General features: G+C 39.9%; 55 protein-coding genes (1 of these 55 running past the window's edge). 44 read left to right on the top strand and 11 right to left on the bottom strand.

Features of this window, described 5'->3' with window-relative positions:
• The 14 genes from AMR95_RS03905 to mutL all read left to right on the top strand — a co-directional run.
• A protein-coding gene (locus AMR95_RS03905; protein WP_058837657.1) for a competence/damage-inducible protein A crosses the window boundary here: on the top strand, positions 1-988 show its 3' portion. It extends 263 nt beyond the left edge of the window; the window shows 988 of its 1251 coding nt (coding positions 264-1251); the start codon falls outside the window, past its left edge; it ends in the stop codon at positions 986-988.
• 179 nt (positions 989-1167) lie between these two features.
• The gene (gene recA, locus AMR95_RS03900; RefSeq protein WP_039178719.1) at positions 1168-2211 is read left to right on the top strand and encodes a recombinase RecA; all 1044 of its coding nucleotides are present in this window, start codon (positions 1168-1170) and stop codon (positions 2209-2211) included.
• A 142-nt stretch (positions 2212-2353) separates the two neighbouring features.
• Positions 2354-3529 carry a serine hydrolase domain-containing protein gene (locus AMR95_RS03895; protein WP_058837656.1) on the top strand — a complete coding sequence of 392 codons (1176 nt, stop codon included), beginning with the start codon at positions 2354-2356 and terminating at the stop codon, positions 3527-3529.
• 233 nt (positions 3530-3762) lie between these two features.
• Positions 3763-5325 (top strand): ribonuclease Y, encoded by a 1563-nt coding sequence (gene rny / locus AMR95_RS03890; RefSeq protein WP_003211958.1) that lies wholly within the window; start codon positions 3763-3765, stop codon positions 5323-5325.
• 90 nt (positions 5326-5415) lie between these two features.
• Positions 5416-6210, top strand: coding sequence for a TIGR00282 family metallophosphoesterase (locus tag AMR95_RS03885; RefSeq protein WP_058837655.1), 795 nt, complete (start codon positions 5416-5418; stop codon positions 6208-6210).
• A 202-nt stretch (positions 6211-6412) separates the two neighbouring features.
• The gene (spoVS, locus tag AMR95_RS03880; RefSeq protein WP_003211281.1) at positions 6413-6673 is read left to right on the top strand and encodes a stage V sporulation protein SpoVS; all 261 of its coding nucleotides are present in this window, start codon (positions 6413-6415) and stop codon (positions 6671-6673) included.
• A gap of 202 nt (positions 6674-6875) precedes the next feature.
• Positions 6876-9920 (top strand): efflux RND transporter permease subunit, encoded by a 3045-nt coding sequence (locus AMR95_RS03875; protein WP_058837654.1) that lies wholly within the window; start codon positions 6876-6878, stop codon positions 9918-9920.
• Positions 9921-10094: 174 nt separating this feature from the next.
• Entirely contained in the window at positions 10095-11159 is a 1065-nt protein-coding gene (gene tdh / locus AMR95_RS03870) for an L-threonine 3-dehydrogenase (protein WP_039178727.1), read from the top strand.
• Positions 11156-12337, top strand: coding sequence for a glycine C-acetyltransferase (locus AMR95_RS03865; protein ID WP_126681849.1), 1182 nt, complete (start codon positions 11156-11158; stop codon positions 12335-12337). The genes tdh and AMR95_RS03865 overlap by 4 nt, the downstream gene beginning before the upstream one ends.
• Positions 12338-12486: 149 nt before the next feature.
• Positions 12487-14013 carry a tRNA (N6-isopentenyl adenosine(37)-C2)-methylthiotransferase MiaB gene (gene miaB, locus AMR95_RS03860; protein ID WP_034281907.1) on the top strand — a complete coding sequence of 509 codons (1527 nt, stop codon included), beginning with the start codon at positions 12487-12489 and terminating at the stop codon, positions 14011-14013.
• Position 14014: 1 nt separating this feature from the next.
• Positions 14015-14449, top strand: a complete 435-nt coding sequence (locus tag AMR95_RS03855; RefSeq protein WP_008358013.1) for a RicAFT regulatory complex protein RicA family protein — start codon at positions 14015-14017, stop codon at positions 14447-14449.
• 244 nt (positions 14450-14693) lie between these two features.
• Positions 14694-15239, top strand: a complete 546-nt coding sequence (cotE, locus tag AMR95_RS03850; RefSeq protein ID WP_039178732.1) for an outer spore coat protein CotE — start codon at positions 14694-14696, stop codon at positions 15237-15239.
• A 124-nt stretch (positions 15240-15363) separates the two neighbouring features.
• Entirely contained in the window at positions 15364-17940 is a 2577-nt protein-coding gene (gene mutS / locus AMR95_RS03845; protein ID WP_058837653.1) for a DNA mismatch repair protein MutS, read from the top strand.
• A 21-nt stretch (positions 17941-17961) separates the two neighbouring features.
• The gene (mutL, locus tag AMR95_RS03840) at positions 17962-19863 is read left to right on the top strand and encodes a DNA mismatch repair endonuclease MutL (protein WP_058837652.1); all 1902 of its coding nucleotides are present in this window, start codon (positions 17962-17964) and stop codon (positions 19861-19863) included.
• A 36-nt stretch (positions 19864-19899) separates the two neighbouring features.
• Here the strand turns inward: mutL and bslA are convergent, their stop codons facing one another.
• Positions 19900-20427, bottom strand: a complete 528-nt coding sequence (gene bslA / locus AMR95_RS03835; RefSeq protein WP_058837651.1) for a biofilm surface layer hydrophobin BslA — start codon at positions 20425-20427, stop codon at positions 19900-19902.
• Between the two features lie 123 nt (positions 20428-20550).
• Positions 20551-20955 (bottom strand): hypothetical protein, encoded by a 405-nt coding sequence (locus AMR95_RS03830; protein ID WP_047203896.1) that lies wholly within the window; start codon positions 20953-20955, stop codon positions 20551-20553.
• Between the two features lie 68 nt (positions 20956-21023).
• On the opposite strand from AMR95_RS03830, the gene AMR95_RS19105 reads away from it, so the two are divergent.
• The 4 genes from AMR95_RS19105 to AMR95_RS03810 all read left to right on the top strand — a co-directional run bounded on the left by AMR95_RS19105 (position 21024) and on the right by AMR95_RS03810 (position 24370).
• A complete protein-coding gene (locus AMR95_RS19105) occupies positions 21024-21281 on the top strand; it encodes a hypothetical protein (RefSeq protein ID WP_058837650.1) in 258 nt (85 codons plus the stop codon).
• A 244-nt stretch (positions 21282-21525) separates the two neighbouring features.
• Positions 21526-21999, top strand: a complete 474-nt coding sequence (locus tag AMR95_RS03820; RefSeq protein ID WP_039178750.1) for a CarD family transcriptional regulator — start codon at positions 21526-21528, stop codon at positions 21997-21999.
• A gap of 309 nt (positions 22000-22308) precedes the next feature.
• Positions 22309-23058 (top strand): poly-gamma-glutamate hydrolase family protein, encoded by a 750-nt coding sequence (locus AMR95_RS03815; protein WP_039178752.1) that lies wholly within the window; start codon positions 22309-22311, stop codon positions 23056-23058.
• A gap of 163 nt (positions 23059-23221) precedes the next feature.
• The gene (locus AMR95_RS03810) at positions 23222-24370 is read left to right on the top strand and encodes a Rap family tetratricopeptide repeat protein (protein ID WP_058837649.1); all 1149 of its coding nucleotides are present in this window, start codon (positions 23222-23224) and stop codon (positions 24368-24370) included.
• A gap of 92 nt (positions 24371-24462) precedes the next feature.
• Here the strand turns inward: AMR95_RS03810 and AMR95_RS03805 are convergent, their stop codons facing one another.
• Positions 24463-25788 carry a S8 family peptidase gene (locus tag AMR95_RS03805; protein ID WP_058837648.1) on the bottom strand — a complete coding sequence of 442 codons (1326 nt, stop codon included), beginning with the start codon at positions 25786-25788 and terminating at the stop codon, positions 24463-24465.
• A gap of 585 nt (positions 25789-26373) precedes the next feature.
• Between AMR95_RS03805 and AMR95_RS03795 the strand changes: the two genes are divergently transcribed.
• A complete protein-coding gene (locus AMR95_RS03795; RefSeq protein WP_039178760.1) occupies positions 26374-27108 on the top strand; it encodes a poly-gamma-glutamate hydrolase family protein in 735 nt (244 codons plus the stop codon).
• A gap of 76 nt (positions 27109-27184) precedes the next feature.
• A complete protein-coding gene (locus tag AMR95_RS03790) occupies positions 27185-27634 on the top strand; it encodes an OsmC family protein (protein WP_039178763.1) in 450 nt (149 codons plus the stop codon).
• A 46-nt stretch (positions 27635-27680) separates the two neighbouring features.
• Here AMR95_RS03790 and erbB read toward each other — a convergent pair whose 3' ends face one another.
• From erbB to AMR95_RS03775, 3 genes are all read right to left on the bottom strand, one after another.
• Positions 27681-28049 (bottom strand): SMR family multidrug efflux transporter EbrB, encoded by a 369-nt coding sequence (gene erbB / locus AMR95_RS03785; RefSeq protein WP_058837646.1) that lies wholly within the window; start codon positions 28047-28049, stop codon positions 27681-27683.
• Positions 28050-28064: 15 nt separating this feature from the next.
• Positions 28065-28382 (bottom strand): SMR family multidrug efflux transporter EbrA, encoded by a 318-nt coding sequence (erbA, locus tag AMR95_RS03780; RefSeq protein ID WP_058837645.1) that lies wholly within the window; start codon positions 28380-28382, stop codon positions 28065-28067.
• A gap of 307 nt (positions 28383-28689) precedes the next feature.
• Positions 28690-28962, bottom strand: a complete 273-nt coding sequence (locus AMR95_RS03775; RefSeq protein WP_047203904.1) for a hypothetical protein — start codon at positions 28960-28962, stop codon at positions 28690-28692.
• Between the two features lie 104 nt (positions 28963-29066).
• Between AMR95_RS03775 and AMR95_RS03770 the strand changes: the two genes are divergently transcribed.
• The 9 genes from AMR95_RS03770 to AMR95_RS03730 all read left to right on the top strand — a co-directional run bounded on the left by AMR95_RS03770 (position 29067) and on the right by AMR95_RS03730 (position 35934).
• Positions 29067-29468 carry a YmaF family protein gene (locus tag AMR95_RS03770; RefSeq protein ID WP_058837644.1) on the top strand — a complete coding sequence of 134 codons (402 nt, stop codon included), beginning with the start codon at positions 29067-29069 and terminating at the stop codon, positions 29466-29468.
• Positions 29469-29538: 70 nt separating this feature from the next.
• On the top strand, positions 29539-30495 hold the full coding sequence (miaA, locus tag AMR95_RS03765; RefSeq protein ID WP_058837643.1) for a tRNA (adenosine(37)-N6)-dimethylallyltransferase MiaA: 957 nt from the start codon (positions 29539-29541) through the stop codon (positions 30493-30495).
• A gap of 25 nt (positions 30496-30520) precedes the next feature.
• Positions 30521-30742, top strand: coding sequence for an RNA chaperone Hfq (gene hfq, locus AMR95_RS03760; protein ID WP_024424088.1), 222 nt, complete (start codon positions 30521-30523; stop codon positions 30740-30742).
• 159 nt (positions 30743-30901) lie between these two features.
• Positions 30902-31222 carry a YmzC family protein gene (locus AMR95_RS03755; protein ID WP_058837642.1) on the top strand — a complete coding sequence of 107 codons (321 nt, stop codon included), beginning with the start codon at positions 30902-30904 and terminating at the stop codon, positions 31220-31222.
• 79 nt (positions 31223-31301) lie between these two features.
• Positions 31302-31514 (top strand): hypothetical protein, encoded by a 213-nt coding sequence (locus AMR95_RS03750; protein WP_003212415.1) that lies wholly within the window; start codon positions 31302-31304, stop codon positions 31512-31514.
• A gap of 265 nt (positions 31515-31779) precedes the next feature.
• On the top strand, positions 31780-32172 hold the full coding sequence (nrdI, locus tag AMR95_RS03745) for a class Ib ribonucleoside-diphosphate reductase assembly flavoprotein NrdI (RefSeq protein WP_008360380.1): 393 nt from the start codon (positions 31780-31782) through the stop codon (positions 32170-32172).
• A complete protein-coding gene (gene nrdE / locus AMR95_RS03740) occupies positions 32132-34234 on the top strand; it encodes a class 1b ribonucleoside-diphosphate reductase subunit alpha (RefSeq protein ID WP_058837641.1) in 2103 nt (700 codons plus the stop codon). Before nrdI ends, nrdE begins: the two co-directional genes overlap by 41 nt.
• Positions 34235-34251: 17 nt before the next feature.
• Complete coding sequence (gene nrdF / locus AMR95_RS03735) at positions 34252-35232, top strand: class 1b ribonucleoside-diphosphate reductase subunit beta (RefSeq protein ID WP_024424085.1); 981 nt, start codon at positions 34252-34254, stop codon at positions 35230-35232.
• 84 nt (positions 35233-35316) lie between these two features.
• Positions 35317-35934, top strand: a complete 618-nt coding sequence (locus AMR95_RS03730) for a hypothetical protein (protein ID WP_058837640.1) — start codon at positions 35317-35319, stop codon at positions 35932-35934.
• A gap of 67 nt (positions 35935-36001) precedes the next feature.
• Here the strand turns inward: AMR95_RS03730 and AMR95_RS03725 are convergent, their stop codons facing one another.
• Positions 36002-36760, bottom strand: a complete 759-nt coding sequence (locus AMR95_RS03725; protein WP_058837639.1) for an N-acetylmuramoyl-L-alanine amidase — start codon at positions 36758-36760, stop codon at positions 36002-36004.
• A gap of 320 nt (positions 36761-37080) precedes the next feature.
• Between AMR95_RS03725 and spoVK the strand changes: the two genes are divergently transcribed.
• The 11 genes from spoVK to AMR95_RS03675 all read left to right on the top strand — a co-directional run bounded on the left by spoVK (position 37081) and on the right by AMR95_RS03675 (position 49783).
• Positions 37081-38040, top strand: coding sequence for a stage V sporulation protein K (gene spoVK, locus AMR95_RS03720; protein ID WP_024424083.1), 960 nt, complete (start codon positions 37081-37083; stop codon positions 38038-38040).
• A 121-nt stretch (positions 38041-38161) separates the two neighbouring features.
• Positions 38162-39433 (top strand): GTPase HflX, encoded by a 1272-nt coding sequence (hflX, locus tag AMR95_RS03715; protein WP_041084763.1) that lies wholly within the window; start codon positions 38162-38164, stop codon positions 39431-39433.
• A 6-nt stretch (positions 39434-39439) separates the two neighbouring features.
• Positions 39440-40720, top strand: a complete 1281-nt coding sequence (locus AMR95_RS03710) for a methionine gamma-lyase family protein (RefSeq protein ID WP_058837638.1) — start codon at positions 39440-39442, stop codon at positions 40718-40720.
• 90 nt (positions 40721-40810) lie between these two features.
• Complete coding sequence (locus AMR95_RS03705) at positions 40811-41221, top strand: MerR family transcriptional regulator (protein ID WP_039178801.1); 411 nt, start codon at positions 40811-40813, stop codon at positions 41219-41221.
• A gap of 60 nt (positions 41222-41281) precedes the next feature.
• Positions 41282-42616, top strand: a complete 1335-nt coding sequence (gene glnA / locus AMR95_RS03700) for a type I glutamate--ammonia ligase (protein WP_025093273.1) — start codon at positions 41282-41284, stop codon at positions 42614-42616.
• A gap of 220 nt (positions 42617-42836) precedes the next feature.
• Positions 42837-43124: a hypothetical protein gene (locus tag AMR95_RS03695; RefSeq protein WP_228279915.1), complete on the top strand. Its 288-nt coding sequence runs from the start codon at positions 42837-42839 to the stop codon at positions 43122-43124.
• Positions 43125-43228: 104 nt separating this feature from the next.
• A complete protein-coding gene (locus tag AMR95_RS03690; RefSeq protein ID WP_197412116.1) occupies positions 43229-44686 on the top strand; it encodes an SEFIR domain-containing protein in 1458 nt (485 codons plus the stop codon).
• A gap of 1324 nt (positions 44687-46010) precedes the next feature.
• Positions 46011-47102, top strand: coding sequence for a Rap family tetratricopeptide repeat protein (locus tag AMR95_RS03685; RefSeq protein ID WP_058837635.1), 1092 nt, complete (start codon positions 46011-46013; stop codon positions 47100-47102).
• A 2-nt stretch (positions 47103-47104) separates the two neighbouring features.
• Positions 47105-47239 (top strand): hypothetical protein, encoded by a 135-nt coding sequence (locus tag AMR95_RS19480; RefSeq protein WP_260853792.1) that lies wholly within the window; start codon positions 47105-47107, stop codon positions 47237-47239.
• Between the two features lie 125 nt (positions 47240-47364).
• Positions 47365-49293, top strand: coding sequence for a T7SS effector LXG polymorphic toxin (locus AMR95_RS03680; RefSeq protein ID WP_058837634.1), 1929 nt, complete (start codon positions 47365-47367; stop codon positions 49291-49293).
• Positions 49294-49300: 7 nt separating this feature from the next.
• On the top strand, positions 49301-49783 hold the full coding sequence (locus AMR95_RS03675; protein ID WP_058837633.1) for an immunity protein YezG family protein: 483 nt from the start codon (positions 49301-49303) through the stop codon (positions 49781-49783).
• 87 nt (positions 49784-49870) lie between these two features.
• Here AMR95_RS03675 and AMR95_RS03670 read toward each other — a convergent pair whose 3' ends face one another.
• Complete coding sequence (locus tag AMR95_RS03670) at positions 49871-50332, bottom strand: macro domain-containing protein (RefSeq protein ID WP_058837632.1); 462 nt, start codon at positions 50330-50332, stop codon at positions 49871-49873.
• 228 nt (positions 50333-50560) lie between these two features.
• On the opposite strand from AMR95_RS03670, the gene AMR95_RS03665 reads away from it, so the two are divergent.
• Positions 50561-51142 carry an undecaprenyl-diphosphatase gene (locus AMR95_RS03665; protein ID WP_058837631.1) on the top strand — a complete coding sequence of 194 codons (582 nt, stop codon included), beginning with the start codon at positions 50561-50563 and terminating at the stop codon, positions 51140-51142.
• 52 nt (positions 51143-51194) lie between these two features.
• Here the strand turns inward: AMR95_RS03665 and AMR95_RS03660 are convergent, their stop codons facing one another.
• Complete coding sequence (locus tag AMR95_RS03660) at positions 51195-51566, bottom strand: iron chaperone (protein ID WP_058837630.1); 372 nt, start codon at positions 51564-51566, stop codon at positions 51195-51197.
• Between the two features lie 604 nt (positions 51567-52170).
• On the opposite strand from AMR95_RS03660, the gene AMR95_RS03655 reads away from it, so the two are divergent.
• Positions 52171-53283, top strand: coding sequence for a response regulator aspartate phosphatase (locus AMR95_RS03655; protein ID WP_039178848.1), 1113 nt, complete (start codon positions 52171-52173; stop codon positions 53281-53283).
• Positions 53284-53738: 455 nt separating this feature from the next.
• Complete coding sequence (locus AMR95_RS03650) at positions 53739-53972, top strand: hypothetical protein (protein ID WP_024425111.1); 234 nt, start codon at positions 53739-53741, stop codon at positions 53970-53972.
• A 40-nt stretch (positions 53973-54012) separates the two neighbouring features.
• On the opposite strand, the gene AMR95_RS03645 is transcribed toward AMR95_RS03650, so the two are convergent.
• A complete protein-coding gene (locus tag AMR95_RS03645; RefSeq protein ID WP_058837629.1) occupies positions 54013-54708 on the bottom strand; it encodes a YoaK family protein in 696 nt (231 codons plus the stop codon).
• Between the two features lie 67 nt (positions 54709-54775).
• Positions 54776-56608 carry a DNA ligase D gene (locus tag AMR95_RS03640; RefSeq protein ID WP_058837628.1) on the bottom strand — a complete coding sequence of 611 codons (1833 nt, stop codon included), beginning with the start codon at positions 56606-56608 and terminating at the stop codon, positions 54776-54778.
• 115 nt (positions 56609-56723) lie between these two features.
• On the opposite strand from AMR95_RS03640, the gene ku reads away from it, so the two are divergent.
• Positions 56724-57572 (top strand): non-homologous end joining protein Ku, encoded by an 849-nt coding sequence (gene ku / locus AMR95_RS03635; RefSeq protein ID WP_058837627.1) that lies wholly within the window; start codon positions 56724-56726, stop codon positions 57570-57572.
• Positions 57573-57671 lie beyond the last annotated feature (99 nt).

Below are 57671 nucleotides of genomic sequence, written 5' to 3'. Positions count from 1 at the left end.
GCTCGGTAAAGAGCTTGTACTAAATGAAGAAGCATTTGAATCGATTCAAGACTACTTTCGAAAGACCGGCCGCGATATGTCACCGAACAACCGTAAGCAGGCACTCGTTCTAGAAGGATCAGATGTGCTCGTGAACCGTTTCGGGATGGCTCCAGGTATGTTTGTTCAAGAAGACGATACGTTTTATATACTTCTTCCTGGACCGCCAAGTGAATTGCACCCGATGTTTGAAAACGAGGCAAAGCCGCTGATTTCTGAGAAACTTGGCTTAAAGGAAAAAATTGTGTCTGTTGTTCTGCGTTTCTTCGGAATCGGTGAATCGCAGCTTGAAACAGACCTAGAAGATTTAATTGATGCTCAAACCAACCCGACGATTGCACCACTCGCATCTGACGGTGAAGTGACGCTAAGGCTGACTGCTAAGCATGAGGATGAAAAAGAAACAGAACGTCTGTTAAAAGAAACAGAAGCGAAAATTTTAGCGCGGGTAGGAGAGTACTTCTACGGATATGGGGATACATCACTTGTCCGCGAAGCGTCCAAAGCCTTGCACGAGCACGGGAAAACAGTAGCAGCAGCAGAAAGTCTGACGGGTGGAATGTTCTCCGAATGGCTGACAGATCTCGAAGGAGCATCATCCATTTTGAACGGAAGTGTGGTTTGTTATACAAACCAAGTAAAGCAGCAGGTACTTGGCTGCCGGGAAGAAACACTGTCTTCTTATGGGGCTGTCAGCAAAGAGTGCGCTTTAGAGCTTGCTGAAGGGGTTAGAAAGCTAACCGGAAGTGATATTGGCATTAGCTTTACGGGTGTAGCAGGACCTGATACCCAAGAGGGTCAGCCTGTTGGAAAAGTATTCATTGGATTATCCACGAAAGACCAGACGGACGTGTTTGAATGGATGTTTACGGGCAGCCGGTCGGGCATTCGAAAGCGCGCTGTGAAATATGGTCTGCATCACTTACTCAACTTATTAAAAGAGAGTTAATTTTGTTTTTTGTTAGGTTTACTCCTTTATAAAAGAGCGTTTTTTTCTAATAGAAAACACTCTTTTCTTAAAAAATCTGCCGAGAAAAAAATCGAATATGTGTTCGTTTTTTTCTTGGCAAATGACGTAAAACAAGGTATAGTATAGATAGTGGAATTGATAAAGGAGGAAACAATAGAATGAGTGATCGTCAAGCAGCCTTAGATATGGCTCTTAAACAAATAGAAAAACAGTTTGGTAAAGGCTCTATTATGAAACTAGGAGAGCAAACAGATACACGTATTTCAACAGTACCGAGTGGTTCGTTAGCACTTGATACTGCGCTTGGAATAGGCGGATATCCCCGAGGCCGTATTATCGAAGTATATGGTCCAGAGAGTTCTGGTAAAACGACAGTAGCCCTTCATGCCATTGCTGAAGTTCAGCAGCAGGGAGGACAAGCTGCATTTATTGATGCAGAGCATGCACTCGATCCAGTTTACGCTCAAAAACTAGGTGTCAACATTGATGAACTGTTACTTTCTCAGCCGGATACAGGAGAGCAAGCACTTGAAATTGCAGAAGCTCTTGTCCGCAGCGGGGCAGTTGATATTGTTGTGATTGACTCTGTAGCTGCTCTTGTACCAAAAGCAGAGATTGAAGGAGACATGGGTGATTCACACGTTGGTCTTCAAGCGCGTTTGATGTCTCAAGCACTTCGTAAGCTATCAGGTGCTATCAACAAATCAAAAACAATTGCCATCTTTATTAACCAAATTCGTGAAAAAGTTGGGGTCATGTTCGGTAACCCTGAAACAACGCCTGGTGGACGTGCGCTGAAGTTCTATTCGTCTGTTCGTTTAGAAGTGCGCCGTGCTGAACAGCTGAAACAAGGCAATGACATTATGGGGAATAAAACGAGAATTAAAGTGGTGAAAAACAAAGTAGCACCGCCATTCCGTATTGCGGAAGTAGACATTATGTACGGTGAAGGGATCTCAAAAGAGGGAGAAATCATCGACCTTGGAAGCGAACTAGATATCGTACAAAAGAGCGGCGCTTGGTATTCTTACCAAGAGGAACGTCTTGGACAAGGTCGTGAAAATGCGAAACAGTTCCTAAAAGAAAATAAAGATATCATGCTGATGATCCAGGAGCAAATTCGAGAACATTACGGCTTGGATACTAACGGAGTAACGCAGCAGGAATCTGAAGAAGCGCTAGAACAATTAGAATTAGAATAAAAATTAAATTAGTATGAAATGATAAAAAAGGCTGGGTGAAAAACTCAGCCTTTTTTATTTTGCAAAAAACTTTCGACAACTTTTTCAGTACTTCATCCGTCTAAAGTGTACAAAATGGCATTTATTTTGGGAGGAAAAACTAATGACAAGCCCGACCCGCAGAAGAAATGCAAAACGTAGCCGGAAACAACCAAGTCAGAAGGGAAAAATTGTGCTTGTTTTTTTAGCAGCGATGATTTGCTTAACGATGTGGAATGTGCTTCATCGAACTAGTGAAGAAAAAAACCCGTTTCAAAAAACTGCAGTAGCTTTAGAAAACAGCCAGAAAAAAGAAGTCAAAAGGAAAATCGCCAAAATATCAAAGGAACAAATCAAAACAGTGGACCGCAATCACAAAATCAGCAGCTATTTAAAGGAGATTGGTTTCAGCGGAACCGCCATGATTGTTAGAAATGGAGAAATCGTAACAAATAAAGGTTTTGGTTATGCAGACCGTAAACGAAAAATTCGAAATAATCCATCAACATCTTTTTATGTCGGTTCGTCACAAAAAGCGCTGATTGCAACCGCCATTTTACAGCTTGAGGAAAAGGGGAAACTCCGGACAAGTGATCCGGTAAGCACGTATTTACCTCATTTCCCTAACGGACATACAATTACTTTGAAAAATCTGCTGACACATACATCGGGAATAAACGGACATATTGAAGGAAACGGCGCAATTACTCCGGACGAATTAATAAAAGACATAGAACGTCAGGGAATTAATCGTCAGCCGGGCGTATGGGGCTACAAGGATTCCAACTATTCTGTTCTTGCTTATATTGTTGCTGAAGTAAGCGGTGAGTCCTATGAACAATATATAAAGAATCATATTTTTAAACCGGCGGGAATGACGCATGCAGGCTTTTACAAAACATATAAAAAAGAACCTTATCCTGCTGTCGGGTATAAGCTGAAAGGCAGCAAAGCGGTTACACCGTATATGCCCGATCTATCTCAGCTGTACGGTGCTGGAGATATTTATATGAGTGCTATAGATATGTACAAATTTGACCAAGCCCTGATTGACGGCAAACTGTATTCGCAGAAGAGCTATAAAAAGATGTTTACGCCAGGAAGCAGCTCGACATACGGAATGGGATTTTATGTTGCTCCAGGTAGCTATTCAAGCCATGGTGTCATGCCGGGCTTCAACATTTTAAACAGTTTTAGCAAATCTGGGCAAACCATTGTTGTTTTGTTCTCAAACATTCAAAATAACACTAAACTGGGTCAAGTGAACAATAAAGTATATCAGCTGCTGAATCAAGAATAATTCTGATCTGCTTTTGCAAACGCTAAGATGGCACGCTTGACAAGTATTTCCGACACAATTACAATGGGAATGTATCACTTGTTTTTCTTAACATGATTGATAACTAATTTAAACTTGACAAGGGCAGTGAGGATCTCATTCCCTGTGAAGGCCCTGTATGTTGAGACACAAAACAATGTACATGCCGACACTTTATTTGTAAAACCAAGTTCATAGCAAGAGGAGGTGAAAATATGTCGCCTACGATGTTTACGATCATCTCCATTTTGCTGAGCCTAATCTGTTTAGTTGTTGGCTACTTTGTTCGTAAAACCATTGCAGAAGCAAAAATATCCGGCGCAAGAAACATGGCCGAACAAATTGTTGAGGATGCAAAGCGTGATGCGGAAGCATTGAAGAAAGAAGCGCTCTTGGAAGCGAAAGATGAAATTCATTCGTTTCGTGTAGAGGCGGAGCAAGAAGTTCGTGAAAGACGAAATGAGCTTCAAAGACAAGAAAACCGTTTACTTCAAAAAGAGGAAAATCTTGATCGCAAAGACGAATCTTTAGATAAACGGGAGTCCCTGTTGGAGAAGAGAGATCATTCTCTGAATGAACGACAACAACATATTGAAGAGATGGAAAGCAAAGTGGATGATATGATTCGTTTGCAGAAAGCCGAGTTGGAACGCATTTCAAGTCTAACTCGAGATGAAGCGAAACAAATCATTCTGGATCAAGTTGAAAATGAGCTTTCCCACGACATTGCAGTCATGACGAAAGAATCTGAAAACCGAGCGAAAGAAGAGGCTGACAAAAAGGCGAAAAACATTCTTTCACTTGCGTTACAGCGTTGCGCAGCTGATCATGTAGCTGAAACAACGGTATCTGTAGTCAATCTTCCAAATGATGAGATGAAAGGTCGTATTATCGGACGTGAAGGACGAAATATCCGTACGTTAGAAACGTTAACTGGTATTGACTTGATCATAGATGATACACCTGAAGCTGTTATCCTATCGGGCTTTGATCCGATTAGACGTGAAACAGCGAGGATAGCTCTGGACAAGCTAGTCCAGGATGGCCGCATTCATCCTGCACGAATTGAAGAAATGGTGGAAAAATCACGCCGTGAAGTCGATGATTATATCCGCGAGATGGGTGAGCAAACGACATTCGAAGTCGGAGTTCACGGTCTGCATCCGGATCTGATCAAAATTCTCGGCCGCTTGAAATTCCGTACAAGTTATGGACAAAATGTCCTGAAGCATTCAATTGAGGTTGCACATCTTGCAGGTCTCATGGCTTCAGAGCTTGGAGAAGATGCAAAGCTTGCAAAACGAGCAGGTCTTCTGCATGACATTGGAAAAGCCATTGATCATGAAGTAGAAGGAAGCCACGTAGAAATTGGCGTTGAGCTTGCGACGAAATATAAAGAGCATCCTGTTGTTATCAACAGTATTGCCTCTCACCACGGTGACCAAGAACCGACATCTATTATCGCTGTTCTTGTTGCGGCAGCTGATGCATTATCTGCAGCACGCCCTGGTGCAAGAAGTGAGACGCTTGAAAATTACATTCGGAGACTTGAGAAATTAGAAGATATCTCTGAATCTTATGAAGGTGTTGAAAAATCGTTTGCGATACAGGCTGGACGTGAAGTACGTATAATGGTGAAGCCAGATTCAATTAATGATCTTGAAGCTCACCGTCTAGCAAGGGATATTCGTAAGCGAATTGAGGACGAGCTCGATTACCCTGGTCACATTAAAGTGACAGTCATTCGAGAAACTCGCGCAGTAGAGTATGCAAAATAGAGCGGTGCGCTTAGCGCCGCTTTATTTTTTTGTGTAAATATGCAACACTGATAAGAAGATCAATTTATAAGAGAAAGGGTTCAAAAGCGCATGAAAATATTATTTGTTGGAGATATCGTCGGTTCACCTGGCAGAGACACACTGAAAGAATACTTGCCAAAGCTGAAGAAAAAATATCAGCCGCACTTTACCATTGTCAACGGGGAAAATGCTGCTCACGGGAAAGGTCTGACTGAAAAAATCTATCATGAGCTCCTGCAAGCAGGAGCTGATGTGCTCACAATGGGCAACCATACTTGGGATAAAAGAGACATTTTCGATTTCATCGATGATGCAGCCCATATAGTCCGTCCTGCTAACTTCCCAGAAGGCACACCTGGAAAAGGTCTCACGTTTATTAAAAAACAAGGAAAAGAATTGGCTGTCATTAACCTGCAAGGACGTACGTTTTTACCGCCAATTGACTGCCCATTTCAAAAAGTAGATGAATTAATTGCGGAAGCATCCAAACGGACACCGTTTATTTTTATTGATTTTCATGGTGAAGCCACAAGTGAAAAGCAAGCAATGGGCTGGTATACAGACGGCCGTGCATCATGTGTCGTTGGAACGCATACACATGTTCAAACAGCAGATAACCGCGTATTGCCAAAAGGAACTGCGTATATTTCAGATGTTGGGATGACAGGACCTTATGATGGCATTTTAGGTGTTGACCGAGAAACGATTATTAAACGATTCAAAACAAGTCTCCCAGTCCGGTTTGAAATTGCGGAAGGCCGCACGACGTTAAGTGCAGTCATCGTAGAAATTGACGAACAGTCGAAAAAAGCTGTCAAAATTGATCGAATTTTGATAAATGATGACCATATTTTCTTTGAATAAATGTTCACATATTTATTTCAGAAAAATATTAATCAGAAAGAAGGAATATGCGCCCTCTATCGTGAATATAGTAAAAATGGTAGGTAGCCTGCTATTTTTGAAAAACATTTTGGGGATGGATTTTCAAAAAAATAGCATCATCTAACAAAGATTGTTCTAATGAACACTCACTTATCCATTGTAAATTTAAGGGGGAGCAGAAATGGAAATTTTAAAAGTTTCAGCAAAGTCAAATCCGAATTCAGTAGCAGGAGCATTAGCGGGCGTTTTACGTGAACGCGGTGCAGCAGAAATACAAGCAATCGGCGCTGGAGCACTGAATCAGGCGGTTAAGGCTGTCGCCATTGCAAGGGGATTTGTTGCGCCAAGCGGAGTGGATTTGATATGCATTCCAGCCTTTACTGACATTCTGATCGATGGAGAAGAAAGAACAGCCATCAAATTGATTGTTGAGCCACGATAATTCTAATTTTATTATTTTCAACCTGCTTACATCATGTAAGCAGGTTGTTTTTGTTTACCGCTATACATTTCTTATATAACATATTCAGTTCGTGAAATAGATAAAAATGACATATTAGAGCTTGCATTTTTTCACCATGATGATAAATTAAGGTTAAGTTGAATTTACTTCATCAAAAATAAATATTTAAGTAGGTGAAATAATGTTTGAAGCTTTTTTGAAAAGAGGAAAGCTTGTTTTTATTTTATTTTTTATCGTTCTCATTGCTGGCGGCTATTTATTCGCGCAGCTTCCTAAACGAGAACTGCCAGAATTCGAGGCGAATCTCGTCACGATTTCTACCGTTTTCCCTGGTGCAGATGCAAAACAGGTGGAAAGAGACGTCACCAATAAGCTGGAATCAGCTTTATCTGATATCAATGGTGTAGAGAAAACGAGCTCGGTTTCTGCCATTGGTTTCTCAAATATTGTGCTTGAAATTGAGGATCAAGCCGACTTTCAAAAGGTGGCAAGTCAAATTAAGAATGAAACGACAAGTGCTGCGTCATCTTTTCCTGAGGGAGTGATGGAGCCGGATGTAAAGGATGAGTTCGGCAGCGTACCCGTTGGTTCTTATATGATTGTGTCGAGTCAATCATCGGACTTAGCAAAGAGTCAGAAATCGCTGCGTGCATTGAAGGAAAAAGTAGAGGACATCAAAGGGGTAGACAATGTCGTTATCAAAGGCTTCAATGACAAACAAGCGATATTAAACTTACATTCAAACAAGCTGGAGGGGGAAGGGTTCAATGTAACTGATGTCACAAATGCCATCAATCAGGAATTTGACACATCTCCATTAGGCGATATTCGGACAGGTAAAGCGAAGGTCAAACTGTCCATCGATACATATGACCGCTTAGATCAGGTCAAAAAAATTGAGCTCTTCTCAAGAACAAAACAAGAGCCGGTCAAAATTAGTCAGCTTGGCAGCTTAAAAGAAGTAGAAAAAGAGAAAAGTGATATTGTGTCCTATAACGGAAAGCCCGCCTATTCATTTACAGTGAATATTAAACCAGGGCTTGATATTCCTAAAATGTATGACAAAGTCAATGATGTCATTGAGAAAGAAAAGCAGCTGCCAAATGGGGTGGAGTGGGTAGACTACTATTCACAAAAAAGTGAAGTGGATGCCATTTTCAATGATTTAATAAAAGAAGCCATTGTTGCAGTCATCGCTGTCATTATCGTTACTACACTTGGACTCACGATTGGCGGGGCGTTTATCGTTTCACTCGCCATTCCGCTATCCATTACAATTGGAACCATTCCGCTGCCATTTTTACAAGTGGATCTCAATCAAATTTCGATCATCGGCTTTATCATTGCCTTAGGGATACTTGTCGATGATGCGATTGTCGTCAATGATAATATTTTAAGACAAATGAAAAAATACGAAAGTCCGCTTAAAGGAACAATTGCTGGCGTAAAAGAAGTCGCAGGGTCCATTTTGACATCAACACTTGCTGTTGTGTTTGCTTTCCTGCCTCTTCTTTTCTTATCAGGTGCAAACGGTTCATTTATTCGGGCACTACCGTCTGTTCTAGTAACGACTGTGCTTGCGTCCATGGTGATTTCGCTGACACTTGTGCCGGTCTATCAATATACTGTGAACAGGAAAAGAAAGAACAAGAAGAGTCAAAAAGAGCCGGGCTTCCTAGGAAAACCATTAAAAAAGCTGGCGGATTTCTATGCAGACCGTGTGCTGAAAAACATTGTGAAGCGGCCGCTCGTTATTGGACTAAGTGGCTTGCTTGTTGCAACGCTTGCTTTTTTACTTATTTTCGTCACACCATTTGAATTTTTCCCTGCGGCGAATAAGAAAGAAGTGGTCGTCACGGTCACGCTTCCAAGTGAAACAACATTAGACAAAACAAATGAAACACTAAAGAAAATAGAACAAGAAATTAAGCAGCAAAAAGGCATTGAAGAAACGGCGATTTTTGCAGGCGGCGGGGTGCCGAATCTGTTTAATGAAAGTATTTCAAATGCAAGTGACCACACTGGTCAGATTGTTGTAAGAGTAGACAATGATCAGATGACAAGTAAGGCATTGATAGATCGTATGACCGAGCCTTTGCGAGAGAAATTCAAAGAGGCTGATCTCTTTATGAAAACTATTGTTCAAGGACCGCCCACTGGAGCGCCAGTAACAGTAACAGTTGCAGGTGACTCTTTCACAAAGCTCATTGATGTCAAAGAAACGCTGACAAATGAAATGAAAGACAAAGGAGCAAGCTTGATTACAGATGATGTCAATAAGCCGGTAAAAACGATCTCCTTTGAATTAAACCGTGAGCGAATGGCAGAGGATGGGCTCAGTGCTCAATTTGTCAGCAGACAGCTTGGGCTTGTGACAGAAGGGATTCCATTAGGTACCTTTAAACAAGGAACAAATGATATCGATTTAGTGGTAAAACAGGATACAGGTACACATCAAAATGGTTTAAAGCTAAAAGAATTGAAAGTGCCTGTGAAGACAAACGAGGGTGGTATGCCTCAACTTGAGCCGCTTAGCCGATATGTAACAGACAAAGAAACAGAGCAGTATGAAAGCATTCCACATGAAAATGGAGTTCCAACCATTACGCTAAAGGCGTATCCCGGCGCATCAGATTCGTTTAAAGACGATATGAAAGAAGTCGTTAATCAAGTGGGGAAAAGCGCGGCAGCGAAGGATTTGACCATTTCACAAGGTGGAGAAAATGAAAATCAGACCCAGTTCTTTATTGAAATTAGTCTCTTATTTGCGGTTGTCCTGCTGCTCATTTACGTGACCATCGCATTCCAGTTCAATTCATTGATGCTTCCACTGTTAGTTCTAGGAACGGTTTACTTAGCCGTATCAGGAGCCATTATCGGACTGTTTGTCACACAAACGCCATTCAGCTTTATGGCAACAATGGGAATTGTCTCATTGGCTGGTATTGTCGTTCGAAATGCGGTCGTCTTATTCGAATTTATTGAACAGCGGCGCAAGCAAGGATTTGATCAACAGACAGCCGTCATTGAAGCGGGAAGAGCAAGGATTAGACCGATACTTTTAACAGCATTTACGGCATTAGTTGCATTAATGCCTGTTGCATTAAGTCATGATCCACTCTTTAAGCCGCTGGCCATCTGCATTGTATCAGGTGTCTTTTTCTCAACGATTCTGACATTATTTATTGTGCCAGCCCTATATGTTGCCGTTTCAAAGAAACGCTGACGATGAAAGCAAATCTCCTCTCAACCGGAGATTTGCTTTTTTTTTTAGAAAATATCTAAAAAAATATGTGGGGTGTTCATTTGTCTTTATCTAGTAGACAGTGGTGTTTACGACTAAAATAAGTCGTGTTAAAATCTGATTGGGAGAAGTTTTTTAACAAAGGGGTTGTACGTCATGTGTGGAACGATGAAAGCAATTGTTAAAAAAGAAAGCGCTTACGGAGCGGTGCTGACGGAGATGCCGATTCCAGAAATCAAAGATCATGAAGTATTGATAAAGGTGAAAGCCACTTCGATATGCGGAACAGACGTGCATATTTATAATTGGGATGACTGGGCTAAGGGGCGAGTCAAAGCGCCCTACATTTTTGGTCATGAATTTACAGGGGAAGTTGTCAAAGTGGGGAAGCAGGTCTCACGAGCAAAAGTAGGGGATTTTGTATCGGCTGAGACGCATGTTGTATGTAATCAATGTTATATGTGCTTAACAGGGCAGCAGCATTTGTGCAGTGAAACGAAAATTTTAGGGGTAGACATTGATGGCTGTTTTGCTGAATATGTCAAAATACCTGAACAAAATGTGTGGCATAATCCGGCTCAAATGCCAGTTGAACTTGCCTCTATACAAGAGCCGCTAGGAAATGCTGTCCATACAGTACTGCACACACCTGTTTCAGGTAAATCTGTGGCGATTTTTGGCTGCGGACCAATCGGTTTAATGGCAATCGCTGTCGCAAAAGCTTCTGGAGCTGTTCAAGTGTTCGCCGTTGATAAAAATGAATACAGGCTCGATCTTGCCCGAAAAATGGGTGCAGATCATATCGTGGATATTGGGAAAGATGATCCAGTCGCGATGATTAAGCAGCTCACGCGGATGGAAGGGGCAGATGTGATGTGTGAGATGTCAGGTCATCCAGCTGCCATTAATCAAGCACTCGAAGCTTGTGCAAATGGAGGAAAAGTCAATATACTAAGCTTGCCAGAACGGCCAGTGACAATTGATATTACGAACCAAATTGTTTTTAGGGGATTAACTGTGCAAGGGATCACGGGGAGAAAAATGTTTGAGACGTGGCGTCAAGTATCTGAGCTGTTAAGAACGAATACCATTGATGTAAAGCCAGTTGTCACTCACACACTGCCATTTGAAGAGTTCGAAAAGGGTTTTGAACTCATGCGGAATGGTACGTGCGGAAAAGTCGTACTGATGATGCCATCATATCAAAGGGGGAAGAAATGATGAAGGAATTCACGTATTTACAAGATGAATTGGAAACAATGAAGCAGCAAGGCACCCACCAAACCTTAAAAGAGATCGACTCAAAACAATCATCCACTGTTACATTAAATGAACAATCTGTTATACAACTCTCATCAAATAACTACTTAGGCCTCACCTCGCACCCAAGGCTGATGAAAGCAGCAAAAGAGGCGATTGATGAATTCGGAGCGGGTACAGGATCCGTTCGAACCATCGCCGGCACAATGACAATGCATGAACGTCTTGAAAAAAAGCTTGCTGCATTTAAAAAGACAGAGGCAGCCCTTGTGTTCCAATCAGGCTTTACGACCAACCAAGGGGTTTTATCAAGTATCCTAACAAAAGATGATATTGTCATTTCGGATGAACTGAATCATGCCTCAATTATTGATGGAATCCGATTAACCAAAGCAGATAAAAAGGTATACAGTCATTCCAATATGGAAGAGCTGGAGAAGATTTTGAAAAAATCAATGAATTATCGCGTCCGTCTCATCGTAACAGACGGTGTTTTCTCAATGGATGGTGATATCGCGCCACTTCCTGAAATCGTCAGGCTAGCAGAAGCATATGATGCATTTGTCATGGTAGACGATGCGCATGCCTCGGGCGTGCTTGGCGAGAATGGCCGCGGGACGGTCAACCATTTTAAACTCGACGGCAGAGTGCACATTCAGGTCGGGACCCTTAGTAAGGCTGTTGGCGTGCTCGGCGGTTACGTAGCTGGTTCAGCGGTTTTAATTGATTATTTAAAACATAAAGCAAGACCGTTTTTATTCAGCACCTCACATCCGCCAGCTGTGACTAGAGCGTGTGAAGAAGCGATTGAAGTGCTGTTAGATGAACCGGAGCGAATCGATACACTTTGGGAGAACGCCGCTTATTTTAAAGAAAAGGTCATCAGCCTTGGATTTCAAGTCGCCCCAACAGAGACACCGATTATCCCAATCATGATTGGAGACGAAGCACTTACTTTTCGTTTCTCAAAAGCTTTAATAGAACGAGGTGTGTTTGCTCAAGGCATCGCCTTCCCAACAGTAGCAAAAGGCAAGGCAAGAATTAGAGCCATCATCACAGCCGAGCACACAAAAGAAGAACTAGACCGGGCACTGACAATCATTGAAGAAGAAGCAAAAAAACTAAACATACTTGATTGAGAGAGCGCAGGCTCTCTTTTTCTTTTTATGAAAAATGGTTATGACTAATAGACAATTTTCATAGAAGAACCGTATATGATTTATTTTCAATTCATCACAAAATAGTCTATACTGTAGGGTGGAACTTGGTTTGAAAGGAGTACAAATTCATGAATGAAGAGCAGAGAAAAGCGAGCGGACAAGTAAGTTCATCGGACAAAAAATCCGAGAAGGACTACAGCAAATATTTTGAAGCTGTGTACATTCCGCCTTCCTTAAAAGATGCAAAAAAACGGGGTAAAGAAGAAGTCGAATACAATCAATTTCAAATTGACGAGCAGTTTCAAGGGTTAGGGAACGGCCGCAAGTTTTATATTCGCACATATGGCTGTCAAATGAATGAGCATGACACAGAAGTGATGGCTGGTATTTTTATGGCGCTTGGCTATGAACCAACAAATTCAACGGAAGATGCAAATGTCATCTTATTAAACACTTGTGCTATTCGTGAAAATGCAGAAAATAAAGTGTTTGGAGAGCTTGGTCATTTAAAAGCATTAAAACGCGAAAAGCCAGATTTAATTTTAGGTGTATGCGGATGTATGTCACAAGAAGAATCTGTCGTGAGCCGTATTTTGAAGAAACACCCATTTGTTGATTTGATTTTCGGCACGCACAACATTCACCGCCTGCCAGAGCTGTTATCTGAATGTTACCTTTCAAAAGAAATGGTGATTGAGGTTTGGTCAAAAGAAGGCGATGTGATTGAGAACCTTCCGAGAGCCCGTCAAGGTAAAATCAAGGGCTGGGTGAACATTATGTACGGCTGTGATAAATTCTGTACATACTGTATCGTGCCTTATACGCGCGGCAAGGAAAGAAGCCGCCGCCCAGATGAAATTATTCAAGAGGTTAGACGTTTAGCAGCAGAAGGATATAAGGAAATTACCCTTCTTGGTCAAAACGTGAATGCGTATGGAAAAGATTTTGAAGATATGGAATATGGTCTCGGTCACCTGATGGATGAGCTGCGAAAAATTGATATTCCGCGTATCCGTTTTACAACAAGTCACCCGCGTGATTTTGATGATCACTTAATTGAAGTGCTAGCCAAGGGCGGAAATCTTCTTGATCATATTCATCTGCCAGTACAATCCGGAAGTTCTTCTGTGCTGAAGCTTATGGCGAGAAAATATGACCGTGAACGTTACCTTGATCTTGTGCGCAAAATCAAAGAAGCTATGCCGAATGCTTCATTAACAACGGACATTATTGTTGGGTTCCCAAATGAAACAGATGAGCAGTTTGAAGAAACACTTTCCCTCTATCGCGAGGTTGAGTTTGATGCTGCTTATACATTTATTTATTCTCCAAGAGAAGGAACGCCGGCAGCGAAAATGAAAGACAACGTGCCAATGCGTGTGAAAAAAGAACGTCTGCAACGTCTAAATGCACTTGTGAATGAAATTTCCGCGAAAAAAATGAAGGAATATGAAGGGCAGATTGTCGAAGTATTAGTAGAGGGTGAAAGTAAAAACAACCCTGAGATCCTAGCCGGATATACAAGTAAAAGCAAGCTTGTGAATTTTAAAGCACCAAAAGAAGCGATTGGCAACATCGTCAAAGTGAAAATCACACAAGCCAAAACTTGGTCTCTTGACGGAGAAATGGTTGGAGAAGCTATCGAGGTGAATTAAAATGACACTTTATTCAAAGAAAGAGATTGTCGAGCGCGCAAGAGAGCTCGCTAAAATGATTTCTGAAACGGAAGAAGTTGATTTCTTCAAAAAAGCAGAAGCGCAAATCAATGAAAATACAAAAATTTCAACGATCATTAATCAAATTAAGGCGCTTCAAAAACAAGCTGTGAACTTAAAGCATTACGGCAAACATGAAGCCTTAAAGCAAGTCGAAGAAAAAATCGATGCCCTGCAAGAAGAACTGGATGACATCCCAGTCATTCAAGAATTCAAAGAATCACAAATGGAAGTCAATTCCCTGCTTCAGCTTGTAGCGCACACAATTTCGAATCAAGTAACAGATGAAATCATTCTTTCAACCGGCGGTGACCTTTTATTAGGAGAAACCGGTTCAAAAGTAAAAAACTCATCACCAAGTTGCTCCATTAAATGAGAAAACCCCGCAGATGCGGGGTTTTTTGTTTTCCTATTGAAATGCACTACCCATTCTCTTCATGTTTCATCATCTCCAAACCTCTCACTCTCCAACTTTTCCAATTTTCAAGGCAAGTTTATGGGCGACCATGCATACACTGAAACAGAAATGAATTTAATTGAACATGAAGTTCAAAATCGTGACACACTAGACGAATGCCCAGCATAAGATAAAACGATCAAGAACAAGGAGGCATGCCGGAATGTCTGAATACAGAGAAATTATTACAAAAGCGGTGGTTGCAAAAGGGAGGAAATTCACCCAAAGCACACACACCATTTCTCCATCGCAAAAACCAACCAGCATCTTAGGTGGTTGGATCATTAATCATAAGTATGATGCTGAAAAGGTCGGTAAAACGGTTGAGATCGAAGGAACATTTGATATTAACGTATGGTACTCTTACGCTGACAACACGAAAACAGAAGTCGTCACAGAGCGTGTGAAGTATGTAGACATCATTAAACTGAGATATAAAGATAAAAATTTCCTTGATGATGAGCACGAAGTGATTGCGAAAGTTTTGCAGCAGCCCAATTGCTTAGAAGTGACCATTTCTCCAAATGGCAATAAAATTATCGTTCAGGCAGAGCGTGAGTTCATTGCTGAGGTAGTCGGTGAAACAAAAATTGTTGTAGAGGTCAATTCAGACTGGAAAGAAAAAGATGATCACGAGTGGGAAGAGGAAGTGGATGAGGAGTTAGAGGATATTCATCCAGAGTTCCTAGCAGGTGATCCAGAAGAGTAAGGAATGACTAGGGCGCATATCCCCCTAGTTTTTTTGTGCCTGATCTAGGAGAAAAAAGGTGATTTTTTATGCTATAATTGAAGATGGTATGAATTCGAAAGTAATATAGTGAGGGATTAGAAATATGGCAAGTTATACGCCCATGATACAGCAATATTTAAAGATCAAGGCAGATTATCAAGATGCCTTTTTATTTTTTCGCTTAGGCGATTTTTATGAGATGTTTTTTGATGATGCGAAAGAAGCGGCGCAAGAACTAGAAATTACGCTAACAAGCAGAGACGGCGGCACAATTCCAATGTGCGGTGTTCCATATCATTCTGCTTCTGCATACATAGAACAGTTGATTTCAAAAGGCTACAAGGTCGCCATTTGTGAGCAGGTGGAAGACCCTAAAACGGCAAAAGGTGTAGTCAAAAGGGAAGTCGTTCAACTGATTACACCAGGTACCGTCATGGATGGTAAAGGTTTAAGTGAAAACGAGAACAACTTCATTGCGTCTGTTACTAGCTTTCAAAATGGATACGGTCTTGCGCTGTCTGATTTATCAACAGGTGAAAACATGGCGGCTTTCATCGATCGATTAGATGAAGTCGTATCAGAAATTTATTCTGTTGGTGCAAAAGAAATTGTGGTGTCAAAGCAGCTGGATGAGGAAACAATCAAAACCCTTAAAGAACGCTGCCAAGCAACTATTTCATACGAAGATAGTGATGAACTATTAGAGGAAGCTGAACAGCTCGTTTCCCATCTTGACGACAAGTTAAAAACGGCATTTTTAACACTATATGCCTACTTAAGAAGAACGCAAAAAAGAAGCTTGGATCACCTTCAGAAAGTTCAAGTGTTTGAGCTTGAACAAACGATGAAAATTGACCTTTACTCAAAACGAAACCTTGAATTAACAGAAACGATTCGTTCAAAAAGCAAAAAAGGCTCTTTATTATGGCTGTTAGATGAAACAAAAACAGCGATGGGCGGCAGACTGCTCAAGCAATGGATCGACCGGCCGCTCATTCGTCTTTCGCAAATCAACGAGCGCCAGGAAATGGTGCAAATTCTGATGGATCATTTCTTTGAGCGCGAGGATCTGCGCGAACGATTAAAGCAAGTATATGATCTTGAGCGTCTAGCGGGCCGCGTGGCATTTGGCAACGTGAATGCCCGTGACCTCATTCAGCTCAAGGAATCTTTAAAACAAGTACCGGATATTAAACAACTCGTTCAATCATTACCAGAGGAAATGGCAAAATCAAGAGCGAATGAGATTGATCCTTGTGGTGACCTGCTTGAGTTATTAGAAGATGCACTTTATGAAAATCCGCCGATGACGATAAAAGAAGGCAATTTGATTAAAGATGGCTACAATGCAAAATTAGATGAATACCGTGATGCCAGCCGAAACGGAAAGGACTGGATTGCACGTCTCGAACAGCAGGAAAGAGAATATACCGGCATTCGCTCATTAAAAGTCGGGTTTAATAAAGTGTTTGGTTATTATATCGAAGTGACACGTGCGAATACACATCTGCTGGAGGAAGGGCGTTATGAAAGAAAACAAACGCTTGCCAATGCAGAGCGGTATATCACACCTGAATTAAAAGAAAAAGAAGCACTGATTCTTGAAGCAGAATCAAATATTAACGAATTGGAATATGAACTATTTACAGCTCTTAGGGAGCAAGTAAAAGGCTATATTCCTAGATTACAGCTGCTCGCAAAACAAATGAGTGAGCTTGATGCGCTTCAATGCTTTGCGACTGTTAGTGAAAAGCGCCGTTATATCCGTCCGGAATTCTCAGAGGATGACGTGGATGTCAAGGATGGCCGTCACCCTGTCGTTGAAAAAGTGCTGGATCACCAGGAATATGTACCGAATGACTGCCATATGGGAAAAGGAAGACAAACCTTACTCATCACTGGACCGAATATGTCAGGGAAAAGTACGTATATGAGACAAATGGCTCTCATCTCGATTCTTGCACAGATTGGCTGCTTTGTACCTGCGTCAAAGGCGACGCTACCAATCTTCGATCAAATCTTTACCCGTATTGGTGCAGCAGATGATTTGATTTCTGGTCAAAGTACTTTTATGGTAGAGATGCTCGAAGCAAAAAATGCGATGGTGCACGCAACGAAAAACAGCTTGATTCTATTCGATGAAATTGGACGTGGGACAAGCACCTATGATGGAATGGCGCTTGCGCAGGCGATCATTGAATTTGTTCATGATCATATTGGGGCCAAAACCCTATTTTCTACACATTACCATGAGCTTACGGTTCTTGAATCTCAATTAAGCGAGCTGAAAAATGTTCATGTGCGCGCTGAAGAGCATGAAGGCACAGTCGTTTTCTTACATCAAATCAAAGAAGGTGCAGCTGATAAAAGCTATGGTATTCATGTAGCGCAGCTAGCTGAATTACCTGATGCCATCATCAATAGAGCCCAGACCATTTTAACGGAGCTTGAGAGCGGATCACATGACGTGACCCCGAACGTATTTGTAGCACCAAAAGTAGAAAAGACTGAAGAAAAACAGCAGCTATCCTTCTTTGAAGTAGAGGAGAAACCGCAGCCAAAAGCTGTCCTAAAACAGAAAGATCAAGCGGTCATCGATGAATTAAAATCATACAACCTAATGGATATGACGCCGCTTGAAGCTATGACAAAGCTGTATGAATTACAAAAGAAATTATAATGTAAGGTGAGGTGAGCAGAAATGGCAAAGATTATTCAGTTATCCGATGACCTATCCAATAAAATTGCTGCAGGTGAAGTGGTCGAGCGCCCAGCTTCTGTTGTAAAGGAGCTTGTGGAAAATGCGATCGATGCAAAAAGTACAGTGATTGAAATCGATGTAGAAGAAGCAGGTCTTTCTTCTATAAGGATTATTGATAATGGTGTTGGAATCGATGCTGAAGATTGTAAGCTCGCCTTCCAGCGTCATGCAACGAGCAAAATCAAAGACGAAAATGATCTGTTCCGTGTCAGAACCCTTGGATTCAGGGGAGAGGCACTGCCAAGTATTGCATCTGTCTCTCATTTAGAAATGAAAACAAGTACTGGCGAAGGAGCTGGGACACACTTAGCTTTGCAAGGCGGGAAGATTATTTCAGAGAAAAAAACCTCTGGCCGCCGCGGCACTGAGATTGTGGTCACCAATTTATTTTACAATACGCCAGCTCGCCTGAAATATATGAAAACCGTTCATACGGAACTTGGTAATATATCGGATGTGGTCAACCGAATTGCGCTAGCTCATCCCGAAGTATCGATCCGTTTGCGTCATCAAGGGAAAGTTCTCCTCCAAACGAATGGAAACGGAGATGTGCGTCATGTACTTGCGGCCATTTACGGAACAGCCGTGGCGAAAAAAATGCTGCCGCTCCACGTACAATCACTTGATTTTGAAGTGAAAGGGTATATTTCCTTACCAGAAGTGACGAGGGCATCACGAAATTATATGTCTTCTGTTGTAAATGGCCGATATGTCAAACATTTTCCGCTCGTGAAAGCGATCCATGAAGGATATCACACGCTGCTTCCGATTGGTCGTCATCCAATTACATTTATTGAGATGAAGATGGATCCGATTTTAGTGGATGTGAACGTTCATCCTTCGAAGCTTGAAGTGAGACTAAGTAAAGAACAGGAACTTCATGAGCTGATTAAACAAGGAATTAAGGAAGTATTTCAAAAGCAACAGCTCATTCCAAGTGCCTCAGTACCAAAAAAAGCACCAATACCAGCTGTGAAAAATGAGCAGCAATCCTTAACCTTTGATGCGAAACAAGGAAACCAAAGCAGGGCGGAAACACCGCTAACCTATCAGCCGGAGCCGCACGAGTCGGTTATATACGAGACAAGTTATACTGATGCATATGGGATGCCTAAACAAGAGAAGACAGAAACATCATCACCAGTATCTTATGAAGAAGTATCATCTGAGCGTATTCATTTAGAGGAATCCGCCGCTTCATTTGAAGATGAAGAGACGGTACTATATGAAGATGTGACAGAGACGATGCCTGAAAACGAACGCGTCCCTGTGATGTATCCAATTGGGCAAATGCACGGCACATATATTTTGGCTCAAAATGAACGAGGACTTTATATCATTGACCAGCATGCAGCTCAAGAGCGAATCAAGTATGAGTATTATCGTGAGAAGGTGGGAGAGATCGAACAGGAAGTGCAAGAAATGCTCGTCCCCTTAACATTTCACTACTCTAAAAACGATATGCTGATCATTGAAGAGCATAAGGATATTCTAGCGAAAGTGGGTGTCTTCTTAGAGCCCTTTGGTTCAGGAAGCTACATCGTTCGTTCGCATCCGCAGTGGTTTCCGAAAGGTGAAGAGGCTGAACTGATCGAAGAGATTATAGAGCAAGTGCTTAATGAAAAACGTGTTGACATCAAGAAACTGAGAGAAGAAGCGGCGATTATGATGAGCTGCAAAGGCTCAATCAAAGCAAATCGTCATTTGCGTCATGATGAAATCAAAGCCTTATTAGATGAACTCCGGACAACGAAGGATCCATTCACCTGTCCACACGGCCGGCCGATCATTATTCATCACTCCACTTATGAAATGGAGAAAATGTTTAAACGGGTGATGTGATATAAAAAAAGCGCTCTTAACAGAGCGCTTTTTTCTTTAGCATCCGCAAGGATCTGGCGGTGTGACCACAACTGGCCGTGTATTAATATCAAGCGTATCTTCTGCATAAAATGTAGAACCGATGCTGAGTGCTCGATTTTCTGCGCGGAACGTATATGTACCTGCAGCAGGAAGTACTTTATGTGAAAGCTTTAATGTATACTTGGAAATTCCAAGTAAATCCAATCTGAGCGGAATACGAACGGTTTGCCCGTTGTTCAAAATGTAGCTGTCTTTTAATGCTTTACCGTTCATAATGTCTTTCGTTGTTGCTTGGAAACCCTTTGGCAATGTGAACTCTACTGTACCAAGACTTAAAACTGAATTTGGGCTGTACGTCAGCTCAATGTCAGAATAAGACCATTCCTGCTTACTAGCTCCTGTAATTTTAGCGTAAAGCGCAGCTGGCTTTACATTGGTTGATGCTTTGCTTTCGGCTCCTTCAGCAGATGCAGAAAGTGGTACTGACAGCGCCATAACCAATGTGAGCATCCCCAGCATAAGAATCGTCCATGTTTTTTTCATTTTTTCCTTCCCCCTTGTTGAATATAGGTAAATAATAGATGATTACACCCATTATTTACCTATAATGTTACCATATTACCATATGGTATTAAATGGGATATTATACCCTTATTTTGTCATTCTTTAGTAATAGCGGGGGAATAGCGCATTTGGTTGATTCATTCCGTAAAAATGGCCAGGCATTTGCTGGTTTGTTGGCATCATCATATGCATATCTTGATAACCGTATGGATGGTGCGGCATCATCCCGTACCCACCATAATGGCCTAGATGATGGTGGTCCTTCATTGGAACATGCTTTGAAAAGTAATCATGCTGATTTGGAAACGTTGAATAGGGTGAATGATGATGTGGATGGTGCGCATTATACATATCTTTTTTGCCGCTATGATAATGGTTTGGCATATTCATATGATCATGCATGTTTGGTGCGATCATATGCTCATGATTGGCTGTATACACATTTTCAAATGTGTGATAGGGATTTTCTTGGTGATAATGATTCATTTGGCTGTTCATATCGTTCATGTATATCTCATCCTTTATGTCAGGTTGCCATATCCTATGAGACAGATTTACTTGATGAGCCTATCCATATGAAAGAAAAAAACCGGCTTTTCAGCCGGGAAAAGGAAAAGCAGGTAAAGCGTCAAGCCTTAAATTTCGTAGCGATGTCTTCTTCTACGACGCTTTTTACATCTGCTGCAGACACTTTTAGGAAAATAACAGGGATCGTAGCTTCGAGAGGTATCCCAAAAATCGCTCTCAAACCATTTATCTTTTTTATGACAATACTTTTTTTCTTTACATGGATCCTCATGGTGATGATCGTCATGCTTTTTATGACAGTTTGAGTGGGAATGTTTGCACTTGCATTTGCACATTGTCATCCCTCCTAAATGTGACTCAATGCTAGTATATGCAAGAAAGAGTCATGAGGACTGGATGCTCTCACTTCTTTTATAAAAAAGGCTTTTTCTGAAAAAACTCAAATAAAAAGAATTGACTAGTGCTAAATTAACATGATAAAATATAAATTTTTATCCTCTGATGAAATGTGTTATAATGATATTGTGAATACTTTCGGAGGTGGCGGATTTGTTTCAAATAGGTGATAAAATTGTTTATCCAATGCATGGAGCCGGTGTGATTGAAGGAATGGAAGAAAAAGAGATTTTAGGTAAGACGCAGGAATATTTTCTGATTCAAATGCCGAATATGCAGATGATGGTCCCAAAAGGCAGAATCAATCAACTAGGTATACGTCCGGTAGCAGATCAAGCAACGCTGAAAGTTGTGATGAACAATTTTGCAGAAGAAACAAACGACGACACGCTTACTTGGAAGCAAAGATATGATGAAAATCTGAAAAAGCTAAAAACAGGTGCGATCGAAGATGGTGCAGACGTTGTTAAAGATCTGATGAGACGAAATCAGAAGAAAGCATTAAATTCAAGTGAAAAGAAGATGCTTGAAGATGCAAGAGGCATGTTAGTGAGTGAGATTTCACTTGCACAGGGACTGTCGCAAGATGAAGTGATGACAGCTTTAGAGAATGAATTAAGAATGTAATGATGATATACAGAGACTAGCTGTAAACAGAAGAGGAGACTCCTTTGTTTACAGCTTTTTTGTTTTGAAAAAAAGAGTAATATTGGCATTTTTGTAGGTGGTTTTAACTAATATTGAAATGAGGTCATACGATTTAGTTTTTACGCGGACAACAAAAATTCAAAGACCTCTGATATACCTAGATGACATTAAAAACAGGTAAGTTTTCCTGATTCATTCAAATGAGCCGGACAACCTTTGAATTTTTTAAGCCATTGATAGTAAAATATTGCGGTAAGATGACACCTAAGAGAAAAAAGGAGCGGTGAAATGAAAAGGTTACTAATATGTGGATTCATCTTTCTTATTCTGTGTACTCTTTTAATGGTGAAATGCACCCATTCTGTTCAAGAAAAAAAAGAGCAAAAGAAGCATTATCAAGAGGTAGAAAAGTATCAAAAAGAGCGAAAACAAGGTGATCAATACGAAAGCTTTAAACAGCTCATACGACATGAAAAAGAAGGGTACGAGATAGAATTTCACGAAAAGGGCGGAAGTGATTTACTCGTATTTTCTCCTCATGGAGGTGAGATTGAACCAGGAACAAGTGAAATTGTAGAAGCCTTTCAAGAAAGCTATTCTACATATTTGTTCGAAGGTACAAAGCAAGACAATAACCGGGACCTGCATATCACGAGTACTAATTTTGATGAACCCGTTTTGGTTCAAATGATTAAAACGTATCCTTTTTCAATTTCCATCCACGGCTATAAAAGTGATAAAAGACACACGCTCGTTGGCGGCACAAATGAAAAAATGCAAAGAGCGGTTGTGCGAGAACTAAGAGATCGAGGATTTTCCGCAGAAATGGTACAAAAAGGCGAACGGCTTTCTGGTACAGATCCTAAAAATATAAATAATCAAAATGCAAGTGGTGAAAGTGTTCAGCTAGAAATTAGTACAGCACAAAGAGAAGCTTTTTTTGACAATTTTGATACGAGAAAAGGAAAGAAAAAAGCATTCAGACGTTATATCAATGCGTTAAAAGAAGTACTAAGAGAATTCGACCCGTCTTCGTAAAAAAAGTTTTGATGGGCAAAAGTACTCTATTTAAACTTGGTAAAAAAGATAGGAATATGCGATTTGAACATAAAATATGTAATAACTTACAATTTGCCTTAAAAACATAAATTATGTAAAATAATAGTTATCAGTTTGATATGATAGAATGGGGCTGAAGTGGATGGCACACAAAATACCATCTTCCGAAGTAGGTGTAAAGATCAATCAATGGTACACGCATATTTGCAAATTTGAAGTTGAACAGGCAAACGGCATGAAGCGCCTTGTTGAAGAAGAAATTCATGATATGGAAGAGGATCAAGATTTACTCCTATATTATTCTCTAATGGATTTTCGCCATCAAATGATGCTTCAGCACTTAGCGCCCGTCCATGCAGGGAGTGAAACGCTTCAAGCAGTGTCCTTTCCTAAAGAAATTGGCGATGCAGAAGATGAGATGACAGGCTTACTAGGCTATTATTTTCATTTTTTTCATGGAATGTATGCGTTCATCCAGCGCCGGTATATCGAGGCCATTTCATATTACAAGCATGCGGAACATCAACTGATTTTAGTGACAGATGAGATCGAAAAAGCAGAATTCTACTATAAAATCGCAGAAGTATACTATCATATGAAACAAACTTATTTCTCCATGCACTATGCTAAAAAGGCGAGAGACATCTATAAGAAACATCAGCTTTATGGAAAAAGAAGCATTCAATGTGATTTTGTCATGGCAGGTAATTGGATTGATGTCAATCAGTATCAAAAAGCGCTTCCTTATTTAGAAAAAGCGTTAAAAGTCTGTGAAGCGATGGAACAAAAAGAATGTACATCTTACTTTAAAGCAATGGCTCTTAATAACTTAGGCACTTGTCATTATAGTATGGGAACGTACCATACAGCGACTGTCTTTTTTGAACAAGCCATTTCACTTTATCAGAAAGATCAAGCATCCACGATGATCAAATCGTTGTTTTCACTTGCCCTTACTTGTTTTAAACTCGGAGATATTCAGCGAGCGGGCGAGGCCATATCTACAGGAATGAAAGAGGCTTGTGTATTGGAAGATGAAATTTATCAGTTGAAATTCCAATTTCTACAGGCGCTCTATATAGAGAAAGACGGCTGTGAGCAATTGAGGTCGGCACTTTTTGGTCTGAGAAATAAAAAAATGTTTGCTGATTTAGAGGAATTAGCACTTGATGCGGCTAATTATTATAAGGAACGCGACATGTACAAGGAATCCTCCACTTTTTTTGAGATTGTGATCGAAGCGCGTACGCACATTCAAAAAGGAGATGAGATGTATGAGAACGAAGCATAACATGTCAGCTGCTCAAGTAGATGAAAGACTTCACACTTAAAAATGAGACAAACAACACACCCTTTACGCATAAACGTAAAGGGCTTTTTTCTTTATTCTTTGATTGCTTTTTCTGCGTCAATTGCACCTGCTCCATAAATCATCGGATCATCCCCAGACCACTTGCTTGTATTTTCTTTTAACAGGGTTTTGACTTCATCTGGCGTTAAATCTGGTGAATGCTCTAATAGTAGAGCGCAAATACCAGCACAAATCGGTGTTGCCATCGATGTGCCAGATAACGTTGTATAATCATCGTCTACTCTGCTTGATTTGTCGAGTTTATCCAGAAAGGATCTTGGTGATCTGAGAGAAACGATGTTTACTCCTGGTGCGAGGATATCAGGCTTTGCTTCCCCGTAAACAGTAGGCCCTCTGCTTGAAAACGGTGCCACGATATCGTCACTTGATTCAGGTGTATTCCTGTCATCATAGGCTCCGACCGTAATGACTTTTTGACTGACAGCAGGGCTTGCAATCGTCTGGCTGTTAGGACCAGAGTTCCCGGCAGCGACGCATACAACAATCCCTTGATCCCAAGCCGCATTGACAGCACGCACCATTGGATCGTCCTGTTCGTCATCATAACGCTGCGCAGCTCCGCCTAGCGACATACTGATAATATGAATCGGATCATCAGGGTGGTCTTCGTTGAACTGCATGCACCATTCAACACCTTCTATAATAGTAGAAAGTGATCCAGCCCCTTGTTTATTTAACACTTTCACACCAATCAGATTTGCTTTTGGGGCAGGTCCTTTGTATAGGCCGTCTGAAGCGGATCCATCTCCTGCGACATCTCCCGCGCAGTGAGTACCGTGGCCATTATCATCATAAGGTTTTGTTTTTTGTTTGACTAAATCCACAAAATCACGAATTCTTCCATCTAAATCTTCATGCGGATAAATTCCCGTGTCAATGACAGCGACCGTAATGCCTTCCCCGGTTAAAGTTGTCCCGTTTCGGATGACTTCTTCAGCATGACTTGCTTGTGTGGCTACGTCCAGCAGCGCATGAACTTTCCTGTCTAAATAAATTTTACGAATATGCTCACCGTTTGCTAATAGCTCCTCTAAAGCAGCAGGCGTTAAATCAGCAGCGCAGCAGTCGATATGTGAAAAATGTCGTTTTATATTTGTTTTTCTGCTTTTTTTCATTAATTGTTTCGTGCTTTGAATCCCTGCCTCGGCTGCACCTTCCTTAAATTCAATGATCACACGAAGCTTCTTTTTCTTCTTCAGCCTGCCTTCGAAAAAACGATGAAGAAAGCATGGCGTCCATTTAAAAGGTTTATAAAGGTGAAGAACGGTTTCTCTTAAAGGCTGATCTAGTTTACTAGCATGTGTTCTGACCATTTGCACCATAGAAAATCCAAACATGTGATGCCCTCCATTCCAGCTATCCATTCTCGTACACTCTTACATTATGTGATTGAGAACTGCTTGGTTCGGATTCTTGTCCCCTTCTTTTCTTTATATTGGCGGCTTGCTTATGCCTTTCAAAAAAGAAAAGCGCTTACATTTTGTAAAATAATAGAAAAAGGTGGAAATCATGTAGAATCTGCCGATGATAGGTGGGAGAGTTCTTCTAAGAGAACCAGCGAATCAAAGGATTTTGCAGAAAAAGGAGGGGTGTAGACAGGGTCAATGCTCATATAAATGTGATGCGTGACAGATGGAAAAAATCAAATCCTTATCAAAAAAAGCCGAATTAAAGAAAACAGACTGGATAGGACTAGGTCATATTAAACATAACGTCATTTCTTTGTCATACTATTCTAACTCTGTTTTCAAAGAGGAGAGGCGTTTCTGTGTATATAAATGCAATTATCTTATTTTTGAGGAATCTCATGATCTAGAGTGTTATGATCAAACGTGAAGAGAAAATGTGGAAAAAATGATAAGAAATGATGATTCAATATAAATCATAGAAACGGCTTAGAAATCTGTTAAAGGAGAACGGGAATGAAGAAGTTTTTTGCTTTGCTTCTCCTGCTTGCGATCGGATGGGGCGTTTATTATACCATGCAAGCACAGGAACATGATGAGCCAGTGTCATCAGGTGGGGAAGACGAAAGCGGTTCAAATGATATTTATCGAAATTTTAAAGAACTGGAAGAAAACGAATCAACAAGCAGCTACAACATTACAGCCAACCCAGTGCCCGGCAGCCGCCTTCTTGTGATGTCACCTCATGGCGGGAGGATTGAAGGCGGCGTGAGCGAGATTGTCCATTTTTTTGACAACGATTTTTCGACGTATTTATTTGAAGGTCTAAGAGAGAATGCATCAGAACTTCATATTACAAGTACAAACTTTGATGAGCCAATCGGCGTCGCGCAGGCAAAAGCACATGATTACGTGTTAGCAGTGCATGGATACAAAGGCGAGGAAGGAATTGACCATACTCTCGTCGGCGGAACAGATTACGACCGTGCAGAGAAAATTGTGAGCTCATTAGAGCGGAACGGGTTTTCTGCTGAACTAGCTGTCGCACACGCAACCCTGAGCGGAACAAGCAATCATAATATTAATAATCTTACAAAAACAGGGCAAAGTGTGCAGCTTGAGATTAGCAGAAGTCAGCGTGAAGCTTTATTTGACAGTTTCGACTTTCGGAGGCGGTCGAGTACAAAAAACGAGACGTTCTATCGTTATGTCAGGGCAATTCGCACAGTGCTTGATGAAGAATATACATAAGGGCCGTGCACATGTTAAGACAAGCAGGGGAATTCTTGTTACACTATGAACAGTGATAACAAAAGGAGAGACGGATATGACGCGTCATCATTTTCATCTTCAGGCAAGCTGGCCTGGTCTGCGTAACGATGTGGGTACAATCGCATGCGAACAATTAAAAACAAAGATTTCGATTCCAAAGGAAATGGACGGTCCGGGTATTGGAACCAATCCAGATGAGATGCTCTTAGGTGCAGCGGCTACGTGTTATATCATTACACTTGCAGCCATGATGGAGCGGAGTCAATTAGAGAAAGAGGATCTATCGATGAGCTCTGAAGCTGTCGTAGATGTGACAAATGGTGTGTTTACTTATGAGGAAATCATTCATCGACCTGTCATCATCCTCAAAGAGACCGCTTCCGCACAAGATATTGAGCTGGCCCGAAAGCTTGCGCATAAAGCCGAAAGCTCATGTATGATCTCAAGAGCTGTTCAGGGTAATGTGAACATTTCCTTAGAAGAAACCATTCAAGCCGGCCGTTAAAACAAAAAAGTCATTTTCTCTTGAAATATGGAGAAAATGACTTTTTTTATGACGTCCATTCGGTTTGATCGAGTTGTGCTTTGGTTTCGTTCTTTTGCTTCTTGGACTGATTTAAGACAATCACGCCGCAGATGACAAGTGCAAGGCCAATGAAGCCTTTCGTGCTGATTGTTTCGTTAAACAGGAAAAGTCCTACAAGAGCAGTGAGAGCTGTTCCAACACCAGACCATGTTGCATAGGCAGATGAGAGCTCAATGGTTTTAAGTGCTAAACTGAGGAAAGTAAAGGCGCATCCAAATCCGATCAGTACCCCGATACTCGGCAGCAGCTGCGAAAAGCCTTGAGAAAGCTTCAGCATTGTACTGCCAAAAACCTCCGTTAAAATGGCTCCTGTTAAGTAGAGCATTCCTTTCATGATCTCTCACATCCTTTATGACATATTTAATAGTACGACCCCTGAGACAAGCATCGCCATCCCAATGACTGCTTTTTGGTTCAAGGTTTCTTTGAAAAAGAGCACGCCAAAAATAGCCGTGAGGACCGTACCAACCCCAGACCATGTTGCATAAGACATGCTAAGCGGAATAATGTTCAGTGTCAATGACAGCATATAAAAAGCAAGAGAATAGCCAGCCACAACGACAGCGCTTGGCTTCCAGCGTGTAAAACCATTAGATAATTTTAACATCGCGGCGCCAATGGATTCAGAAAAAATGGCCACTGCCAAAAAAAGATATCCGAGGATCATCATCATCCCTCCTCTAATAGGTGTAAAATCCGATGAAGTAAAAGGGTTTTTATCCTCTCTTTTCAGCTGTTCGAGCTGAAATATTTCTGAAAACCAGCATGCTCTGCCATCTGCTGAAGGGTGAGATGTCTTACTCCTTCTTTTAATATCATACGGGCAGCTGCATCAAAATGGCTCTTTTGTGGTTTTAGGCATAAAAAAAACACCTACTTTACTGAACAGTCGGTAAAGTAAATGTTAACCCATGAAAAAAGAATGTGTCAATTGATTCATTTTATGAACGGATGTTTTCACTTAAACGTCATATTTAATACCAAGGGTATGGTCCGTACGGCGGGTAAGGAGGCGGGTAAGGGTATCCATAACCATATCCTGGCGCAAGAAGAGATCCAGCAAGCAAGCCTCCAGCAAAACCACCTAAAAATGGAGGTCCAAAGAATCCAGGTCTCCCAAACCCAAAACCAGGGCGTCCAAATCCAAATCCGGGTCTCCCAAACCCAAAACCAGGACGTCCAAATCCGAAGCCAAAAGGTCTTCTCATGTCTTCTTGAATAAATGGAGGTGTGTCAAAATAATTCATAATAAAAGGCTCCTTTCTCATAAAATCACTGTAACTGACATCAGTGTATTCCGATTGCCTACATATGTTTGGGTGAACGCCTAATATAAGGAGGAATGTTAGAAATGGGCCTGTATCAATCTGATTGGGCAAAGTGTCCGCCGCATGCTCATGCATATAAAGCACATACGGATGTAACAGAGGGGCATTATCATTTAATAGAAGGTATTTCTCAGCCTGTGAATGGAAGCAGTACCGACCGGCATACTCATTTTTATCGCGGGATCACCTCCTTTGAAAGAGGGCATTTCCACAGGTATTACGGTATCACAGGGCCTGCGATTCCTAGAGTGGATGGAACACATTATCATGAGATTGAGGAAGTCACCTATTCTGCCTACCTCGATTCTGTTCCCATCCCATATGGAGGTGTCGTCTATAGTCCAGATGAGAATCGGCCAACACATAAGCATCGTTTAAAAGGAAAAACGTATGAAGTGGTTGGAAATGAACCGCTTGGCTGGTGATGGCCAGGATATAGGAGAGTAAGAAAAGTTATGCTATACTGTAGGCAGTTTTGTAAAAGAGAGTGATGTTATGAATAAAGCGAAGCAGCCAGTAATCGTATTAGTAGGGCCGACGGCTGTCGGCAAAACCAAATTGAGCATTGATATAGCCAAAGCATTTAATGGAGAGATTATCAGCGGGGATTCTATGCAGATTTATAAAGGAATGGACATTGGAACAGCTAAAATTACCCCCGAAGAAATGAATGGTATCCCGCACCATCTAATTGATATTAAACAACCGGACGAATCCTTTTCGACAGCTGAATTTCAGCAGCTGGTCCGTTCGAAGATCAAAGAGATAGCCGCTAGAGGGAAAACGCCAATGATTGTCGGCGGAACAGGCCTCTATATCCAATCTGTTTTATATGATTACACATTTACGGATGAGAAAAGTGATCCTGTTTTTAGAGAAGAAATGGCGCTGTTTGAACAGCAGCACGGCGCGATTTTGCTGCACGAAAAGCTAAAAGCAGTAGATCCTGATGCGGCAAATGCTATTCATCCGAATAACGTCCGCCGCGTGATCCGGGCGCTGGAAGTGATCCATACAACAGGTCAGAAAATGTCGGAAATGCAAAACGGGCATCAAGAAGTTCCTCTTTATGATACAGCCTTCATTGGGCTGAAAATGGATCGAGAGCTTTTGTACGAGCGCATTCATCAAAGAATTGATATGATGATAGATGAGGGCTTAATTGAAGAAGTGAGAGCACTTTATCAATCAGGCTTGAAGGATTGTCAGTCTGTTCAAGCCATTGGTTATAAAGAGCTGTATGCCTATTTTCAAGGTGACTGCTCACTTGATGAAGCCATCCAGCAATTAAAGCAAAATTCCCGTAGATATGCGAAGCGTCAGTTCACGTGGTTCCGTAATAAAATGGCGGTCACTTGGTTTGATATGACACCGCCTTGCCACTTTTCAGACAAAAAAGAGGAAATTTTCGCATATATAGCAGGAAAGCTTGGACTTAAAGCGAAACTGTAGTTATCAGAATCAAGGAGGACGAAACATGAAACCGATTAATATTCAGGAGCAGTTTTTGAATCAGATCCGCAAAGACAATACATTTGTCACAGTATTCTTACTGAATGGCTTTCAGCTTCGCGGTCAAGTGAAGGGATTTGACAATTTCACGGTGCTGCTTGAAACAGAAGGAAAGCAGCAGCTTATTTATAAACACGCCATTTCTACATTTGCACCTCAAAAGAATGTAAATCTGGAATTAGAATAGGATAGGTTGTATTGAATAGCCCCATGCCTCTGCGAATAAACCGGCCGAACCCGCTACGTTTTTTGTCAGTGCAGAGGGGCTATTTTGTATGCAATGAAACTTTTCTGCCAATTTTCCGTATAATTCCTTATTGGATATTAGAAGGGTGAGGGGATTCATATGGAAAATGCAGAGCTTGAATTAAGAAGGATTAGAGTGATCCTCCTTTTGATTGGAATTGTAGTCTTGTTTGGATCGTGCGCTATCTCAAACATTGAAACGAGACAAGAAAGTTGGAATAACCATTCTCATGAAAATGCAGATGGAGTTTTACGATCATCTGCTGCACTAAAAAATAATCACTTTGCTGTTTTGAAAGATGATCAAGTACATGTGTACCGATTTGATGAAAAAGAGGGAAAACTGACTCTCGTTACAACGAAATACATAGATGAATGGGATGACGAAGAATATGATGATGGTCTTGATGATGAAGAGTAAGCACGTAAATTTACAAATGAATGTGAAGCCGCTACACTATAATCATGCATCAGACATCTAGACAGAAAAGGATGAGTTCATGACACATAAAATTAAAATTAATCATTGGGAACAAACTTGTGAAGACGATTCCTGTTTCGAATATGGAACAAGTGTTTCTGTAAATGGGAAAGAATTAGTGAGAGAAGCTTCAATCGTCTCTGCGCTTGAAGCGGTGCTAAAAGAATTAGGTGTTGAAGTGGAAATTACAGAAGTGTCAGAAGATTTACAGTGCGATGCCTACAAAAAATAAAACAAAAAGTCTAGTCTACTAAGCGATTTTTTTTCGTGTTATGATAGATTTCGGTTTCAGTTGAATAGGGAGTAGAGCAGTCTATTTTTAGATCCTGTTCTGCTCTATTTATTTGAACGTACGAGTTCGGCTATGAAGGTTCGGCCGGGTTGGTTGATTTTTTTCGTTTCGAACATCTATATGTTGTGTTTTGAAAAAACATAGTATACTATATATAGTGAATAGCGAAATGATCAACAATACTAAAAACTAGGTCGTGATGGAATTGATTCAAATCGTATTTGATTCAAAAACAGGAAATGTTCAACGCTTTTTGGACAAGACCCCTTTTACAGACAAACGAAAATTGACTGGAGAAGAGTTTTTGGATACGCCGTTTATTCTCGTCACCTTTACGACAGGATTTGGACAAGTCCCTAGTACCACTCAGTCTTTTTTAGAAAAAAATGCTCACCTTTTACTAGGTGTTGCGGTGAGTGGCAACAAAGTGTGGGGAGATAATTTTGCAAAAAGCGCCGATACGATTTCTAAACAATATCAAGTTCCTATTTTGCACACCTTTGAACTAAGCGGAACAAAAAGGGATGTTGAATTGTTTACACAGGAGGTAGAAAGAATTGTCACAAAATCAGGTTCCAAAGTGGATACAATTAAATAACGAAATTATGATTCAAAAAGAAGGAAAGTTTCAGTTCGATAAGGACAAAGAAGCTGTACATAGTTATTTCGTAGATTACATTAATCAAAACACGGTCTTTTTTCACAATCTAGAAGAGAAGATTGATTACTTAATAGAAAACGACTACTATGAGGAAGAATTTTTAAGACAATACAGCATGGCAGATATTAAAGAAGTCTTTGAAGCTGCGTATGCCAAAAAATTTAGATTCCCATCATTTATGAGTGCATTTAAGTTTTACAATGACTATGCACTGAAAACAAATGATAAAAAGAAAATCCTTGAACGCTATGAAGACCGCATTTCAGTTGTAGCACTTTTCTTTGCGGGTGGGGATAAAGAAAAAGCACTTGAGTTTGTAGAACTGATGATCAATCAAGAGTACCAGCCAAGTACACCAACCTTCTTGAACGCTGGACGTAAAAGACGCGGTGAGCTTGTGAGCTGCTTCTTGCTTGAAGTAAATGACTCACTAAACGATATTTCAAGAGCGATTGATATTTCAATGCAGCTGTCAAAATTAGGCGGCGGCGTGAGTTTGAACCTGTCAAAACTTCGTGCAAAAGGCGAAGCAATCAAAGATGTAGAAAACGCGACAAAAGGTGTCGTCGGCGTGATGAAGCTTCTTGATAATGCATTCAGATATGCAGATCAAATGGGGCAAAGACAAGGATCAGGCAGTGCCTACCTGAATATTTTCCACAGAGATATCAATGATTTCTTAGATACGAAAAAAATCTCTGCCGATGAAGATGTTCGCGTGAAAACACTGTCCATTGGAGTTGTCATCCCGGATAAATTTATCGAGCTTGCTAGAGAAGATAAAACAGCTTACACTTTCTATCCGCATACCGTCTATAAAGAATATGGACAGCATCTTGATGAGATGGACATGGAAGAAATGTATGATGAGCTTGTAGAAAACCCGAAAGTTAAAAAAGAAAAAGTCAATCCGAGAAAGCTTCTTGAAAAATTGGCTGTTCTACGCTCAGAATCAGGCTATCCATATATCATGTTCCAAGATAATGTAAACAGAGAGCATGCTTTGAACCATATTTCACGAGTGAAATTCTCAAACCTTTGCTCAGAAGTGCTTCAGGCGTCAGAGGTTTCTTCTTACACGGACTATGATCAAGAAGATGAAATCGGTCTTGATATTTCTTGTAACCTCGGTTCATTAAATATCATGAATGTCATGAAAAACAAATCGATCGAAAAAACGGTTAAGCTTGCAACAGACTCACTAACGCTTGTGTCTGAAACAACAGACATTCGCAATGCACCAGCTGTTCGAAAAGCGAACAAAGCGATGAAGTCAATCGGACTTGGTGCGATGAACCTTCATGGGTATTTAGCTCAAAACCAAATTGCCTATGAAAGTGAAGAAGCAAGAGATTTCGCAAATACGTTCTTTATGATGGTGAACTATTATTCAATTAAACGCTCAAGTGAGCTTGCGAAAGAAAAAGGAGAAACATTCCATCGTTATGAAGGCTCTGGCTATGCAACTGGTGAGTACTTCAATAAATACGTGGAAACTGATTTCACACCAAAAACAGAAAAAGCAGCAGCACTATTTGAAGGCATGCACATTCCAACAAAAGAAGACTGGGCAGCACTCAAAGAATTTGTAGCGGAAAATGGCATGTATCACAGCTATCGTTTATGTATTGCACCAACAGGTTCCATATCTTATGTTCAATCGGCAACAGCCTCTGTGATGCCAATTATGGAACGTATCGAAGAAAGAACATACGGCAACAGCAAAACCTATTACCCAATGCCGGGTCTTTCAGCGCAAAACTGGTTCTTCTATAAAGAAGCGTACGATATGGACATGTTTAAAGTGGTCGATATGATCGCAACAATTCAGCAGCACGTCGATCAAGGAATCAGCTTTACACTATTCCTGAAAGATACGATGACAACGCGTGATTTAAACCGCATCGATCTTTATGCACACCATAAAGGCATTAAGACACTTTATTATGCAAGAACGAAGGATACAGGGCAGGAAGGCTGTCTTTCTTGTGTTGTTTGATTAAAGGAGAGTTTAACGTGACAAAAATTTATGATGCAGCCAACTGGTCAAAACACGAAGACGATTTTACACAAATGTTTTACAACCAAAATGTGAAGCAGTTCTGGCTTCCAGAAGAGATTTCCTTAAACGGAGATCTCTTGACGTGGAAATATTTAGGTGAAAAAGAGCGAGATACGTACATGAAGGTGCTTGCTGGACTGACTTTACTTGATACAGAACAAGGAAATACAGGGATGCCGATTGTGGCTGAGCATGTAGATGGTCATCAGCGTAAAGCGGTATTAAACTTTATGGCAATGATGGAAAATGCGGTACATGCGAAATCATACTCCAATATCTTCATGACACTCGCACCAACTGAAACGATCAGTGAAGTGTTTGAATGGGTCAAGAAGAATAAATTCCTGCAAAAGAAAGCAGATATGATTGTCAGTTTATACCGTTCGATTCAAAAGGACGATCCTATTTCTCTCTTTAAAGCAATGGTGGCTTCTGTTTATTTAGAAAGCTTCCTATTTTATAGTGGTTTTTACTACCCGCTATATTTCTATGGGCAAGGAAAGCTCATGCAAAGCGGTGAAATCATCAACTTAATTTTGCGTGATGAAGCGATTCATGGTGTGTACGTTGGATTATTAGCACAAGAAATTTACAACAAACAAACACCTGACGTGCAAAAAGAGCTGTATGATTTCTCAATTGACCTCTTGAACGAGCTTTATGAAAATGAACTTCATTACACTGAAGATATTTATGACCAAGTCAATTTATCGCATGATGTGAAAAAGTTCATTCGTTACAATGCCAATAAAGCGTTAATGAACCTTGGATTTGCCCCTTATTTTGAAGAAGAAGAGATTAACCCTATTGTATTGAACGGACTCAATACAAAAACAAAGTCGCATGACTTCTTCTCAATGAAAGGGAACGGCTACAAAAAAGCAACAGTTGAGCCGTTAAAAGATGACGACTTCTTCTTTGGAGATGAATCATAAGGAAAGCGTAAAAGTCAAAACGCATCACTCGTTTTGGCTTTTTGCCATTTCTAACAATGTGTTACATACTGGAGGTTACCGAACATGGGAAAAATGGACGAAATCATTTTAGTTGCACCGCGTACGCGCGTGTTCCAAAATGAAACACTTGCGTTTAATGGTGTGAACAGTGAAGAGAAAACAATCAGCACCATTATGAAAGAAATCGAAGAGCACTTCGAGCAGATGCGAAGAGGCGATGCAGAAGAAAATCCTGACTTCAAGCAGCCGATTCCTTATGTTGTGATTAAGCGTGAGGACGAAGTATATGTATACGAAAGACTTCAAGGAGGAGGAGAGACTCGCTTACATCATAAGTTATCTCTTGGCTTTGGGGGGCATATGAATTTCGTTGAAGGAAAAAACTTTGCTGAGATTCTAAAAGAAAATACGGATCGTGAGCTGGACGAAGAACTTTCAATTCAAGAAGAAGACAAACTTGAAATGAAAACCCTTGGATTAATCAATGACGATGACAACAGTGTCGGCCGTGTGCACATTGGACTGTTATCAGCGCTTGAACTATCTCCTGGTGCTCATGTAGAAGTAAAAGAAACAGATCAAATTTCAGGAAAATGGATGAAAACAGCCGATTTGAAAAAGCCTGAATACTTCGATCGTCTTGAAACATGGTCTCAATTTGTCGTCAATATCCTAGCGTAAATAAATACACAACAAACCGGCTCAGTAGAAGACTTGAGCCGGTTTGTTTCGTTACAACAGCTTAAAATTATTGGAAAACGAATGCGTCATGACCGGCCTGCTTCAATCTTGCGACGAGGTCATCTGCATTTTGCTTTGTACGGAAAGCCCCGGCCTGTACTCGGAACATACCTCCGACTAATACAACAAATGCGTCAAAGCCTTTGGATTTAAGTGTAGCTGCTAATTCATCTGCATTGGCTTTCACTTTGAAAGCTCCTGCCTGCACTTTATAAAGATTACTTGCTTTTTTTTTCAATTGAAAGGCTTCTTCTAGACCAGTCGCATGAGCGTGAGCGATGCCTTGAAGGAAGGTTGCGTTGCGGAGCTTATTAGCATCAGCTGTCGTATCAATGAAACCATTCTCTGTTAAAATAGCGGGCATAGAAGTTTCACGAAGAACGTGGAAGTTCGCAGTTTTCTTGCCGCGGTTAGCAAAATCAACTGAGCGGACAATTTCATCATGAAGGGCGTTGCGATACGTGGTGGTCGGTGCTGAAACGCCAGGATACACATAGCTTTCAAACCCTGTACCCCCGCCAGCATTAATATGAATAGACACGAAATAGTTAGCTCCCCAGCTGTTTGCTGCATTCGTACGCTGGGACAAAGTGACGGATTGGTCAGTTGAACGACTTAAGCGGACAGAAACCCCATCATATTCACTAATCAAAATGTCTCTCAGTAAAAGCGCGATTTGAAGTGTTATATTTTTCTCCAAAAGTCCATTAGCACTAGCTCCAGAATCTGTTCCTCCGTGGCCAGGATCAATAAAAATTTTCACCATCTATTCATCACCTCGTCTTTATTTTATGAGAAAATAGAAGAATTGCCTGTACAAAATGCGGAAATCATTGAGACTCTTTTCTGCATCATTTGTGATTAAAAAGCTACATTTTTCTAAGAAAAAACAAATTGTTGGTTTGTCCGCCCAAACGGGATGAATACAATGGAAATAGCACATCATTTCCTGGGAAACCGCAGAAATCCCTACAATATTCGGTATCTCGGGTCATTTTGACAGCAAACTTGGGCTTAAGCGGGCGATTGTCACGATTACAGCTCCACCCGAATAGAATAAAGAGAGAAGAGCGAGAGGTGAATACGTTGGAGCGAGCTGTCACATATAAAAACAACGGCCAAATCAATATTATACTTAACGGACAAAAGCAAGTATTGGTTGATGCAGACTCAGAGGCAGAATACCTAGAAGCCTTGCAGAAAAATGAGGCAAAACACAGCATCTTACGGGAAATAGAGCGTGAAATGAACAGCCTTGTCGGTATGGATGAAATGAAACGAAACATAAAAGAGATTTATGCCTGGATTTTTGTTAATCAAAAACGGCAGGAACAAGGGTTAAAGGTAGGAAAACAAGCGCTTCATATGATGTTCAAAGGGAATCCTGGCACAGGGAAAACCACAGTTGCAAGACTTGTCGGGAAGCTTTTCTTTGAAATGAATGTGCTCTCAAAAGGTCATTTAATTGAAGCAGAACGCGGTGATCTTGTTGGAGAGTACATTGGTCATACAGCGCAAAAAACAAGGGATTTAATTAAAAAATCACTAGGCGGTATTTTGTTCATTGACGAAGCCTATTCTCTTGCACGCGGAGGAGAAAAAGATTTTGGAAAAGAGGCGATTGATACCCTTGTAAAACATATGGAGGACAAACAGCACGAATTCATTCTGATTCTTGCTGGCTACTCCAAAGAAATGGATCATTTTCTTTCTTTAAACCCCGGTCTGCAATCAAGATTTCCAATCAACATCAGCTTTCCTGATTATACAGTCGATCAGCTCATGGATATTGCAAAACGAATGATGGCGGACAGAGAATATGTATTTACCCAAGAAGCTGAATGGAAGCTGCGGGATTATTTAATGCACATTAAAAGTACCACAAGCCCGGCAAAATTCAGCAATGGCCGGTTTGTGCGAAACACCATTGAAAAGGCCATACGAACCCAGGCGATGAGACTGCTTCTTGTGGATCATTATGATAAAAAAGATCTGCTGACCATTAAAAGTCACGATCTTCAAATGAAAGAGGATACGCCTTCTTGAAATGGCGTATCCTTTTTATAAAGAGTCACTAAAATAAACCATCCGAATAGTGGTATACGTGTGATCTGTTTGGTATGATGGTACTACTGAAAACTTAAGTACAGAAAGGAAACAACTGACGTTGAATGAACATGAAATGACTGAAAAAGCGATCCTTGTCGGCTGCCAATTGCCGCATGTAACGGATGAACGCTTTCAATACTCAATGGAAGAATTAGCTTCCTTAACCAAAACGGCTGGCGGTGAAGCTGTCAGCGTGATGACGCAGAAGAGAAATAGACAAGACAGCGCAACGTATATCGGTAAAGGGAAAGTAGAAGAACTTGAGGTGCTTTGCGAGGAGCTCGAATGTGATGTCATTATTTTTAACGACGAGCTTTCTCCAAGCCAGCTAAAAGCTTTGGCGACTGCTTTAGATGTAAAAATTATTGATCGTACGCAATTGATTTTAGATATCTTTGCAAAAAGAGCCCGTACAAGAGAGGGGAAGCTGCAAATAGAGCTTGCCCAGCTTCAGTATGCCCTGCCGAGACTAAGTGGACAAGGGATTAGCCTCTCAAGACAGGGAGGCGGAATTGGCGCAAGAGGTCCAGGTGAAACAAAACTTGAAACAGACAGACGCCATATTCGAAACCGCATTCACGAAATTAACGGGCAGTTATCTGCAGTCAAAGAACATCGAACAAGATACCGGGAACGCCGAAAGAAAAATGGTGTGTTCCAAATTGCCATTGTCGGGTATACGAATGCCGGAAAATCAACTTTGTTTAATCAATTAACAGAAGCAGATAGTCATGAAGAGGATCTGCTGTTTGCGACACTTGACCCAATGACACGTAAGATGACATTAGAATCTGGCTACAGTGTGCTCATTTCGGATACGGTTGGCTTTATCCAAGACCTTCCGACCACACTGATCGCCGCATTTCGTTCCACCCTTGAAGAAGTGAAGGAAGCCGACTATTTGCTTCATGTCATCGACTCTTCTAATGAGGATTATGAAGGACACGAACGAACGGTTCATGAGCTTTTAGAAGAATTAGAAGCGGACCGTATTCCGATGCTGACTGTTTATAATAAGGAAGATCAAATCCGACCAGATTTCATCCCATCTTCAAAGCATCGCCACATCTTAATCAGTGCTAGACGCAAAGAAGATGTAAAAAGGTTAAAAGCGGATATTATGGCTGAGCTGAAAAAAGCCTTTTTAAAGCCATATCATGTGAAGATTCCAGCGTATGAAGGGAAGCTCATCTCCGCATTAAAATCAGAAACGCTTGTGGAATCACTAGAATTTCAAAAAGAAGCAGAAATTTACGATATCACCGGATATAGTGGTGAGGATCAGACCATTTTAGGTCAAATCAAGAAGTATATGTTGGAAAGGAATTAAATCAAGATGTTTCACACATTAAAACACGGCAGTATTTTAGAAAAAGCAGCAGCAGAAACAGAACAAGAGATTTTACACGTGCATCAGCAAATTGATCAAACGAGCGAACAAAATGAGTGGCGGGTGCTTGAAAGCTATCGAAACCATAAAGTCAGTGACTCTCACTTTAATCCAACAACTGGATATGGCTACGATGATATGGGGAGAGACACGTTAGAAAAGATTTATGCGGATGTCTTCGGAGGAGAAAGCGGCCTTGTCCGTCCGCAGATCATTTCTGGCACACACGCGATTTCCATTGCTTTATTTGGTGTGCTGAGACCTGGCGATGAATTGATCTACATGACGGGAAAACCATACGATACGCTAGAAGAAATTGTCGGGATTCGCGGGAAAGAAGGGACAGGCTCATTAAAAGACTTCCAGATTGACTACAAAGCCATTGATTTGCTTCAAGATGGATCAGTCGATTACGACAAAGTAAAAGAGTCGATTTCTTCTAAAACAAAAGTCATCGGCATTCAGCGTTCAAAAGGCTATGCGTCAAGGCCATCCTTTACAATAGAAGAAATTGAGCAAATGATTTCATTTGTGAAAGAGATTAATGAAGAGATCATTGTGTTTGTAGACAACTGTTATGGTGAATTTACTGAATTACAAGAGCCGTGTCATGTTGGAGCTGATCTCATGGCCGGTTCACTTATTAAAAACCCAGGCGGAGGTCTTGCCAAAACAGGCGGCTACATCGTTGGAAAAGAAAAATGGGTCGAAGCTTGCTCTTATCGAATGACATCTCCGGGCATCGGCAGTGAAGCGGGTGCATCGCTGTATGCCCTCCAGGAAATGTATCAAGGTTTTTTCTTGGCGCCGCATGTTGTGGCTCAAAGCTTAAAAGGCGCAGTATTTACGGCTCGTTTTCTTGAGAAGCTCGGATTCCTAACAAACCCAGCATGGAATGCGAAAAGAACGGATTTAATTCAATCTGTCGAATTTGGAGATCCTAAAAAAATGATTGCGTTCTGTCAGGCAATCCAGTATGCATCTCCGATTAACAGTCACGTCACTCCACATGCAAGCTATATGCCGGGCTACGAGGATGATGTCATTATGGCAGCGGGCACATTTGTACAAGGAGCCAGTATCGAATTATCAGCCGATGGTCCGATCAGACCGCCTTATACTGCCTACGTGCAAGGCGGACTCACGTATGCCCATGTGAAAAATGCGATTTGCAGTGCTGTCGATGCCTTATTGGATCAAGGTTTTATTGAAGTGCCTGCTCAATAAAAAAACCATGTTAATATTCCTAACATGTTGTTGACACATAATATAACATGACATATAATAAATTTAAGCAAAGAGGAGGAGACAGTTGAGATGAGTGATAACATTCGCCGCTCAATGCCTTTATTCCCAATTGGGATTGTCATGCAGCTAACAGAATTATCTGCAAGACAAATTCGCTATTATGAGGAAAATGGTTTAGTATTTCCAGCAAGAAGTGATGGAAACCGCCGATTATTTTCTTTTCATGATGTTGATAAATTACTAGAAATTAAAAACCTCATCGAACAAGGTGTAAACATGGCAGGAATCAAAAAGCTTTTTGCCAAAGCTGAGGCAGAAAATCCATCGTCTGATAAAAAGACGGAGGAAAAAACCACAGCTAAGCACAACTTGTCAGATGATGAACTCAGGAAGCTGCTGAAGAAGGAACTCATTCAGGCTGGACGTTTCCAACAAGGAACGACCTTTAGGCAGGGGGATATGTCAAGGTTCTTCCGTTAACCAATTAGCAAAAGCATTGCTATACACATTTTACCTTTTGTAGGGGAGGAGTTTTACGAAATGGCAAAGTACACAAGAGAAGATATCGTAAAATTAGTAAATGAGGAAAACGTAAAGTACATCCGTCTGCAATTTACAGACATTCTCGGAACAATTAAAAATGTTGAGATTCCTGTGAGCCAGTTAGAAAAAGCTCTCGATAACAAATGTATGTTTGACGGTTCATCTATTGAAGGATTCGTACGTATCGAAGAATCAGATATGTACCTATACCCAGATCTAAACACATTTGTTATTTTCCCTTGGACAGCAGAAAAAGGTAAAGTTGCACGCTTTATTTGTGACATTTATAAGCCAGATGGGACACCGTTTGATGGAGACCCGCGTAACAACTTAAAGCGTATCTTAAAGGAAATGGAAGAACTAGGATTTAGTGATTTTAACCTTGGACCTGAGCCAGAATTCTTCTTATTTAAATTAGATGAAAAAGGCGAGCCAACGCTTGAACTAAACGATAAAGGTGGATACTTTGACCTTGCACCAACAGATCTAGGTGAAAACTGCCGCCGTGATATCGTGCTAGAACTTGAAGAAATGGGCTTTGAAATTGAAGCATCTCACCACGAAGTAGCACCAGGACAGCACGAAATTGATTTCAAATATGCAGGCGCAATCCGTTCTTGTGATGACATTCAAACATTCAAACTCGTTGTCAAAACCATTGCGAGAAAACACGGTCTTCATGCGACATTCATGCCAAAACCATTGTTCGGTGTAAACGGATCTGGTATGCACTGTAACCTATCATTATTCAAAAATGGTAAAAACGCATTCTTTGATGAAAAAGCAGATTTACAATTAAGCGAGACTGCTAGACACTTTATCGCAGGTATCGTCAAGCACGCAACAAGCTTTACAGCAGTCACAAACCCAACGGTTAACTCATACAAGCGTCTTGTACCTGGCTATGAAGCACCTTGCTATGTAGCATGGAGTGCACAAAACCGCAGCCCATTGATCCGTATCCCGGCATCACGCGGCATCAGCACACGTGTAGAAGTGCGCAGCGTAGACCCATCTGCAAACCCATACCTTGCACTAAGCGTATTACTTGCAGCAGGTCTAGACGGAATCAAAAACAAACTAGAAGCACCAGCACCAATCGACAGAAACATCTATGTCATGGACAAAGAAGAGCGCCTTGAAAACGGCATCGCTGACCTTCCTGCAACACTTGCAGAAGCACTCGAGCTGCTAAAATCAAACGAAGTCATGATCAACGCACTAGGCGATCACCTATTCGAGCACTTCATCGAATCAAAAGAAATCGAATGGGATATGTTCCGCACCCAAGTACACCCATGGGAACGCGATCAGTATATGTCTCAGTATTAATAAAGAAAACCCCTTGGAGCCATTGGCTTCAGGGGGTTTTTAAATAGGATTTGGTGGTCAAATTTATAATGATCACAACCAAAATGAGGATTGACCACTTTTTGTTCACCAAATTCAACAGATAATTTCAAAAGCATACAAAGCTAAAAGACCGCTCGTTTTAAGACTGGTGGCTCAGAATGATGGATAAAATGTCCTTAATAAACAAGACTCATTTAACATGCTTAAAGCTGTTAAGCTACCTAGAGAAACAAAGGTAGAAGATCGAATTATGGGAGTAATAGCAAAGAGCTACGAGTCAATACAAAGTATGTTTAACAATGTTGCTTCTTCAGTAGCTAACCCTAAACTTTCAGTTCTAGGACTTGAAGTGTTAGAGTCCAAAAATGTTTCGAACAATTATTCAGTGAATATGCACATTGATAAAATGGTTGGTGATGAAAAAGGGGCTAATAATACACTGCAAACAATTCGTAAAGGATTAAAGCAAATGAAAGGTAAGGTATGATGGGTGTATAGACTGTATTCTATATACCTGTTTTTGTTTGTTTTTTCCAAAATTTTGAGAGATAATAGGTGATGGATAGACGAATAAAGGTTAGAGGTGATTCTGTGAAAAGAGAGCAAAAGAAAGTATTTATATCATATAGTTGGACAACTGATACACTAGTAGATTGGGTAAGGAACGAACTCGCAACAAGATTAATGGAAGATGGTGTAGAAGTCATCTTGGATCAATGGGATCTTAAGGAAGGCCAAGATATATTTGTATTTATGGAGTCTATGGTCAATGATTCTTCAATTGATAAAGTTTTGATTATCTGTGAAAACGGTTATAAAGAAAAAGCAAACGGGCGAAAAGGTGGAGTAGGAACAGAAACCCAAATTATAACTCCAAAGGTCTATTCAGAAGCGAATCAAGAAAAATTTATTCCAATAGTTGCGGAACGAGACCATGATGGTAAGGATTTCATTCCAACTTATATGGAAAGTAGAAAATATATAGATCTTTCTAATGAAGAGCTATATCATCAGAACTACGAACAATTATTGAGAGTAATATTTGAAAGACCAGCAAATAGAAAACCTCAATTAGGAGTACCTCCGGAATATATTTTTGAAGATGAACAGATTAATGGGCACAAGTTGAAATCATTAATAAGCGAAATAAAGAAGGCTATGTTTCAGGATAATCATTTAAAAGTAAAAACGTACACAATTGAGTTTAAAAGGGAATTTATAAATAGTTTAGAAGAATTTAAAATTGTTGACAAAGACGATCATGATTCAATTGCCCAAGAAATAGAAAATAAAATTGATAACATGTTAATTTTAAAAAATGATTTAATTAATTTAATGGAGTATTTAATTACTAATGAGGCTTTAAAAGTAGATTTTTTAATGGAGTTCTTTGAAGAATTTTTTAATCAAATTATTGAAATTAAGTCTTTAACTGAAGGCAGTTATGCAATCATTCAATTTGATCAATATAAATTTTTCATAAAAGAAGTTTTTATTAATGTAGTTATGATTTTATTGCGACACTCCAATTTTCAATTACTAAATGAATTTTTATATTCGAGATATTGGGTTTTCAATAAATATAAGAATAACGGAAAAACAGGGGTGGGATTTGAAGCATTTAATACATATGTAAAAGCTTTAGATGAGATACAGGTTCTAAAAACTGGAATTGCATATTGGAGTTATAGTGCAGTAAAGATGACTAGAAGATTACCGAAAAATTACACTTCAAACGATTTTGGTAATACGGATTTAATTCTTTACTATATTTCATGCCATAAAAATATTGATGATGAAGTCTCTAGAGTTTGGTTTCCTCATGGGTACTTTTACTCGAAAGGAAAAATCGAAATGTTTCAAAGAATGGAATCTAAAAGATTTTTTGAGAAAATAAAACATTTATTTGGAGTAGACGACCAAGAAGGTTTTGTGAAATTAGTCAGTGCCTTAGAGTATCCACATAAGGGTGGGTATCCTGGATCTTTTGATGGTATTCCGGATATTAATTTTCATATAGATTCAGAATCAATTTGTAAGTATAAGTAGAGGTTATAGATTTTCACCTTATTTTAATGAAGGTACAAAATCCTAATAGATAAAGTCTAATCGTATATACAGTAAGAAAACAAACCAGTCCTGTTAATTATTCAAAAGAACTGGTTTGTTTTTAATAAGGGTTCAATATGCCTGACTTGAATATTACTTTCAATTCGTTATTATCTGTTAATATTCCTTCATTAATGAAATAATTAATATAAAAATAAAAATTTTTTAAAAAAAGAGTGTGATTTACATGAGTATATATGATTGGTCGTGGAATGTGAGGGGATGTCTGAATTTTAATAAGTTAATTGAAGTTGAAGAAAAATTATTTTGAAATTGTATATGTATATGAAATTAATACTTCTTTATATGAGAAGGATAGAAACAAAAGCTCAAGGAATCGAACCAACTGTACCAAATTGCCAAAGAAACTAAAAATAGCATTAAAAATCTGTAAAAAGTATATAGTTGTCATTGAAATCACTCCATTTGAAATTGCGTAAATTATCAGGCTAATCAAGACTAAGCATAATTTTAAAAAGATAAGGAGTTTAAATGTTAACTTTGGCAAGAAAGGATTTGAACCTTTCTGTTTGATTCGACATCTTCAACATTTGTTTTTTAAAGTATAACACATAAATCAAGAAGGTCAATTGATGGAATTACATTATGGATGGGGTATGAGGCCAACACCTTATTTGTTGTTCTTTAATTTATAAATTGTCGTATTAAAAAGAAAAAATGAAAGTAGGAATTAAATGTTAAACATCAAAATTCATGAAGAAGAAGTTAGAAAACTTTACATAGATGAATTGGAGAAACACTTAAAGAAGCTAGACAATGAAAAACTGTTCTGGAACACAAGGAGCTAGAACAAGATAGGGAACAAGTGGTATTATCCTGTAGCTCAAACTAAATAATTCCTATTAAAATTGATCAATAATCAGTAAATCAAAAAGGACTAAATTAAATGTGAATTGACCACCCAAATGACCACCAATGGATAATTTAACAATAGTTAAGATGAGGGTTCTATATTGATTTAATAGGGTTAAGACATTACAAATTACATATATTATATTGAGAAATATGTTCCGCATCAAAGACTCTTTTACTCCCTGTCTTAGAGGATACCTATGTTTAATTCTCTACTCTCCCATGTCGTTCCTCTTTTAAAGCACTCTACATAAAACATACCTTTTATATATAAGTATGTTTGCATTTTGCGGGATACCGAAAATTTTTAAAATGAACGCCTTGACTTTACATATGTTGTAAATATCATGTTAAAATTATACAAAGGAAATGATAGCAAGGGGGTAATGGGATGTCGAATTTGATTTCTTCTGTAGATGTAGCAAACACGCTCAACAAATGGTATTTACATATTAAAAAGAGGGAAGTTTCACAAGCAGTAGAGCTGAGGGATGAGATTCAACAAATGTTAGGCGAAATGGAAGAAAATCAAGATGTGTTACTCTATTTCAATATTCTTGATTACAGATTTAAGGTACTGATGGAAGATTTAGTGGGGCAACCAACAATAACAGAAAATGAAAGAGTCAAAACAGATGACATGCTAAGGTTTTACTTTTATCTTTTCAAAGGTATGTATGAGAGTGCAAAGAATAACTATTCAGAAGCCCTAGTCCTATTCAGAGTAGCTGAGAGACAGTTGGACAAGGTACATGATGAAATTGAAAAGGCTGAGTTCCATTATAAAATTGGCACACTCTACTATTTCAATAAAGTCACGCTTCTTTCTCACCATCATCTACAAACAGCAAAGGACATCTACAAAGGTCATGAAGGTTACAGCATACAGACCATAAACTGTAATATGTTGTTGGCACTGAATTTGATTGATGACGGTAGACTAGACAAAGCTGAACGGATACTTTTGGATTGTGTCGATAGACTGATTGAAAAGAATGATAAGAGATTGTTAGCTTTGGCTTATTATGATTTGGGATTTCTCAAAATTCAAGATGACCACCATATAGAAGCAATTGAATATTTTAACAAAGCAATTTCGGCAGATGATCTAAAACAGTCAGCTCCTGTTTCATACTTACAATGTGCGTATGAATTTGCAAGATCAAGCTACAAATCAAATCAGTTGGATCAGGCAATAAGTTGGGTTACTGAGGGGAAAAACTTCTCTAAAGAACAGCAGAACACAAACTTTATGTTGAAATTCAATATCCTTGAGAAATGTTATACAACACCACAGGAAAGCTATGAAGATATCAAGAAAGGGCTATGTCTTTTGGAAGAAAGAAAAGCATATGTTGATATAGAGGCTTTAGCTCCTGATGTTGCCTCCATTTATAAGAAGTTAAATCTTTATGAAGAAAGTAACTACTTCTTGGAATTGGCTTTAAAATCTTGTACGCTAATAGGAAAGGAGGTCATATGATCATGAAAAAAATAATGATGATGATTACTACTGCTTTGCTATTATGTGCAATTCTTGGAATGCCTGCTGGAGAACAAACTCAGGCAAATGCTAAAAATGAGGTAGTGTTGCTTTTCTCTAGAGGTGCAGGATCATAAAAGGGATAAGATTTTACTCCACACTACGGAGGATAATTGGTTAAAAAACGATTAAGTGGATTAAAGTGTCAGACTCCTTATGGTATTCTAGTAAAAGAATATTCCATAAAAGGAGTCTTTTTTATATGAAAATATTAGATGCTCCATCTTTACTGTCAGCTGCCGAACAAAGGTCAAAAGCCTATCAGGAGCTTCGAGACGAAATGCAGCATGTGAAAAAAGCATTAAAAAGTGTGTCAGGATTAGGTGATGAATTTACTGGAAAAGGTGCAGACAATATCAAAGCCTTTTATGAGGATCTTGCGCTTTACACAGACACTTATCTTGATTTTATTGATATGCAAAAAGCTTTTTTAGATGGGGTAAAAGGAAAGATTGATGATGAATCGTTAGGCGGGAGTACATTTATTGATGAGCACTTTTTAGATGCTCAATTGAAACAAGGCATTCAAAACAATAAAGATATGGTCAAGGAACAAAAAGAAGCCCTATCCACTATTTTTGACGACATCAGTGATCTCATAGAACTGAATGTATTTTCAAGTAAAGAGGTCAATGAACATTTAGATGATGCGAACAAAAAAAGAAAAGAGGCCATTGATGCTGTACATAAAATAGATCATGAGCTAAAAACAGAATACGCAAAATCAGAAGCGGTCGAAAAACACCTCGCAACTTTTTATGCAAAAATGATGGCTGCTACAGGAAAAGGGAAAAATGCGCAGCCAATGTATTACGATGCAAAAGCATTTCATGAGACAGATGTGTACAAGAATCATGATAAAATCGATGCTCAAGTGAAAGCATATTTAAAGGTGAAAATAGAAGAAAAAGAGAAACGAAGAATCAAAGAATTGAAAGAAAAACTCAACGATCCTTCGTGTATATCAGAGGAAAAATACTTTGAGATTGTAGACGAAATTGGATATGAAAATCTTTCTTACGATCAAAAAATGTATTACAGCCAGCTTCTCCAGGTCAAAGCGCAGGAAGAAGCATCAGAGGGGTTTGTTGATGTTGTAAAAGGAGCAGCAGTTGGTCTATATGATGTGGCCAAAGATACGGTAGTTGGCATCTATGATCTTGTGACAGATCCTGGAGGTGCCGTTGAATCGGTCGTAACGGCTGTTTCACATCCAATTGAAACATCGAAAGCGATTGGAAAGGCGATTTCAGACTCATTCCAAAAAGAAGTCATCGATGGTGATGCATATTCTCGATCACACTGGTTTGCCTATGCAACTGGTTCTCTAGCAGAAATCGTCTTTGGTTCTAAAGGGGCAGGTGCCATTACAAAAACGGGGACAACAGCAGCCAAAACGACGGTGAAGAAAGGCCTTGAGCAAGGAGCAAAATCATTAGACAGAGTTTCTATTCCGAATCTATTGCCATACTCACCAAAGTTTCAAATGGCTGGCGGCCCGAAGCTGCCGTATAACGTGTTTGACGGAGAAAATCTCAAAAATAAACTCCTCTCTATGGCAAAACGCCTGGACAATCAACCTGTATATGGAATCTCTAAAACAGGCAGACGCTTACCAGCACCAAAATCACCACCAACCGTTGTTAGTTACGGAGATCACTATGTGAGATGGAAACGTAAAAAAGTGTTAAAACCAAATGTTGTTTATTCAACAAAGCAAGGCTACACCTACACAACCGATCACTACGGACGTATTGTCAAAGTCGAAGCAAGTGATTTAAAATACGGAGAGGTTAAAAGAAACCAATATGCTCAATCCAATTCAGGAAAGCCTGATCGATTACTAGATGATGACGGAGGTCACTTGATTGCCTCTATTTTTAAAGGTTCTGGGGATATTGATAACCTTGTTCCGATGAATTCACAGATTAATAGAAGCGGTGGGAAATGGTACAAGATGGAGCAAACATGGATAAAGGCTCTAAGTGCAAACCCGCCCAAAAAAGTTAACGTAGAAATTAAACCCCTATACAATAGTGACTCATTGAGGCCAACAGAATTTAAAGTAAATTATACAATAGAGGGAAAATTGAAAAGAACTGTTGTGATACAGAATCAAGCAGGAGGTTGACAAAAAGGTGCAAAATCAAGCAGATCTATTTAAGAAAATCGCAGAAGAGGTTAATGAAATTATACCAACTGATTGGTATAAAATTATTCTTTATGCTGAAGTACTCGAAGATTCATCAGAAGTGTTTTTTTTCTTTAAAACAGACTGTGATAAAGAGTATATCTATTCTCATGATATTCCAGAAACGTTTAATGTAAGTGAAAATATTTATGAAGATTTACTTCTAAATTTACATGCTTTGTTTAAAGAATTGTGGGTTAATGATAAAGAAATTAATACTGATGTGTGGACTAGTGCAACATTAAAATTAAATAACAAAGGGGAGTTTTCCATCGAATATGATTTTTCAAATATATTAGAAGATGGAATAGATGAAGTTCAAAAACAGGAGATATGGATGTATCAAAATATTGGAATACTTCCAGAAGATCAGGAAGATCGAGAATTTGTGATTGAATATATTAAGAACAAAGAAAAGAATGATAACTAGTTTACTTGCATAGAAAGAGCACCGTTCCAGGCAGAATGGTGCTTTTATTCTTTAATGACTACTTTTAATTAACAATAAAACTTCTCTTTATTTAAACCGATAAACCGTCACCTCACAATCACCCAGTTCTTCTTCAATCATCTCTTCAACAATCGTCCAATCGCCACCGGCCAAGCCGCAGCCAATCCCATATGGAATGGCGATGGACGTCTGGTTTTTCTCTTCAGGTGAATGTGTCACTGTATCCTTTAGGTGTTGAAAGCAGCTACGTAATGCATCGTAGTCGGTTTGCTTTCTTGTTCTTCCATACCCAGCTTGGGCAAATAAGTTGGCAATTGTTTTTCCATCTTTTGTTGTGATGAGTTGAATGGAGCTTAGCAAGTCATCTCCTTGTTCTGTACATAACTGTTTATAATCTTTGAACACATTCGGATATTTGCTTTTGATCTGTTTCGCTAATCCAGCTCCCATGACTCCTTTACAGTTCACCTGGTGACAAATGATGTCTTCGCTTGCCTCTAATATATTACCGTCTACCGTTTTGATCATATGCAGTAACCCCTTTTTGATAAAATGCAAACTTATGTTCTATTATAACAGTTTTGTTCCTGTGATTTAATAGCCTTTGATGAGTTTTTAGTTAGTACATGATGTTCAAGTGACAGTAAAGTGACAAACCTGTCATATGATTCCATGGTTTGTTCGTTCGATCGATGGAGGCAGACATCTCATTTCAATTATCCTTATCATAAATCAAGTAAAAAAGGATGAAATGAGATGCGGGGATTTAATGAAGATTTATTTAGGTGGGTGAATCAGCTCAGTATTGATTATGGTTCCTTGAATCCGATATTTATTGGACTAGCTGAATATACAGTGCTGCTGGCAGCGCTCATGTGTTTGTTTGTATGGTTTCAAAATCGCAGTAGGTACAATAGGGCGATGGTCGTTTCTGCTGGACTGACCTTCATATTGGCAGAGTTACTTGGCAAAATTGCAGGAGTGTTTTATTTCAATCAGCAGCCCTTTGCAGAAATGAGCCACGTCAATCTTTTGATTCAAAAAGAAGTGAATAACTCGTTTCCGAGTGATCATACGATCTTTATTTTTTCGATTTGCCTGATCTTTTGGCTGTTTCATAAACGCCATTTTTATTGGCTGATCATTGCGTGTGCTGTTGGATTTTCAAGGGTTTGGGTAGGTGTTCATTATCCATTTGATGTCTTCGTAGGAGCTGCTATAGCGTGTTTAACAGCCGCTGCTGTTGTATATTTGCCGATATTTCAAAAAAGTGTTAATTCCATCTTGTCATGCTATGAGTGGCTTGAACAGAAATTGGTAGGGAAGAGAACTAAATAACATGCAGCAGTAAAATACCCCGATCTGTTAACGGCTGAGATCGGGGTACTGTTTATTTTCGCCAAAACGTTGAACAATCCGCTTTGTCTTCGATATTAAATTCAATGATTTTTTTCAGAAGAGGATAATCAACTGGCAAGCTTTCTTTCATGCGAAACATCTTTTTTCCATGATCGTACCCAGCTTGTACAATGTCAGCTGAAAATTGATCAATTCCTTTTCCTTCTGGTGCGACAGAAATGTGATGTTTTGCGACGCTAAACCCAATAATAAATGTGCCGTGATCTGTGAACATAGGCTGATTCCAAGCAATTCTTGGCTCTAATTGAGGGAATGTGTCTTCTACCCATTGTAAGATGTCTTGAGTGCGCTGCTTCAGCTCGGGGTTACCGATGTTGCTGATATATTCTTCAAACACATGCATGATATTTATCCTCCATTTCCATCGACCTCATAAGCCTCAGACGGGATTCGAACCCGCACTCCTTTCGTAAGCATAGGCTAGGGGCAACACGCTTCCCTACGGAATTTCACCGACAGGAATTTCACCTGTCTCAGCTCATGTGCTTTTCGGTGCTTCTGAAACCCTTGCCTTGCGACCCGCCAGCTACAATTTGTTTTACGGCGCTCTTCCCTTCTAGAGCTACTGAGGCGTGTAAGTGATTGATCATATTATATAAAGAAACTGGATAAATGAAAAGCTGCGCTGATCATTAGTTTACTGATCATTAGGCGAATCGTACAAAATAGTCTTTGAAATGATGCGGTATTAACCATCATAAGATTAGAAAGCCCTAACAATGGGCTTTTTTCATTTCATCTCGAGTTGTTTATTTTAAAAAAAGGCGGAATTTTTTCGCAAATATCATTGACTAGGAGAAAGAAACGCACTTTCAATGGAAACGGTTATTGAAGATTCAAGTGATTCATATTAAAATGATGTCAAATGGACGAATTAGCAATTGCTAATAGAAGTTCCATATTTAGTGAAATCATGTGCTGCAGCTGAAGGTGATTGGGGGTGTAGAATGAGCAAAGTTCCTGTTGCGGAATTGGCATCATTATTAAATGACTGGAACATGGAAATCAAAAAAGATCATGCAGATGAGGCAGAACGGTTATTTGCCAAAGCGAAACAAGCAGTAGAGGAAATTGACGATGCGGATATCCTCATATACTATTCTCTTCTTGAGAAAAGACATCACATTCTTATGTACAATTTAAGAGGGCAAAAGGGCAATGTTTCAACGAAAAGTATAGAGGGTCATTATGGAAAAAAAGAAGATGACCTGTCTAATCGTCTTGCCTATTATTTCGATTTCTATGAGGGTGTGTATGAGCAGCATCAAGGTAATTATGAGGTTGCATTGCAAATGTATCAAAGTGCTGAAAAGCTCTTAGATAAAATTCCAAGTGAGATAGAACGTGCTGATTTCGATTTTAAAGTGGCATGGCTTTACTACCGGCTTAGTCATATCATGCTCTCATTAAGCTATATCCGCAGAGCGCTCCACGTCTATAAGCGGCACAAGCAATATGAAAGAAGAACGGCCCTTTCATACTCTCTTATAGCAGCGAATCTAACAGAGATCGGCCGGTATGAAGAGGCGCTTGAGAATTATCGTCTGGCAGAAGAAGTTTTGACAAGTGAGCAGGATGATTTTATGCTGGCTCAGCTTCATCACAATGTGGCCATTTTATATTCATTTTGGAACAAACCGAAGGAATCGATACGTCATCTTGAAAAAGCACTGTCCCATCAAGAGTACTATGATTCAGATTTCTTTTTCCATTCTACGTATCTGATCAGCCGGGAACTCTGTGTGATTGGTGAAAAGCAGCGTGCAAGCCAATATATAGAGGCTGCATATGCCAGAATAAAAGATGCTTCGCATGAAGTGTTTCAGCTAAAAATAGGCATCGTACATGATCTTTACTTAACGCATGCGCCACAAAGATTTCAGCAAATTGATGAGAAATTAAGAAAGTTAGAAGAGAAGAATGAATATCATGAAGTAAAAGAGCTATCACAATTTGCAGCAAAATATTGTGAAAAGCAAGCACTTTATGAGCAGTCTGTTTTTTACTTGAACAAAAGTTTAGAAGCGGATTTACATATGAAAAGAATGGGGTTGATTTAAGATGAAAACAGGATTAAAAGTATTATTTGTTGTCGGTTTAGCAGTGGCTGCGTCTGTTCTCACGCAAAACGTTGCGGGTTCATTCGAAGTTGCAGAAAAAATCATTGGTGGTTAATACCATGTATCTCTCGCCCTTGTTGATATCGTCAGCAAGGGTTTTTTGTGTTTTAATAGGCTCTTCTTATTAAACGCTGCAAGAACGTTTAATAAGAAGAATTCGCAACAAAGGGGGTGTGCAAATTTATTACCTGCTCCATTATTCTAAATAAACATAGGGCAGAGCAACAAGTTAAAAAGGTCACTTTTCTTTGCTTAATTTAATTTTTTGCAGGACTTTTCATTCAAATTTTATCAAATTGGTCTAATGTACATAGAAGGAAAAGAAAAAGCAGGAGCACCGCCCCTTTTGTCATGCATATGATGAGATAAGGTCTGATTTGAAGGCAGGTGATTGTATGTATCCACGGGTTTATGGTGGTTTTCATGGAGGCGGTTTTAGCGGAGGCGGGGCACATATTGGGCCAGTTGGTTCCCATATCGGCTTTGGCGGATATTATTTGAGCCCTGGTGTATTCTCTGGCTTAGGCGGTTTTCCCGGGTACGGAGGATTCGGGACATTTTCTGGATATCCATATGGTTCTACGTTCATCATGGGGCGCCCTCCTGGATTTTATGTGAGGAGTTATTAGTGTAAGATCACATTAATTGAAATAGCCATCTAAAGAGAGGCTATTTCAATTGGTGAAAGTGCTTCAATCCAGCTGTTATCACAATGATGCCTAGAATGATGATCGGCAGCCAAATGATGATAAACGGATCGTAACGATCTGTGTATGCAGCTAAAGCCGCACCAAGGCAATAGAAGACAATAGAGCCTATTCGCATCAAGCTGACAAGCTGGATAGGAGCTTTTCTTTTTTCCCTGTATGATATGCGCTGAGCTGCATCTTCAAATAGATTAGCGAGTGTACTCGTGAGAACAGTTGTGGAAATGCCAGCAACATTCAATTTACGAGCGGCTGCTGTCTGCATGCCCATGGCCATACTTAAAAGGATGATCAGCATAAAGTAAGCACCTTGTGTATAAGGGAAAATGGTCATGAAAGCAAATAGAAGCAAAATCATCACTTCTATGATAAAAATGCGTGTCACGGCTTTTGGCCAAAACGCTTTCTCATGCTTCCCGCCTACCACAACTGCAAGTAAAACCCCTAAAACGAATCCACTTAGAGCAATGATAGAATGCAGGGCCGTTAGCTGCAAAGAGCTTCCCGCTGCAATGCCAAGCAGCACAATATTACCTGTCATATTGGCTGTAAACACATGCCCTAGGCTTAAATAGCCAATTACATCCACAATTCCTGCGGAAAGACATAAGAAAATCAAAGCTGTATTACGAAATGAATGTGCGGTCAAAATCGTCATCCCTTTCTTCCTCTCTAATGAATAAGTGTAACGCTTCATGACCGCGGATGTCCATCTGATGAGAAGGTCACATGTGTGCAAGCTGATGTAAGACTTGTCTAAAAGCATCATCGTTCACAAGGTGCCTCATGCGGCGGAACGGATCGCCTTTTTCCTTTAAACGCTCTATGACAGCTGGCATCGTAAAAAGAGTAGGATGAAGCTCATCATGATAGAGTTCGTCCCATTCAAGCGGTGTCGCAACAAGTCCAAGCTCATTTCCTCTCGGGGAATATGGAGCGATAATTGTTTTTCCAGCATCATGCTGAATGTAGTCTAAATACAAGCGATTGCCGCGATTTTTCTTAAGACGTTCCAGAGTAAATAGATCCGGTGCTTGCTCACATAAAAATTGGCATATAAACGAAGTGAATTGCCTTGTTTCTTCGTATGTGAAGGCATTTTTCTTTAAAGGAATATAGACCTGAAGCCCTTTACCTCCGCTTGTTTTAATAAAAGCTGTGAGAAAAAGTCCGTCTAAAAGCGCTTTGATTCGTTTAGCAGCTTCGATGGCTAGATGAAATTCATTTACAGATGGCGGGTCCAGATCAAAGACGATTTCTGTCGGCCGATCCGTATCTCTTGTTTCAAAAGGGATATGAAATTCCATCGCTAGCTGGTTGCCAAGCCAAAGAAGCGTACGAGGATCATTACAGACCGTGTAAGAAATATCATCAACTTCATCTGTCAAAACAAAATCCGGCGCATAATCAGGAGTTGACTTTTGATAAAAGAATTCGTCTCCACTGCCATGCGGATACCGAATTAAAGTAAGACGCCTTTCACGTAAAAAGGGCAAAAGATAGGGAGCCACTTGTCTTAAATAAAGTAAGTAATCTGCCTTGTTCAGTTGAAGGGCCGGGACAATCGGTTTCTCAGGGTGAGTGACGTCTATAACAGTAGGGAGTGGATACAGCTGTTTAAGCATTTGCTGAAATGTACATGCTGATGGATCCGCATCCAGTAAAAAGGAAGAGAAACGCGGCTCTCTTAAGGCCGATCCATCAAAGGATATACAAGCAATGCTGGCAACGATAGAAGGAGGAATTTCATATGATGATCCTCCTGTTAACTGGCCCTTTGTCTGAAATAGCGTGCGCAGTGTTTGTTCTTCTTCTTTAGATAATCCATGCTTGAATTGGACAACCTCGATGAGAGCGGAATCTTGATAAATGCAGCCTTGAAAATAGCCATTTTCTTTGTCAAAACGGGTTACAATGACAGATACATACCGCCAGTTTTTTATTTTCAGCCATTCTTTTGAACGAGTATTGTCATGCCATTTACTCGTCTTTTTTTTCGCTACTAATCCTTCTGCTAAATACATTGTCATCAAGTTTTTCATGTATTCAGAGTCTGGGTCTGTATGAATGACCTGCAGAAGGGAAGGGTGCTCCAGCTGAACTGATGAAGGGAGCTTTGCGTCTTGGAAAACTTGCTGCAGCTGATTTTTTCTTTCCATCAACGGTAAATCAACGAGAGGTTTCCCTTTACATCTTAATAGATCAAACGCAATGAAATGACATGGAAATCGTTCAGCCTGTCTTTGGATGGCTTCTTTGTTTTTCAGCCGGCCTCTTTGCTGAACCTTCGCAAACTCACTTTGCTGTTCACTGAGTAAAAAGACCAATTCTCCGTCAAGTGTCAGTGGTAAAAAGGGAGCAAATTCGTCTCTTAATTGTTCGCACTGATCCATCACTTCAGGAAATTGCTCATTTAGCTGTTTTCCGGTCCTGCTTTCTAAACGAATCTCGTCTTCTTCCCATACAAGAATAGCCCGAAAGCCATCATATTTTAATTCATACACCCAGTCTGCACCGGTAGGAATATCATGTGCAGGTGTTAATCGCATAGGTTTCATTGTGCATGTCACTTCCTTATATCATGTGTTCTTAGAGTGGGATGAAATTTTCAATCACATACATAAGTATGGTGAAAACATTACATAGTAAGGAGAAAAGAACGGAGGAAGCGCGATGCATACAGTATGGAAAGGCGGCATTAGTTTCGGATTGGTCAATATTCCAGTCAAGCTGTTTACCGCTACAGAGAACAAAGACATTAAATTAAGACAGCTGCATAAAGAATGTCACACGCCCATTAACTACAAGAAAGTATGTGCCAATTGCGGTGAAGAGGTAGCGCCAGAACAAATTGTGAAGGCGTATGAATATGCGAAAAATAAATTTATTGAATTGGACGATGAAGAGCTAGAAAAACTGCGAAAAGAAAATGAAGAAAAAGCCGTTGAAATCATTGATTTTGTAAAGATTGAAGAGATAGATCCAATCTATTATGAAAGAAGTTATTTCTTATCACCGGATACCGGCGGAGCGAAGGCTTATTCATTATTAAGAAAAGCTTTAGAGGAATCAGGGAAAATTGGTGTAGCAAAAATTATGATCCGCTCCAAGGAGCAATTAGCGATCGTTAGGTGCTATGAACATATTTTGCTGATGGAAACCATTCATTTCCCTGACGAAATTAGACAAGTATCAGATGTACCGAATATTCCCCAAGAGGAGAACATTGTCAAGAAAGAGCTAGATACAGCGCTCCTTTTAATCGAGCAGCTGACCACGACATTCGATCCAGCGGTATATCAGGATGAATACAGAGAACAGCTGATGAATTTAATTGGCGATAAAATATCTGGAGAACATACCGTTCAACCAGAAACGACAGGCAAAAAAGATCCTGCATCCAATGTGACTGATTTAATGGCCGCACTACAGGCATCAATCGACCGATCAAAACCAGCCAAAGCGAAAAAAGCAGCGCCTAAGAAAAGAAAAACACCAGCGAAAAAAGAAAAGAATGCATAAAATAAGACCGCTGACAAGCGGTCTTAAATTGTTGACAAAAGACTAAAATGATCTTTATTTTAGCCTTTTGTTTTCCTTCAGCGTGATAGAAAACCTTTG

Source organism: Bacillus sp. G1(2015b), assembly GCF_001482475.1.
Classification (GTDB): Bacteria; Bacillota; Bacilli; order Bacillales; family Bacillaceae; genus Bacillus; species Bacillus safensis.
The sequence above is the reverse complement of the archived record's forward strand: the minus strand, read 5'-3'. Positions and strand labels throughout refer to the sequence as shown.

What these genes read in the sequence shown, in the direction of transcription:
- AMR95_RS03815 (WP_039178752.1), top strand. Translation starts at nt 22,309, where the DNA reads ATGAAAAGGTTACTAATATGTGGATTCATCTTTCTTATTCTGTGTACT.
- AMR95_RS03895 (WP_058837656.1), top strand. Translation starts at nt 2,354, where the DNA reads ATGACAAGCCCGACCCGCAGAAGAAATGCAAAACGTAGCCGGAAACAA.
- AMR95_RS03830 (WP_047203896.1), bottom strand. Translation starts at nt 20,955, where the DNA reads ATGAACGATATGAACAGCCAAATGAATCATTATCACCAAGAAAATCCC.
- AMR95_RS03885 (WP_058837655.1), top strand. Translation starts at nt 5,416, where the DNA reads ATGAAAATATTATTTGTTGGAGATATCGTCGGTTCACCTGGCAGAGAC.
- mutS (WP_058837653.1), top strand. Translation starts at nt 15,364, where the DNA reads ATGGCAAGTTATACGCCCATGATACAGCAATATTTAAAGATCAAGGCA.
- AMR95_RS03790 (WP_039178763.1), top strand. Translation starts at nt 27,185, where the DNA reads ATGACGCGTCATCATTTTCATCTTCAGGCAAGCTGGCCTGGTCTGCGT.
- AMR95_RS03855 (WP_008358013.1), top strand. Translation starts at nt 14,015, where the DNA reads ATGACACTTTATTCAAAGAAAGAGATTGTCGAGCGCGCAAGAGAGCTC.
- spoVS (WP_003211281.1), top strand. Translation starts at nt 6,413, where the DNA reads ATGGAAATTTTAAAAGTTTCAGCAAAGTCAAATCCGAATTCAGTAGCA.
- erbA (WP_058837645.1), bottom strand. Translation starts at nt 28,382, where the DNA reads ATGATCCTCGGATATCTTTTTTTGGCAGTGGCCATTTTTTCTGAATCC.
- AMR95_RS03865 (WP_126681849.1), top strand. Translation starts at nt 11,156, where the DNA reads ATGATGAAGGAATTCACGTATTTACAAGATGAATTGGAAACAATGAAG.
- AMR95_RS03810 (WP_058837649.1), top strand. Translation starts at nt 23,222, where the DNA reads ATGGCACACAAAATACCATCTTCCGAAGTAGGTGTAAAGATCAATCAA.
- AMR95_RS03665 (WP_058837631.1), top strand. Translation starts at nt 50,561, where the DNA reads ATGCGGGGATTTAATGAAGATTTATTTAGGTGGGTGAATCAGCTCAGT.
- miaA (WP_058837643.1), top strand. Translation starts at nt 29,539, where the DNA reads ATGAATAAAGCGAAGCAGCCAGTAATCGTATTAGTAGGGCCGACGGCT.
- cotE (WP_039178732.1), top strand. Translation starts at nt 14,694, where the DNA reads ATGTCTGAATACAGAGAAATTATTACAAAAGCGGTGGTTGCAAAAGGG.
- AMR95_RS03710 (WP_058837638.1), top strand. Translation starts at nt 39,440, where the DNA reads ATGTTTCACACATTAAAACACGGCAGTATTTTAGAAAAAGCAGCAGCA.
- rny (WP_003211958.1), top strand. Translation starts at nt 3,763, where the DNA reads ATGTCGCCTACGATGTTTACGATCATCTCCATTTTGCTGAGCCTAATC.
- tdh (WP_039178727.1), top strand. Translation starts at nt 10,095, where the DNA reads ATGTGTGGAACGATGAAAGCAATTGTTAAAAAAGAAAGCGCTTACGGA.
- bslA (WP_058837651.1), bottom strand. Translation starts at nt 20,427, where the DNA reads ATGAAAAAAACATGGACGATTCTTATGCTGGGGATGCTCACATTGGTT.
- AMR95_RS03725 (WP_058837639.1), bottom strand. Translation starts at nt 36,760, where the DNA reads ATGGTGAAAATTTTTATTGATCCTGGCCACGGAGGAACAGATTCTGGA.
- glnA (WP_025093273.1), top strand. Translation starts at nt 41,282, where the DNA reads ATGGCAAAGTACACAAGAGAAGATATCGTAAAATTAGTAAATGAGGAA.
- mutL (WP_058837652.1), top strand. Translation starts at nt 17,962, where the DNA reads ATGGCAAAGATTATTCAGTTATCCGATGACCTATCCAATAAAATTGCT.
- AMR95_RS03655 (WP_039178848.1), top strand. Translation starts at nt 52,171, where the DNA reads ATGAGCAAAGTTCCTGTTGCGGAATTGGCATCATTATTAAATGACTGG.
- AMR95_RS03695 (WP_228279915.1), top strand. Translation starts at nt 42,837, where the DNA reads ATGCTTAAAGCTGTTAAGCTACCTAGAGAAACAAAGGTAGAAGATCGA.
- AMR95_RS03685 (WP_058837635.1), top strand. Translation starts at nt 46,011, where the DNA reads ATGTCGAATTTGATTTCTTCTGTAGATGTAGCAAACACGCTCAACAAA.
- AMR95_RS03650 (WP_024425111.1), top strand. Translation starts at nt 53,739, where the DNA reads ATGTATCCACGGGTTTATGGTGGTTTTCATGGAGGCGGTTTTAGCGGA.
- AMR95_RS03755 (WP_058837642.1), top strand. Translation starts at nt 30,902, where the DNA reads ATGGAAAATGCAGAGCTTGAATTAAGAAGGATTAGAGTGATCCTCCTT.
- ku (WP_058837627.1), top strand. Translation starts at nt 56,724, where the DNA reads ATGCATACAGTATGGAAAGGCGGCATTAGTTTCGGATTGGTCAATATT.
- AMR95_RS03805 (WP_058837648.1), bottom strand. Translation starts at nt 25,788, where the DNA reads ATGTTTGGATTTTCTATGGTGCAAATGGTCAGAACACATGCTAGTAAA.
- AMR95_RS03730 (WP_058837640.1), top strand. Translation starts at nt 35,317, where the DNA reads ATGGGAAAAATGGACGAAATCATTTTAGTTGCACCGCGTACGCGCGTG.
- erbB (WP_058837646.1), bottom strand. Translation starts at nt 28,049, where the DNA reads ATGAAAGGAATGCTCTACTTAACAGGAGCCATTTTAACGGAGGTTTTT.
- AMR95_RS03660 (WP_058837630.1), bottom strand. Translation starts at nt 51,566, where the DNA reads ATGCATGTGTTTGAAGAATATATCAGCAACATCGGTAACCCCGAGCTG.
- AMR95_RS19480 (WP_260853792.1), top strand. Translation starts at nt 47,105, where the DNA reads ATGAAAAAAATAATGATGATGATTACTACTGCTTTGCTATTATGTGCA.
- AMR95_RS03670 (WP_058837632.1), bottom strand. Translation starts at nt 50,332, where the DNA reads ATGATCAAAACGGTAGACGGTAATATATTAGAGGCAAGCGAAGACATC.
- recA (WP_039178719.1), top strand. Translation starts at nt 1,168, where the DNA reads ATGAGTGATCGTCAAGCAGCCTTAGATATGGCTCTTAAACAAATAGAA.
- AMR95_RS03875 (WP_058837654.1), top strand. Translation starts at nt 6,876, where the DNA reads ATGTTTGAAGCTTTTTTGAAAAGAGGAAAGCTTGTTTTTATTTTATTT.
- AMR95_RS03705 (WP_039178801.1), top strand. Translation starts at nt 40,811, where the DNA reads ATGAGTGATAACATTCGCCGCTCAATGCCTTTATTCCCAATTGGGATT.
- hfq (WP_024424088.1), top strand. Translation starts at nt 30,521, where the DNA reads ATGAAACCGATTAATATTCAGGAGCAGTTTTTGAATCAGATCCGCAAA.
- AMR95_RS03645 (WP_058837629.1), bottom strand. Translation starts at nt 54,708, where the DNA reads ATGACGATTTTGACCGCACATTCATTTCGTAATACAGCTTTGATTTTC.
- AMR95_RS19105 (WP_058837650.1), top strand. Translation starts at nt 21,024, where the DNA reads ATGAAAGAAAAAAACCGGCTTTTCAGCCGGGAAAAGGAAAAGCAGGTA.
- AMR95_RS03640 (WP_058837628.1), bottom strand. Translation starts at nt 56,608, where the DNA reads ATGAAACCTATGCGATTAACACCTGCACATGATATTCCTACCGGTGCA.
- AMR95_RS03750 (WP_003212415.1), top strand. Translation starts at nt 31,302, where the DNA reads ATGACACATAAAATTAAAATTAATCATTGGGAACAAACTTGTGAAGAC.
- AMR95_RS03680 (WP_058837634.1), top strand. Translation starts at nt 47,365, where the DNA reads ATGAAAATATTAGATGCTCCATCTTTACTGTCAGCTGCCGAACAAAGG.
- miaB (WP_034281907.1), top strand. Translation starts at nt 12,487, where the DNA reads ATGAATGAAGAGCAGAGAAAAGCGAGCGGACAAGTAAGTTCATCGGAC.
- AMR95_RS03770 (WP_058837644.1), top strand. Translation starts at nt 29,067, where the DNA reads ATGGGCCTGTATCAATCTGATTGGGCAAAGTGTCCGCCGCATGCTCAT.
- AMR95_RS03775 (WP_047203904.1), bottom strand. Translation starts at nt 28,962, where the DNA reads ATGAATTATTTTGACACACCTCCATTTATTCAAGAAGACATGAGAAGA.
- AMR95_RS03795 (WP_039178760.1), top strand. Translation starts at nt 26,374, where the DNA reads ATGAAGAAGTTTTTTGCTTTGCTTCTCCTGCTTGCGATCGGATGGGGC.